This is a genomic window from Cupriavidus sp. 22TCCZM01-5 (assembly GCF_057798915.1).
In genome coordinates this window covers 111,487-167,144 of sequence record NZ_JBYOJR010000008.1, presented here as the reverse complement: position 1 = coordinate 167,144, position 55,658 = coordinate 111,487, and the positions used below count along the sequence as shown (strand labels likewise).

Genomic DNA, 55,658 nt, shown 5'->3' with positions numbered 1-55,658 from the left:
GCTGCGTTGGCACAAGAGGAGATGCCTGCAGCCAACACGTGCGCGCCGCCGCGCAAGGTCAGCTCAGGCCAACGCGTGACATGCATCAAAGAATATCGTTCGGTACAAAACTGTGGCTAGCACTCGCGCTCATGTGGACCGGCTTACTCGCCGTAAGCGTTGAAAGCGCCATTGATGCCCACCAGCGAGTACTTACCGAACGGCAGCAGGGCCTGCACAATATTCTGGACGTCGCCATACGTATTGCGGAGTCGTACCAGGAGAGCGTCGCGAGAGGCGAACTGGCCGAGGACGACGCGAAAAAGGCCGTCCTCAGACAATGGGAACTGATGCGATTTCACGGCAGTGGCTACGTGTATGCATTCACTCAGGACTACGTTCTGTTGCTGAATCCTGGCAAGCCCCGGCTGGTGGGTAAATCGGTCGAGAACCTCACCGATGCAGTGGGGCGTCGCCCTTATGTCGAACTGGCAGCGTTGGCACGGACCAACGACACGGGCCATGTCGCCGCTTTTGACAGGCTGGTGGACCGCACGCTCGTCGAAAAAATTTCTGCCGCGCGTCCGGTCCCTGGCTGGGGCTGGGTAGTGGCCGCGAGACTATATGTCGAGGACGTCAACACCGCACGCCGCAAGCTCATCATCGCGCGCCTGGCGTGGACCTTGAGCGTCGGTGTTATCTCGACCTTCTTGATGGTATTCATCATTGGCGGCATCCAACGACATGTCGGTCACGACCATTTGACTCGACTGCTGAATCGCAAGGGATTTGACCGCCGCATGGCATCCGCACTGGCAAACTCGCGTGCTGCCGAACGTGAGTTGGCGCTGTTCCTTATCGACCTCGACGGCTTCAAGGCCGTGAATGACAGCCATGGGCACGCCGCTGGCGACGCCCTACTGAAAATGTGTGCCATACGCATCCAGTCAGCGGTCCGTGCCACTGACGCTGTGGCCCGATTTGGTGGCGATGAATTTGCGGTGATTGCCCAGGGCATTTCCTCGACACCGACAGCGGAGCGTATCGCTCAAGCAATAGTTTCGGCAGCGTCCGACCCCTACCTCATCGAGGGTCACACCGTCGCGTGCAGCGCGTCGGTCGGTATTGCCGTGAACACTGCCTGCCATCCCACTGCTCAGCACGAACTCTTTCGGCAGGCGGACGCTGCGCTGTACATAGCCAAGCGTGCAGGCAAGAACCGATTCATCGTGTACAACCCGCTGGAGGAAGGCGCCGCCAGCACGCCGCAGGATGGCGCGCGGGTAGAGCTCCCGGAAGACCTCATCTCGCCAGTCACGTAGTTTCGCGGATAGTACGGCCAGGAACAACGCTACGATTCACGGAACATTTGATGCAGGCATGCTGACAAGCGCCTGGACTGACGAAAGGGGGATGAGCGTGGGGTCGCTGCTATCGGCCATCAGAGACCGGTAGCGCCAGCCACGGTGTGCTCCCGGCGTCATTGGCCGTTAGTTTTGACATTTTCGTTTTTGAACGGCCAATCCGATTAAGCCCCTGCGGCCAAGTCACACGCCCGCAGTACCCACGACATCCTGTGCCCAGCGCAGCATCGGCCAAAACCGTGGTGGCAACAGCTCTTGGGCTCTATCAAGCGATACCCATCGAAACTCGTGATGTTCTGGGCGACCAAGCTCGGCACTGACTGGAAGACTCACATCACCGCGGCGCGAGAGCGCGAGATAGAGGCGAGCAACCTTGCCTTTCGAGTACAGCTCGGTCTCGCGATAGTGCTCGCCCCAAGGCAATTCCAGCCCAGACAGCCCCGTTTCTTCTGTGGTCTCGCGGAGTGCCGTCTGCAGCAGTTCTTCGCCAGGGTCGGGCAGCCCTTTCGGGAAGTCCCAGTTACGGTAGGCGCGCAGGATGAGGCAATGCCACTGGCCATCAACGTTACGCATCACAACTAGACCCGCCGAACGCTTGATTGCTGACATATTCGGTCGCTTTATACCCGGTCACTACAAGGCGGACCACAAGCATAGGAGGAACTGGCCAAGACGAAGCGTGCCAGCCTCCGAGGCCGCATTAAGCGGCAAGATTCTACCTGCCATGACCAATTTCTGCCTTTACGGGCAAAGTATTGCCTGTAGATGCAACCGGGTCACGTAGGAGAGAGCCCGCCTTCCTTACGCTTCCTCCGCAATGAGGAAGCGCTCGGGTCGCTTGCCAAGCCAAGCGGGTGTGCGGCCACGCCTGACCAGGTCTTGCCGGTTTCGGGGTCGCGATAACTTGGGTGGCGGCGGCTCTGGACAGCGTCGGTGCCACCCAGTCCAATAGCCACGTGAACGGCAAGGAGTCCGTGACCATTGTGTCGGGCAACGACACCAACATCCTGGGTGCCACGGTCGGCGGCGGCAAGATGATGGCCGACGTCGGCGGCAACCTGAATATCGCGAGCCGCCAGGATACCGGCGAGTCCCACGCCCGCCAGCAAAGCATGGGAGGCGGGTTCAGCATCAGTCAGGGTGGCGGATCGGCCAGCGCCTCTGCGTCCAGGGGCAAGGCCGATGGCACCCATGCCAACGTCACGGAGCAGTCCGGCATCTATGCTGGCGAGGGCGGGTTCGAGATCAACGTCAAGGGCAACACCGACCTGAAGGGGGCGGTGATCGCCAGCGACGCCACCAGGGACAAGAACAGCCTGACCACGGGTACGCTTTCCTGGAGCGACATCGCCAACCATTCGGACTACAGCGCCGCCTCGATGGGCGTTTCGGCGGGCGGCGCCATGGGGAGCCCCAACGGCCAGAGCAACAGCGGCACCACTTCCGGCAAGAATACCGGCGGCATCAGCCCGATGATTCCGCAGCACAAGAGCGGCAGCCAGGATGGCGTGGCGCAGGCTGCCGTGGCCGATGGCACCATCACCATCACGGACCAGGCCAACCAAAAGCAGGACCTGGCGACGCTCAAGCGCGACACCGCTAGCACCAATAGCCAGGTTGCCTGCTCCATAATTCCAGAGCCGGCTCGTCATGTCACAGATGACACCCCCTTATATGACAAGACAACCTCAGCGAGGGTGCGCTTTTATGTTAACGGAACCACCTTCTTCAGTACTGGGAGAGCCTGTTATAAGAACTGGTATGAAAAAGACGACGACCGCATCGAGGCAAATGTAGGCTATCTTGAGAGTCTAAAATATTCCACTCACAGCGTGCGTATCGGAATGCCTCTGAGCCCACGATCTTGGATGCGTTTTGAAGGACTTCGGCATAAGTCATACCTTAAGGAGTACGTAATACAGGCTGAAGTGCCGCTTACTGTTTCGATGTCTGAGGCTTCGCAGACTTGGCACTGCTCACCTCCATCGGTCTCCTTCACTCCAGAATCTGGCAAGGACTACGATATCTTCATGTGGACCGAGCAAAACCGTTGTTGGATCAATGTGCGTCAGATTGATGGTAACGGCCAGGATATTCCTATTGCCGCAACAAAATCTCCCCACTGCGAAGCAGATACCGATGCTTCGGTGTCTAAATAACGCCGTTAAAAGTCCCATGCGGGAACCTAATTCTAACGCGCGCCGCATGGCGCGCGGCGTCTCCCCTTTTGCCCCATTATTCGTGGCCCTGCCCTCCCTGGCGGTAGCCCAAGCCCTGCCATTCTTCCCGCCAGTCACCCCGAACGACGCCATCGAGCGCCGCCAGGAGCAGCAGCAGGAAGCCGCCAAGCAGCGCGCCATGGCCCGGCCCGATGTGCTCTCGCCCACCGCCGCCGAGCGCGAACCCTCCGGCCCGCTGCTCCTGTCCGCCGAGGCTCCCTGCTTCCCGATCCAAACGGTGACCTGGGAAGGGGCCGAGGACTTCCCCTGGCTGCAATCCGAGGTAGGCATCCTTGTCGGCCAGTGCGTCGGCAAGCAGGGACTGGAAGCGATCCAGGACTACTTCACCACCCGCCTGATCAGCCAGGGCTACATGACCACGCGTGTGCTGATCCCTGACCAGCAGCTCGCCAGCGGCGAGCTGCGGCTGCGCGCAGTCGCCGGGCATATCGCGGGCATCCGGTCTGACGGCACCGCCGGCTGGTGGCGCACCGCCCTGCCGACCGGCCCCGGCGGCGTGCTCAACCAGCGCGATGTGGACCAAAGCATGGAAAACATACGCCGCCTGCAAGGCCAGTCCGATGCCAGGATCGAACTAGTGCCGGGCGAGGCCCCGGGCGCCACCGACCTGGTGGTCAAACCGGCACCGGCAAGCGCTGGCATGCCCTCGTCACCGGCGACAACGCCGGCCTGGAAAACACCGGCAAGTACCAGATGGGCGGCACGCTGACGGTGGACTCGCCCCTCTTCCTCTACGACAGCCTGACCGTCTCCGGCAACACCAATGCCAACGTCGGCAACGGCGCGGCGGGCACGCGCTCTTCGGCCATCAACTACAGCATCCCCTTCGGCTACTGGAATGCCTTCTTCAACGCGCCCGCCGTGAAGATTTCTGGCGGCTGCGTTCCCATCAGTGAGAAGCAAGAATTGGGAGGCAAGATGGTAGGCATAGAGGTTGGAAGGAGTTGCTCGTTCAAATGGGGCAACGTAGAGGTGATGAAGGAACTCCGTGTGTCCTTTGAATAGGACACCTTCCGTCTGAGGGGCAACGCGACGGCCCGGGAATCCCAGTATCCGCAATCTGGTCCCGGACGTCCTCGCCCCGCCCCTACCCCTCCGCCCGCTCCGTCCGGTGCGCCACCGCCCGCGCCTCGTGCGGCGACAACTGCATGAAGATCCACGCCGACGCACACGTGATCAGCCCCATGCAGACAAACGTGGCATGAAATGCCGGCAGTACCCCCGACGGCCCGTTGCCAAAGCCCTGCTCGAACGTCGCCAGCAGCGCCCCCGCCGATGTGACGGCCAGGCTCATCGACAGCATCTGCACCATCGACAGCATGCTGTTGCCGCCGCTGGCACTGGTGCCGCTCAGATCTTTTAGCGTGACGGTGTTCATCGCCGTGAACTGGATCGAGTTGACCATGCCGAACAGCGCCAGCAGCGGGATGACCATCCACAGCGGCCGCTGCGGCGTGATCAGCGCGAACGCGGCCATCACGACGCCAACCGCAAACGTGTTGGCCACCAGCACGCGGCGGTAGCCGTGCTGCTCGATCAGATGGGTGGCCAGGCGCTTGGACGCCATGCCAGCAGCGGTGACGGGCAGCATCATCAGGCCGGCGTTGAACGGCGAGTAGCCCAGGCTCACCTGCAAGGTCAGCGGGATAAGGAACGGCATCGAGCCATTGCCGATGCGCGCGAACAGGTTGCCGAGCAAACCCACGCTGAAGCTGTGGATGCGGAACAGCCGCAGCGTGAAGAGCGGCTGGCGCCGGCGCCCGGCGTGCAGCACGTAGGCCGTCAGCGCGGCCATGCTGGCGATCAGCAGCATCAGGACGGTCGCGTGCTGGAAGCCCAGTTCGGCCAGCCCGTCCAGCGAAAACGACAACGCCAGCATCGCGACGGCAAGCAGCACATAGCCGGCGACGTCGAAGCGGCCGATGCCGACCTGGCGCGCGTTCGGCATGTAGCGGATCGTCGCCAGCGCGCCGAGGATGCCGACGGGGACGTTGATCAGGAAGATCCAGTGCCAGGACAGCGCCTGCGTGAGCCAGCCGCCCAGCGTCGGGCCGATCAGCGGACCGATCATGCCCGGGATGGCGACAAAGCTGAGCGCCTGCAGGTACTGGTCGCGCGGAAACGTGCGCAGGACCGAGAGCCGGCCCACCGGCAGCAGCATGGCGCCGCCAACGCCCTGCACCACGCGCGCCGCTACCAGGAACGGCAGCGTGCCGGCATACGCGCACAGCAGCGAGCCGAGCACGAACAACGCGATGGCGGTCTGGAAAATGGTGCGCGTGCCAAAGCGGTCCGCCAGCCAGCCCGACGCGGGGATGATCACGGCCATCGTGAGCGAATAGGCGATCACGACCGACTGCATGCGCAGCGGGCTTTCCCCCAGGCTGCGCGCCATGGACGGCAGCGCGGTGTTGACGATGGTGGAATCCAGCGTCTGCATGAAAAAGCCGACCGCCACCACCCACAGCATGATGCGGCGGGTGCGGTCGTCAGGCATGGGCGTGGTCATGGCTGCGTACTCCGGTGCTGGCCGGGGTCCCGGCCAAAGCCGCAACCTTAGGCCGGCGAAGGGTGATGTGGCAAGTTCGCGCGTGTCTTACATCGCCGCGCGCAGGCCGACGAAGAAGCGCCGCCCCGGCGCCGGCTCGAAATAGCGGCCGTTGGCTTCGTTGACGATCACCGAGCCGATGTACTTGCGGTCCGTGATGTTGTCGACGCGGCCGAACGCGAACAGCTTCGTCTTGCCGATTCGGAATTCGTAGCCCGCGCGCAGGTTGAAGGTGGCATAGCCGGGCGCGGCCTGGGTGTTCAGGTCATCCGCATAGATCAGGCTGTCCACGTGCATTTCCGCGCCAAGCACGAGCGGCGGCAGCGGCCGCCATGCGACATCCAGGTTCAGGCTGTGGCGCGCCGTGCCGGGCAGACGGTTGCCGGCCCTGACGGTCTGTCCCTGCGCATTGAGAAACGATTCGCCGAAGTAGGCGGACAGGTAGGTGTAGGCCAGGCCGGCCTCGAACCGGCTGCCCGCGGTGCCGTCGGCCGATGAACCCACCTGCGCGCCAAAGCCGCCGCGCCAGGCCAGCTCCAGGCCGCGGCGGTGTACGCCATTGACGTTCTGGTAGACGGTGCGGCCGGCGTTGTTGGACAAGGGCACGACTTCGTCGTGGCTGTCGGCGTCGAACAACGCCGCTTCCAGCCGCTGGCGCTGCTGCTGCCACTTGACGCCGATCTCGCCCTGGTGGCTGGTGGACGCCTGCAGGCCGAGGTTGCTGCCGACGCCGCCCGGGCCGTAGGCCACCTCGGTTAGCGTCGGCGACTCGAAGCCCTTGCCGAGATTGGCGTAGACGTTCAGCGTATCGAGCGCATGCCAGACCATGCCCAGCACCGGGCTGACGTTGTTGTAGGTGGTGGAGCCGCTGTCGTCCGGGCTCGCGGCGGTAATGAAATGATCGTCGATGCTCAGCTTCACGCGGCTGGCACGCACGCCGCCCACGAGTTCCCAGGACGGATGGAAGGTCCAGTCGAACTGCGCGAACGCGCCGACGTCGCTGGCCTTGTCGGTTTCGTCGCGGCGCAGCGCGCCCTGGGTGCCGTTGTTGTTGACGAATCCAGTGCGGCCGTCGCGCATGCCGTTGGCCTCGACACCGGCGGTCCATCGCAAAGGCAGGCCGCCGGCGGTGGTACGCCGGGTCCATGACAGCGCCGCGCCGCCGTAGGTGCGGTCAAGGTCGACGATGCCGCCGGATGAACTCGCGGCAATACCGCTCATGCCGAGCCGCTGGTTGAGCTGGCGCGTGCCGGCATAGAGCCGGCCCTGCAGGCTGTCCGCCTCTGTCAGCTTGTGATCCACGACCACGCCGGCCTGGGTCTGTTCGACGGTCTTGCCGGTGTCGAACTGCGTGGCGGCCGGCACGGCCTGGCGCGGATTGGCATCGGCCTGTGCGCGCGTCAGGCCCAGCGGGTCTTGCGCCAGCGGCTGGTTGAAGTAATTGAACTGGCCGGTCACGCGCGTCGCGTCGGTCGGCTGGGCCACGACCTTGGCATTGAGCTGATAGCGGCGCGCGGCACTGTGGTCGCGGTAGCCGTCGGTCTGGTAGGTCCAGGCGTCCAGCGTGCCGCCCAGTTTCTCGTTGCCGCCACCAAGCGCCACGCCGGCCTGCCACTGGCCATCGGAGCCGAATCCGGTCGAAGCGCGGCCGGTGAAGCCGTCCCTGGGCGGATCGGGCGTGAATACCTGCACCACGCCGCCCGAGGCATTGCCATACATCTGCGCGAACGGGCCGCGCAGCACCTCCACGCGGCTGGCGTTGGCAAGGTCGGCGGTGGCGGTCTGGCCCTGCCCGTCGGGCATGGTCGCCGGAATACCATCCACATACATCCGCACGCCGCGCACGCCGAAGGTCGAGCGCGTGCCGAAGCCGCGCACGGAGAGCTGCAGGTCTTGCGAATAATTCTGGCGGTCGCGTATCGCCACGCCGGGCACGCCGGCCAGCACTTCCGACAGGTTCACGAGCGGCGAGGCCGCGCGCAGCGGATCGACCGGGACGCTGTCCACCGCGGCAGGGGCGTCGAACCGGCGCTGCTCGCTGCGCGATGCGCTGACCACGACATCCGGCAGCGCCACATCCGGCTCGCTGGCCATCGCCTTGCCGCTGGCTGCCATGCCGGCCAGTACGCAGATCGCAGACGCCGCTGTATGCCGCGCCATGCAGTGCCGCATTGCCAGGTTCTGCTTGCCGCCTGTTGTCATCGTTTGAGAGCGGTTGCGGGCTGGCGCGGTCGTGGAATCCATCCGGCGCCGGCTTGGGTGGATGCGGGATAACTTTATATGGTCCGCGCCGGATTTGCCATGCCGCGAAGGGACGTGAAGGCCCTTTTCCCGATCCGGCCACAGTTCATCAAATATTTTCAATAATTCCTTTCCATCTGATCCACCATAGGCCTTCGTCACGTGCCTAGACTTCTCTCAACGGCAGCACACATTTTGCAACATCGCCGTCAAATCAGATTCAATCCATTTGTTTATTGAGTGAGGCAAGACACCATGAGCATCGATCAAACCCGCGTCGCCATCGTCTATCACAGCGGCTATGGCCACACCGCCAAGCAGGCCCAGGCTGTTGCGCGCGGCGCCGGCAGCGTGGAAGGCGTGGAAAGCCTGCTGATCAGCGTCGATGAGATCGACCAGCACTGGGATACGCTTGAGCAGGTCGACGGCATCATCTTCGGCGCGCCGACCTACATGGGCAGCGCCTCGGCCCAGTTCAAGGGCTTCATGGACGCAACCTCGCGCAATGTCTTTGCCAAGGGCGGCAAGTGGGCGAACAAGGTGGCGGCCGGATTTACCAATGCGGCATCGCGTTCGGGCGACAAGCTCGCCACGCTGCAGCAGATCTCGATTTTTGCCGCCCAGCACGGCATGCACTGGGTGAATCTGGGCCTGCCTCCGGGCCACAACAACTCCAAGTCGACCGAGGATTCGCTGAATCGCCACGGCTTCTTCCTCGGCGCTGCGGCGCAGTCCAACGCCGATGAGAGCGCCGACGTGGTGCCGCCGCTGGCAGACCTGCGTACCGCCGAGCACCTGGGCGCACGCGTTGCCGAAGTGGCACAGCAACTTGCCGCGGGCCGGCGCGCGCTCGCCACGCTGAAGCTAGCGGCCTGATGAGATACAAAGCGCAACCTTCTGGTTGCGCTTTGTCGTTTGGTTCCCTAATATGCAACCATGCAGTTGCATGTAACCTCATTCAGGGGACCAGACATGACATCCTCCACGTCCTCCACGTCCTCCACGGACCGAATCGAACGCAGCATTCTGATCAAGGCACCTGTCGCCCGCATCTGGCATGCGCTTGCCGACGCCGAAACCTTTGGTAGCTGGTTTGGCGTGAAGTTTGACAGCGGCGTCGTCTTCGCACCCGGCACGCGCGCGCTGGGCCATGTGACCTACCCCGGATACGAGCACATCCCCTTCGACATCCAGATCGAGCAGATGGAACCGCAGCGGCTGCTGTCATGGCGCTGGCATCCCGCGGCCGTCGAACCCGGCCGTGACTACTCGAACGAGCCCACCACGCTCGTGGTATTCGAACTGAAGCCTGCGGAGAACGGCACACGGCTGACTGTCGTCGAATCCGGTTTCGACCAGATCCCGCCACAACTGCGCCTGGAAGCGTTCCGCATGAACAGCGGCGGCTGGGACGAGCAGATGCGCAACATTGCCAGCCATGTCGACAACGCCGCTTGAGGCGCTGCCCGACTTGCGGGTGCGCGCCTCGATCTTTGCCGCGCTCGGCGATGAAACCCGCCTGAGGCTGGTCGTGGCGCTGGGCGGGGGCGGGGCGATGTCCATTGCCCAGCTCACCGCGGGCAGTGCCATGACACGGCAGGCGGTCACCAAACACTTGCTCGTACTGGCCGAAGCCGGCCTGGTGCATGACGTCAAGGTGGGACGCGAACGGCTCTGGCAAGTCGAGCCTGCGCAAGTTGAGCTGGCGCGCCGCTCGCTCGAAGTCATCGCGAAGCAGTGGGACCATGCCCTGCTGGAACTGAAGGCCGCGGTCGAAGTGCCATCAGCGGCGTGACTTATCGTTCTGCGGCAGGAACCTGCCCGGAACGGCCCGGGGATGCGTGGCATGCCCGGCCACCCCCGGAGGCCTGCGCGTTGTGGCGAGCAGATATGAAGGCTTTATGACGCAATGTCCACAATGCCGAACTAACAGTGCCCTGAACTTCGCTTTTCTATCAGGCACCTCGATGCGAGCCGTAACGTTTTGGTAGGATTCAGTCTTTTCGAAGACCGGTGTTCCGAGTGCCCTGCGCTGTCCTGTGCCCCCGCCTTGCGATGATCGTGGTTGCGTCATGAGGCTGGACAAGATCAAGTCCCTGCTCGTCCCGCCGCTTGCCCAGGCTTGGGCTCGATTGCAACCGGTGCAGCGCCTCAAGTCCCTGCCATCGCTGCGGCGCCCGACCCGCCGGCAGGCGCTGCTTGGCGTGGCCGCCTTGCCGGCGGCGTTCCTGCTCTATGTACTGGTGCTGATCCCGTTCACGCCGGGCATCAGCGATATCCGCAAGGCCAGGTTCGAACGTCCCGCGCAGGTGCTGTCTTCGGACGGCAAGGAACTGGCCGTCTTCAAGTGGGCCAACCGCGAGTGGGTGAAGCTGTCGGAGATCTCGCCCTCGGTGGTCGACGCCCTGATCGCCACCGAAGACCACCGCTTCTACCAGCACCATGGGCTGGACTGGCGGCGTACCGCCTCGGCGGCGCTGCACACCTTCTCCGGCGACCGCCAGGGCGGTTCCACCATCACGCAGCAGCTCGCGCGCAACCTGTACCCGGACGAGATCGGCCGCGCGCCGACCATGACGCGCAAGCTCAAGGAAGCGATCACTGCATTCAAGATCGAGGCCCTGTACACCAAGGACCAGATCCTCGAGACCTACCTGAACACCGTGCCGTTCCTGTACAACGCGTACGGCATCGAGATGGCCGCACGCACGTACTTCGACAAGTCGGCCCGCTCGCTCGACGTGCTGCAGAGCGCCACGCTGATCGGCATGCTCAAGGGCAACAGCTACTACAACCCGGTGCTGAACCCCGAGCGCGCGCTCGAGCGGCGCAACACGGTGCTGGCGCAGATGGTCAAGCGCGGCCGGCTCGACGCCGTACGCTTCGAGCAGTTGAAGAAGCGGCCGCTGCGCATCGACTTCGAACGTCAGACCGAGCCGCCGGGCCCGGCGCCGCACTTTGCCCAGCAGCTGCGCAAGTGGCTGATCGGCTGGGCCGACCGCAACGGCTATGACATCTATGCCGATGGCCTGGTCGTGCACACCACCATCGACGCACGCCTGCAGGCGCTGGCCACGCAGGCCGTCACCGCGCAGGGCAACCGGCTGCAGTCGATCGCCAATGCCGCCTGGGCGCCGCGCGCCGGCTGGGCCGCCAGCAAGGATCTGGTCCAGGCCTTCGTGCGCGAAACGCCCGAGTACCGCACCGCCGTGGCCGCCGGCACGCCGCCCGAAGACGCGCTCAGGCACCTGCTTGCCGATGCGTCGTTCATGCATGCGCTGCGCCAGCAGAAGACGCGCATCCAGGCCGGCTTCATCGCCATCGATCCGCGCACCGGGCAGATCCGCGCCTGGGTCGGCAGCCGCGACTACACGCAGGACGCGTTCGACCACGTGCAGAGCGCGCGCCGCCAGCCGGGCTCCACATTCAAGCCCTTTGTCTATGGCGCCGCTTTCGAGCAGGGCAAGACGCCCGACGACACGCTGGTGGACCAGCCCGTCGAGATCCAGCTCGCCGGCGGCGAAGTCTGGCGCCCGACCGACGAAGGCCGCCCGAGCGGCCGCGCCATGACGCTGCGCGACGGCCTGGTCTATTCGCGCAACACCATCACGGCCCAGCTCATGCAGGAAGTCGGCCCTGCGCGCGTGGCCAGGCTAGCGCGCGCGATGGGTGTGCGCGACAGCAAGCTCGACACGGTGCCGTCACTGGCGCTGGGCACGAGCCCGGTCACCCTCAAGGAAATGGTGGCGTCCTACGCCACCATCGCCAACGCGGGCGAATACATCGCGCCCACCATGGTGACGCGCATCGAAGACCGCGACGGCAAGATCCTGCAGGAATTCCAGCCGGCGCGGGCAGAGCGCGCCCTGCCCGCGGCCACCACGCAGACCCTGCTCGACGTGATGCGCGACGTGATCGACCGCGGCACCGGGGCCAGCATCCGCTCGCGCTTCGGCATCCGCGCCGACGTAGCCGGCAAGACCGGCACCACGCAAGACAATGCCGACGGCTGGTTCATCCTGATGCACCCCGAACTGGTGGCCGGCGCATGGGTCGGCTTCAACGACAGCCGCGTCACGCTGCGCAGCGACTACTGGGGACAGGGCGCCCATAGCGCCCTGCCGATCATCGGGGACTTCTATCAGCGCTCGCTGCGCACGCGCATCATCGATGGCCGCGCGCGCTTCGCCGAGGAGCAGGAGTCCAGCATCTTCAGTGCACTGGCCACGCAGGTGCGCGGATGGTTCACGCGCCTGTTCGGCGGGACAGCGTCGCCCGACACACGCCCCGCGCCGCGCCGCCCGGCGCTGCCGCCGCCGGAAGCGGACGTCACGCCGCAGCCACCGGCGCAAGCGGCCGCGGCCACGGAAGCCTCGGACGCCGCGGCCGGCATGGCGCTCGATCGCGGCGAAGTCGTCGTCGCCGCACCGGAACAGGCGCCCCTGGAGTCGCCCGACCCAGCGACCGTCACGGCACCCGCACCTTCCGCCGCGCCGGCCCAGCCCCCTGCGGCACCGCCGGCAGCGGCGCCGGCCGCTCCTGCCCCTCCCGCCACCCCCGGCTGAAGATCCATGCGGCGCGCGTCGGGGATGTCACCCCGGATGTGACCCCGGATGTGAACCGAACGCAGCTCGCCGTTTCCGCTGCCCGCCCCGAAGGCAGACCCGCCCTGGCAACAGCGCCCTTCGCTGCCTACATTGAATCCATCGTTGTTCGCGGGAGGGCACGGCCATGTCCAGACATCTTGCCGTGATGATGGTGCTGCTGGCGGCCAGCGGCGTGGCGCAGGCTGTCACCAAATGCCAGAACGGCAGCGAAACGCTCTACACATCGGCGTCCTGCCCGGCGGGCTACCGCAATGTCACGGGCACCATGCGATCGCATGTGATGACGGTCCCCGGCATCGCGAAGAACCAGAAGGCCGACCGCGCAGCGTCGGACATGCGCATGCAAGCGGCCGCCCAGAGCCAGGCCTGGCGCGAACGGGAGGAGGAGATGGACCTGCGCAGCCAGAACGCGTTCTGGAACCAGTGCCTCGTCATCGACTACCGCGTACGGGCAACCGAGCGCGCCATGCAGACCACCGAGTACTGGAGCTACGCCGACCGCTACCGCGAGCACGCAGATGCGTTGCGTGCGCTGCAGTACGGCATGGGCTGCCTGGGCTGAGACTGGCTTACCGGGCGTGCGTACACGCCTTGCGCATGGCGTGTGCGAAAACAGACGGTCAGCGCGGACGAACTTCTGCGTCATAGCACCTGTGGCCCGATCGTGGCCACCAGGCACCCCTGCCGTTGCAGGGATGCGTGAGATCCACATGACGAGGGGGCCCGAACATGAAGATCCGCCTAGCCTGCCTGGCCGCACTATCGGTGCTGCCTGTCACCGCCCATGCGCAAGCCAGCACCACGCCGTACAGCATCCTCGATGCCGGTATGGAGCACGTAGCCAGCGTGCCCGCCACCGGCGCGGGCGGCCGCTACGTCATGCGCGAATATTCGACAGACCTCCCGGCCGCGCGCTGGGGCTTGCGCGATGGAAAAGAACCTGGCACCGGCCTGAAGACCTACGTCGCGATGGAAAGCGGCACCTATGCCGACTTAGGCAACACGACTCAGGCCAACCGCGCCAGCGTCGGCGCGGCCTATGCACTGGGCCCGGCCCGGGCCGTCGCCGGCTACCGCTGGTCGTATGACAGCTTCAGCACCGTTGCGCTGCGCAGCAACCTGTACTGGCTTGGCGTGCAATACCAGGTCACGCCGGCGATCCAGCTGGGCGGCGCGGCCTACTACAACGATGCCGCCGGCAATTCGGGCGATCCGTACAGTTTCATGCTGACCGGGTCCTATGCCTGGTCCAAGCGCACCGATGTCTATACCGTGCTTGGCTTCGCCCGCAGCCGCAACGGCCCGGCCATGGGACTGACGGGCTTCGGCCCGTCACTGAATCCGTATGCGACGGCGCTGTCGGGGCCAACCGAGCAAGTCGGCGCCAGGGAGAACCAGATCGGCGCGGTGATCGGGCTGCGGCACAGGTTCTGACGCGACGATCGCCACAGCACCACGGGGCGCTGTGGCTTTCCGGCCTTGCCGGCGCGGATGACTAGAATCGCACCACGACCAGCATGCCGTAGAACAGGACGGCCAGGAACAGCGTCTCCAGCACCATCAGCGCCACCGGCTTCCAGCCTACGGACAGGATGTCCTTGAGGTGCGTCTTCATGCCGATGGATACCATGGCCATGACCAGGCACCATTGCGAGGCGAACTGTCCCGCCTTGACCAGTGCCGCCGGCAACCAGCCGGTGCTGTTGATCGCCACCAGCACCGCAAACGCCACCGCGAACCATGGCAACAACGGCGGGCGCTTGCCCGTGCCGGCTTCCCCCTGTGCGCGCTGATGCCGCTGCGACAGCCATGCGGCCAACGCGATCACGGGCAGCAGCATGGCCACGCGCATCAGCTTGATCAGCGTAGCCGCATCACCGGCTTCGTGCGAGATGCTGTAACCGGCACCCACGACCTGCGCCACATCATGGATGGTGCCGCCGATAAAGGCACCGGCCTGCAATGCCGGCAGCGCCAGCACTTGCGCAAGCATCGGGTAAAGCACCATCGCTACCGTCGATAGCGTGCTGACCGAGATCACCGTGAACAGCGTCGCGCGCTCCTTCAACGGATGCTGCGGCATGGCCGCGGCGAGGGCCAGCGCCGCGGAGGCGCCGCAGATGGCAACGGCCCCGCCGGTGAGCAAGCCGAAGAAGGTCTGGAACCCCATCAGCCGCGCCAGCACGATGCCGCACAGGATGGTCAGGCCTACCGCCAGCACGACCATGGCAACGGAGTGCCAGCCGAGCGCGGCGACCTGCGAGGCGGTGATGCGCAATCCCAGCAAGGCCACGCCCAGCCGAAGCACCTGCTTGGCGCTGAAGTCAATGCCGGCAGCGCTGGATGGCTCCTTGGACAGGAAATTCAGCGCCATGCCCAGCAGCAACGCGAACAGCATCACCGGTGCGTGGTAATGGTCGGCAAGCGACATGGCTGCGATGGTCACTACCGCGCTGATGACCATGCCTGGCAGATAGCCGCGCAATGTGTTCAGCGAGGTCGGATTCAGAAATCTTGCGGACATGGCTGTCTCTCCGGTACATCGGTGTGGGGCGGCCTGTCCTTGCGGGAGGCTTCTGGTTGAATTTGCCGAAGCTGACCTTCCGGCATGATTGCAAGCGGGGGCAATGACATCCGGCTATCAAAGCGTCCGGCACGACCGGATGGCGGCCTCGGCAAATTCCCGGTCGCTTTGCGGTGTCCCCATCCCGGCGAGCGGTGCGTTCGCCGCCCGCCTTGTTGCCTTGCCATGCCGGTGGTGAAGCCACTGGTGCAAGCAACAGGGGATCTTGACGCGCAGTGCCGACAAGATCTCGCGGGCCACGACTAGGGATTTGCGCATGCTCGGGTCTTTCCTGAATCACCTGGCGTGCGCGATCGGGTCGATCGGCCGGGATCCAGGTCAAATTGCTTGCTGTGCCGTCAATGTAGGCAAGAATTCGCCACTGCGCTTTGCATTGCCTGCGGCAAGCTTGACATTTGGCGCCAGCGATCTCGCCGGCAATGACTCACAGCGGTCCAGGAAGTGTTTTCAGGCCGACCCACAGCACACCGATCACCACATTGACCGGCACGATGAGCACGCCGGGCACGTAGAAGATCGCTGACAGGCCAGGGGCGCTCAGCATCTGTTCGACCGCTCCGCCCATGGCAAAGAAGAAAATCCCGCACCAGAACCAGCGCCGCATATAGGTCAGCAGCCAGTGCGCGTGCCTCTGGTTGAAGCGCCAGGCGGCGGAGCGTTCCAGCAGATTGCCACTGCTGGCGTCCTTGTACAGCCAGTCAAAGAAGAAGTAACGGTACAGCAGGGTGCGAAAAAGAAGTTCTCGCATAATTACCGAGTCTAGCAACTGCGTATTACCTGGGCGCGAGGCGGGACGGCAGTGGAGGCTTTTACGCCATGCCCGATGCGTTCGGGCAAGGCATGCGCCGCTTCGTTGACCGTCCGCCGCCCTGGAACTAACCCATGATATTCACCCCGCCATCGACATACAACGTCTCGCCCGACAGCCGGCGGGCATAGGGGGTGGCAAGAAATGCGCAGGTGAATCCGACATCCATGATGTCGACCAGCTCGCCCAACGGTGCGCGCTGCGCAGCATCGGCGAGCATCAGGTCAAAATCCTTCAGGCCCGATGCGGCCCGGGTCTTGAGCGGGCCGGGCGATATCGCATGCACACGTATTCCCTGGGGCCCCAGTTCATAAGCCAGGTAGCGCGAGGCCGCCTCAAGCGCAGCTTTCACCGGCCCCATGACGTTGTAGTTGGGCACGACCTTGTTGGCACCGTAGTAGCTCATCGTGAACATCGTGCCGCCGTCCCGCATCAGCGGCGCAGCCAGCCGCGCCATCCGGACGAAGGAATGGCAGGAAACATCCATCGCCTTGGCGAACCCTTCGGCTGAACAGTTAAGCAGTCCCCCCTGGAGGTCGTCTTTCGGCGCCCAGGCTACCGAGTGCAACAGGATGTCCAGCTTGCCCCACTTGTCCTCGATCTCCTTGAACAGCGCTTCCATCTCGGCCTCGCTGGAAACGTCGAGCGGCAGGAAGATCGGCGCCTCGAGCTCCTGCGCCACGGGCTCCACATACTGCCTGGTCTTGTCATTGGCATAGGTGATCGCAACTTCGGCGCCCAGGTCGTGAAAGGCCTTGGCACAGCCGTAGGCGATGGAGTGCTCATTCGCGATGCCGCAAACCAGGGCCTTTTTGTCGGCCAGGACCGGCTGTTGTATCTGGACTGTCATCTCGCCCCCCTTTGAAGATAGATGGTCTTCATCACGCCCCCGCGTCGATCAATGCCTTCGTATGCCTGGCAATCATCAATTCTTCATCCGTCGGGATCACCCATACCGCAACCCGTCCGGATGCCTCGCTGATGCGCGTGGCGCCACTGTCATTGGCCGCAGGATCGACTGTTACCCCCAGCCAGGCCGCCTGACGGCACACGCGTTCGCGGATCAGCGCGGCATGCTCGCCAATCCCCGCGGTGAAGACCAGTGCATCGAGTCCCTGCGCGGCCGCGGCCAGCGACCCAAGCTCGCGTCCGATCCGGTACGTATACAGCTCTACGGCAAGGCGCGCGCGCGCATCGTCGCTGGCGAGCAGCACGCGCATATCGCTCGAGATGCCGGAGACGCCGAGCAGGCCGGACTTGCGGTAGACGAGGTCCTCGATGTCGCGAGCGTCCATGCCGAGCTCGCTGATCAGGTACAGGATCACGCCCGGATCGAGGCTGCCGCAACGCGTACCCATCGGCAAGCCGTCGACCGCCGTGAACCCCATCGTGCTGGCCACGCTGCGTCCGGCCACGAGTGCGCACATGCTGCTGCCATTGCCAAGGTGGGCCACTACGGTGCGGCCGGCCCCAGCCCGGGCGTCAATACCGGGGAGGACGCTGGCGATGTACTCGTAGGAAAGACCGTGAAAGCCGTAGCGACGAATGCCGCGCTCAGTCATCGAAGCCGGCAGCGCAAAGGCCTGGGCGATTTCTGGCTGCGCCCGGTGGAACGCGGTGTCGAAGCAGGCCACCTGCGGCAGTTCCGGGCGCCTTTCGGCGAGAATCCGGATCGGCTTGAGGTTGTGCGGCTGGTGCAGGGGTGCCAGGGGGCAAAGCGTATCCAGCTCTGACAGGAGTTCTGCGCTTACTTTTTCCGGCTGCGCGAAGCGTACGCCGCCGTGCACCACGCGGTGCCCGACCCCAACCAGCGTATGGCCTTCTCCGTGACCTCGCAGGAAGTCCGCGAGGAAGGCAACGGCACCGCCATGTCCCAGCTCGGTCCCGTCGCCCCACTGCCTGGCCTCGACTTCCGTGCCCGAGGCGTCCGAGGCGCGAAAGCTCGGCGATGTGTAAAGGCCGTCGAGACTGCCGCGCAGTACCAGCTTGAGTGCGGCGCCCTGCGCATCATATGCGCAGTACTTCAGGCTCGACGAACCTGCGTTCAGTACAAGGATCACATCGGCCATGTCGTCACCCCTGTACCTGACCGGATTCCCGGCGCGCTTTCGCCACCAGCGCCGCCACCGCGCATGACGCCAGGCGCGTCATGACTGCATCGGCGCGGCTGGTCAGGATGATGGGTACCCGCGCGCCCAGCACGATGCCCGCGGCATCGGCACCGGCCAGGAATGTCAGGCTCTTGGCGAGCATATTGCCGGCATCCAGGTCCGGTACCAGCAGCACGTTGGCGCGCCCGGCCACCGGTGAGTCGATCTTCTTGATGCGCGCGGCGTCCAGGTTGATGGCGTTGTCCAGCGCAAGCGGCCCGTCGACCACCGCACCGGTTATCTGGTGCCGGTCGACCATCTTGCACAGCGCGGCCGCCTCGATGGTGGACGGTACCTTGGGATTGACCGTTTCCATGGCCGACAGGATCGCAACCCGTACTTCGCCGACCTGAAGCGCATGCGCCAGGTCAATAGCGTTCTGGAGGATATCCGCCTTCTCCTCCAGCGTCGGTGCGATGTTGACCGCGGCGTCAGTGATGATCAACGCGTCCTCGTGGCCGGGCACATCCATCACGAAGCAGTGGCTGATCCGCCGGGCCGTGCGCAAGCCGCTGTCACCCCTGACCACGGCCCCCATCAGTTCGTCGGTATGCAGGCTGCCCTTCATCAGGGCCTCGGCCTTGCCTTCGCGAACCAGGCGCACCGCGGCGGCAGCGGCGGCGTGGCTGTGCTCGGCATCGACGAGGGGATACGGGCTGATATCGATCTCGCTGGCACCGGCGGCCTCCTCGATGCGCTCGCGAGGCCCGACCAGGATCGGCGCAATCAGGCCCAGGCGCGCCGCCTCGACCGCGCCCTCCAGCGAACTCCGGTCGCAAGGATGGGCGACCGCGGTGGGTGTGGGCGGAAGAGACTTGCAGTAGTCGATCAGACGCTGGTACTTCTCGTGTTTGGCATTCACGGTCTTTCTCCTGTGTCACCAGGTTGCTGCGGGTTTCCTGTCAAGGGCCGGTACACGGCATTAGGACGCGCGCGCCAGTGGCACCGCGTTGCGGCGCGGGCGCTCGGGCTTGACCGACAGGACCGAACGGATACGCTCGAGCATCGCGGCCTGTTCGGGGGTCGGCTGGCTGCCGAGCACCCGCTCGTCAGCCCTGAGCTTCTCGGCGAGTGCCTGCAGGCGCTCGCGATCGGCGCTGTCGCGCAGAAGGAGCGGCAGCGTCTGAAGCGCCTGCTCCGGTGCGTACAAGGTGATGAGCTCCTGCTGGCCACGAATCCGGCGCCATGCTTCTGGCAGTAATTCCGGCAGCAGTTCCGCGTAGTCCGTCACCAGCTCCTTGCGCAACTCGAGCCTCGACAGCGGCAACGGCTCGCCCTGCCGTTTGAGCAGGCAGGCCATCCGGGCAAGTGCCTCGGCGTAGCCGCCCTGCTCGATCGATGCGAGCGCTGCCTTGACCTCCGGCAGTTCCCTTGGCTCGGTAACCGCTGGCCGACCGGCATGCGACGTCTTCTCCTGCGGAATCAACGAGAGCATGTTCGCGTACAGATTGAAGAAGGTGGCTTCCGTCATGGCATCGCGCACGGCACGATAGGCGTCGAGGCCCGCGCTGAGCATCTCCGCGCCGGCCTGCTCACGCTTGCGCAGCGGATGGTCGGCGTCCAGCGCCTGCCGGTTCGCCTTGACCGCATTGGCGGCGGTACCCAGCCAGGCCATCCACGGGTTCATGTCCGAGAACGCCCAGTTCTGCATCCGCAGCGGATGGAACTCGCGCAGCATCCGTGCCGTCGCCTCGTTCGACATGGCCTGCACGAACGGCTGGGCGAAGAGTTCATAGGCACGCTGGTTGAATTCGGACAGCGCAGCGACGGCTTCGAACGGCTTCTCGTCAGCGCGCTCGAAGCGGTTGAGCCTTTGCGCGATCTCTTCGAGCGAATGTTCGCGGAACTCGACCTCATACTCGACGCCGCCATTGGACTTGCGCTCGTGGATCACCATGCCGTAGAGCCCCGGAGGCAACAACTCGATGCTTCGCAGCACGGAAACAATCTGCGCATGCTCCTTCTGCGCGACCTTACCGGAGACGAAGATGCCGAGGTGGCCGATGTCCTGGTGCATCATCCCGACGATGACCTGCCCCCGGGCCTTGATCTCTTCAGTGCTGCCATAGACATCCACCACCCAGTTGAATGCCTGTTGCGGCGGAGTGATGTTGTCCCCCATCGAGGCAAACAGCACGATGGGAGCCTTGATGTCGCGCAGATCGAAGCCCTTTCCGCCGGCATCCTTGACGTCCCCGCTCCACAGCTTGTTGCCCACGAAGAGGTTGCGCGTGATCCATTCGATCTCTTCGCGGTTCATCAGGTAGTAGCCGCCCCACCAGTGTTCGAACTCCAGGAAGCGCGGCGGCTCGGTATCGGCCTTGCGGTACAGGTTGTAGTACTTGTCCCACAAGCTGTTGGCCGGATTCAGGTTCTCGAAATTCTGCACCAGCCAGGCACCATCGAACTTGCCGTTGCCCAGGTCAGCCGTCAGGGACGACAGCCAGGTCCCGCCGAGCAGGCCACCCGAGTAGCGCATCGGGTTGTCACCTTCGCCTTCGCTCCAGGCGCCGCCCCAGTAAGACATCGGCGCGCCGTTGATGACAATGGGCCCGGTGTCGTCCGGATCCGATGCGGCGAGCATCATGGCGGCCCAGCCTCCCTGGCAATTGCCGATGATGGCGGGCTTTTCACTATCAGGATGCAATGCACGCACCTTCCTGATGAATTGCTGCTCGGCCTCGCATACGTCCAGCAGCGTTTGCCCCGGCTCCGGGTCACGAAAGAAGATGACAAAGTAGACCGGGTGGCCTGCGCGCAATGCCACGCCGACCTGGGAGTCATCCTTGAAGCCGCCGATTCCCGGACCGTGGCCGGCACGCGGATCGATGATGACGTAGGGACGGCGGCCGTTGTCGACGGTAACGCCCGCTGGCGGTGTAATCCTCAGCAGCGCATAGTTGACCGGGCGGGCGAAGCTGCGGCCATCCAGCACGGTTTCGTAATCGAAGTGCAGGACCGGCTTGAGGCCCTGGACCGCATTCTCGACAAAGTTGTTGCCACGCTGCCTGATCGTGTCCCAGAACAGGATGGCACGCTGCATGCTGTCGACCGCGTAGGCATAGCAGTTCATCGGATCCGCGGGAGCGATCCAGCCAGCGGGCGTCGTCGCCTCTGCGGCCATCGCTTCCTGCACGCGATGACTGAACGCCTCCTGCGCATGCTTCAGGCGCTTTTGCAGCACCACGCCCGTCTTGACGCCCACTTCACGGGCGTGAGCCAACTTCTTTCCTGCGTCCATGCTGCCCTCCGCTAGAGAAGAACTGCTGCAAAACTCGGTTCAGAAAAGTCCATTCAGGAACACTGCGGCGACGCCGTGACCTGAGGTCTCTGCGGCAGACACCAGGAACCGGCACCGACGCGCCTGTTCCTGTCGGCAAACCATGCGACATCCGCCAACAGATCGGCTGTAAAGCCCGTGGGGCAGACATACACTGCTCCCCAGCGGACGAGAACGATTGGGATGAAAAGAGGTCTCGGCGGGTAAATCGATCACGCGGCGCCGGCGACGCCAGACGCTTTCACATCGGGCGCCATGTGACGTTGCTTTATTCCGTCCGAGTACACAACTCTATCCGGAACTTCCGGGCACCCCGACATGAAATCTTTCCTTGGTCGAGATAAGAAAAACTTTCTCGGGGAATGAGCCGGGCCGAGCACATCAGGCGAAACTGCCCTTCAGGAACCGCAGAGAAGTCTCTCCCAAACGGTGCGGCCACTGCGGAGGCTAAATAGATGCAGAGGCCGAACCGGTGGATGGAATAAATCCGGCCTTTCAACTGTCTATAAGATGAGGGCGCAAGCCCCACCGGCCGGGCGCGGACGGGGTCGGAGATACGTTGTACGGGGTATTCAGGCAATCAGACGATACAGAAGTGACGGGCGGTACGGGGCCCGCGTGACCCGGCTGTCCGGCAGCGGTGCGGGGAAACATCATGGACGGACGCCGGTTTTACAAGATCGCCCTGGCATTCGTGGCAGGGGCGGCGATGGCCGCCGGCGGTCAGACGCTGGCCGCCGGCCGTGGTGGTGGTGGTGGCGGCATGCACGGGGGTATGCGCGGGGGTATGCGCGGCGGCAGCTTTCACGGTCACGATGGCTTCCACCATGATGGCTTTCACCATGGGCATGGCCACGCCTTCTTCGTGGTAGGCGCCGGCTGGCCGGGCTGGTGGGGATACCCGTACTATGGCGGCTGGCCATACCCCGACTACTACGGTTACTACGCGCCCCCCGCGCAGTACATCGAAAAGGGCGATGTGTCAGACGGTGCATCGGCGAACGCGTGGTGGTATCGCTGCGACCAGCCAAGTGGCTATTACCCGTATGTCAAGACTTGCCCGGGCGGCTGGCAGACGGTGCCTGCCCAGCCCTCGTCCTGACGCCGGGGTACCGATGACGCCGCGTTCCGTTCCTCTCGTGACGGCGGCCATGCTGCTTGTGGCCGCCTGTACGGTAATGCCGTCGGGCCCCAGCGTGGTAGCGCTCCCTGGCAGCAACAAGACGCTTGCCCAATTTGTCGAGGATGACCACAACTGCCGCCAGTTCGCGCTGGGCCAGGTCGGAGGCGTGGGTTCGCATCCAGCCTCAGGCGCGGCGGCAGCGAACAGTTCAGCGGTCAGTACCGGCTATTCGGGCGGCTCAGGCGACAGTGCGCAGCACCTGTACGACGTTGCCTATATTCAGTGCATGTACGCCAGCGGACACCGGGTCCCGGTCTACGGGCCGACGCTCGCGGCGCCGCCCGCGACGCCACCGGCCGACTACAAGCCCACTTCCCCGCCGCCAGGGCCGCAAGGGAACACCCGCTGAGCGTTCTGGCGAACCGGGATTCCGCGGGGTGATCCACCCACCTTGTCTGCCTGGAGGACTTCGCCATGAAACCTGGCATCGACATGAAGGCAAAGCTCCTCTTCGCGGCGTGCCTGCTTGTCGCGACGATCGCCGCAGCCACCTGGTACTTGCTCTCCAGCAGCCGATACGCGACTTACCATGTCTATACCCGGGAGCCCGTCTCCGGGCTCATGGCCGACGCGCCAGTTGAATTCCACGGCATCGAAGTGGGGAAAGTCGATAGCGTCAAGCTCCTCAACGCGCAGACGGTGGACATCCTCGTATCCCTCGACAAGACCGCCCCGGTGACTGCGGCGACCGTGGCTACGATTACTTCGCGCGGACTGGCAACACGAGGATTCACCGGATACGTGTTCATTGCGCTCGAAAACGTCGGCGCCGATTCCGGGCAAGCGGTCGCACGACCCGGCGACCGTTATCCCGCCATCCCGGCGGCGCCGTCGAAAGTCGTGACGCTCGATACAGCCATCAGCCAGGTCAACGACAATTTCCAGGCCGTTACCGCGCTGCTCACATCGATTCTCGACGAGCGGACCATCGCATCGCTGAAGCAATCCGCCGATAGTCTGCAAAAAATCACTCAGGCGATGGCGGAAGATACCAGGAAGCTCGATGCCATCGTGGCCAATACCGAGCGTGCCAGCCATCGGATCGGGCCGCTCATGGAATCGACCCAACAAACGGTGCTGACGCTTCAGGGGCAGGTTCTGCCCGAATCCTACAGGGTGCTCGCCGACCTCGATAACCTGTCGAATTCCCTCACGGCCGTCACGAACCGGATCAACCGCGACCCGTCAATCCTGATCCGCGGGACGGCGCCGTCGCCCGGGCCGGGAGAGAAGCGATGACGCGGGCCGCGGCAATTGCCGCACTGTGCATCGCTTCACTTTCCGGATGCACCTTGTTCACGCCGGTAGACATCGACACAAAAAAATACGCCGTGAGCACCATCCCGGATGACCTTCCCGCCGAGCGGACGCATCCCGCGACGCTATTGGTGCTCGCTCCGGAGGCCGCACCGGCCTATGCCACGTCCCGCATGGCCTATACCACCCGGAAGTATCAGATCGCCTACTTCAGCCAGAACGAATGGGTAGACACACCTGCGCAGATGATGCAGCCGTTGATCATGGAAACACTTCGGCGCACCCACTACTTCAGCGCGGTCCTGTCTCCTCCCTATTCGGGTCGGCATACCTTCGTGCTTCACACAGAGATCGTCGAACTGGATCAGGATTTCACATCGGATCCCGCGGTGCTGCGGCTCACGGCGCGCTTCGATCTCCGGCAGGAGGCGACCAACCGGCTCATCACGGCAAAAGAGCTTTCGGTGCAGGTGCCACTCGCCGAACGAACGCCCTACGCGGGAGTCGTGGCGGCGAATGAGGCGATGGGAAGACTGTTGCGGGAGCTTTCCAGACTCGTGATCGAGAATGCGCACTGACAACCGGGACCCCGGTTCTAAGGGAGCATTCTGCGCAGGGTGTCATCCTTGAACACGATATGGTGCCGCAGGGCGGCACCCATATGGACGGCTAGCAAGAGAACGAGCGCGTATCCCAGCCATTTGTGGAGTTCGATGAACAGGCCGAACAGATGGTCGTTGCGGTGAATGAAATCGGGCAGTGTAAAAAGCCCAAAGAACGAAACCGGGATGCCGGCGGCCGACGACATCAGCCAGCCTGTCATCGGCATGGCGAACATCAGGCCATAGAAGCAAAGATGGACAAAGCGGGCGGCTACCATTTGCCATTCGGGCAGATGCTCGACGAGCTTCGGGAGCACCTGGGTGACACGCCAGCCCAGGCGCAATGCGAAGATGACGAAGGCCAGCAGTCCGAACTCCTTGTGATAGAGAATCAGCGTGATCTTCTTCGTGTCGAAGCCCGCATCCGGAAGTGCGGCCATGTAAAACCCCAGGGCCGCAAGCCCGATCATCAGAAGGGCCATTGACCAGTGAAGCACGATGGCGACAAGACCATAGCGGTCTTCGGTGTTAGCGATCGGGGCCATTGCTCGCATTCCACTCACCAATAGCATCGCCAGCTCTGACGAGTCTTGCCGTGCCGGCCAGCTCAACCGGATGATCGCACGTCGCAGGACGGTCGGCCAGATCGCGTCCTGTCAGGCGAACGCCGCGCTAAACCAGCCCAAGATCCGCCGTCCCTCCCCCGGGAAACACCTGCGCCAACCGCGCATCGTCCAGGCCGTACAGCCGGCGGAATATCCCACCCAGCATGGCGCGGTACTCATTGAGCACCGGGTAGTCGCGATTCTGGTTGAGCGTGCCCGGCTCAACGGCCACCTGTTCGCCGGCGATGCGGCCGCCGCGCACGGCGCCGCCGGCGACCCAGTAGACCGTACCGTGGCCGTGGTCGGTGCCACGCGACCCGTTCTCGCGAAACGTGCGGCCGAATTCCGACACCACCACCACGGTGGTCTTGCCCCACGTCGGCCCCATCTCCTGTGCAAACCCGGCAAGCCCGCGTCCGAGATTGTCGAGCAGGTTCGCCAGCTGGCCCTGCGCGGCCCCCTGACCGGAGTGCGTATCCCAGCCACCGACGTCGACGAAGCCGAGGTTGAACTTGTCGCGCATCAGCCCCGCCATGCGGCGCGCCTCGACCTCGAAGCCACGCGCGCTCAGGGAACGGCGGTTGGCCGCCTGCATGTCCTGCATGCGCGCGGCCGCGCTGTCCATCGCGCCCGCCACGACGGCGCGGGCCTGCATCGCCTGCGCCTGCTCGGCTACGGTCTGGCGCAGTTCGAATCCTTCGTCGATCAGCGACTCGAAGCGCGTGCCGCGGTACATCTGCGCGAGCGCGTGTGTCTGCCGCGCGTCGAACGGCGTACGGCCCGTCCCCTTGAGCGAGACATTGGGCACGTCCTGGCTGCCGGACAGCACCAGGGGCAAGCCATCGGAGAAGGCCACCGGCGCCGCGCGGCCGCCCATCGACTGCGCCAGCCGGTTCAGGAAGCCACTGCCGCGCAGCGACGCCCGCTGTGACGCCGCTTCATGGCGGTCATCGCCGGTGCCCGACGCGCCGGATTCGATGCTGTCCTGGGTCTCGAAGTGGCTGCGCGACATGTCGTGGGTGCCGGCAAACGGCACAAAGGCGAGCTGCTGCTGGTTCCACAGTGGCAGCACGGTGTCGGCCAGGGCCGGGTGCAGCGCCCAGTCGCCGATGCCGCGGCGGCCACTATCTGCCGCAAAGGCCGGCGCCAGCGCGATGGCCGCCGCGGGATCGCGTTCGGCACCAGCGGGCACCGGCCGCCGGATGGCGATATTGGGCCGCGAGGCGTAGTAGAAATCGCTGCCGGCGGGCACCAGCACGCTGGCGGCGTCATAGGCGCCGCGCAGGAACACCAGCAGGAAGCGCGCGTCCGCCTGCGCCGGCAGCGCATAGACGCGCGACACCACCGCGGGCAAGGCCAGCGCCAGGCCGGCACTGCCCATTGTCTTGAGCCATTCCCGACGTTTCATCTCGAAGTCCTCGCGTCGTGTGCGTCGCCCCGATGGATCAGCGTTGCATCCATTCGGGCGAGCTGAGCAGCAGCGTGTTCCATTCGGCCTGTGTTTCCGCCTGCGCAAGCGACGCGCGCGTCTGCGGACCCAATGTCGCCTCGATGGTGTCGTAGTAGGCCTTGCCGGCAACCACGGGAAAGCGCGCGGGCCCCGGCGGGATATTGGCATCGCCCGCAAACAGCCCCGCCGGGCCCGAGCCGATGGCGCGCGCGATCTCGAAGCGCTTGACCATCTGCCCGGAACTCGCCCAGGCGCTTTCCGCCGCCGGGTAGCCGTCCGGCGTGACATGCCCGTAGAGCGGCTCGCCAAGCTGGTTCAGCCAGTTCATGACCGGCCGCAGGTTGCTGACGGTGCGGCCGTCGTAGGCCAGCCGCATCGACGCCATCACGAAGGCCATCGGGTCCCGGAACTTGCGGCCTGGCGCGTCCAGCACGCGGTCGAGCTCGGGCGACAGGAACATCGTCGTCAGCACCGCGGCAATGTCGCCATCGGTACGCCTGAAGGTGGCGGCCATGCGATCGACCAGCGAGGCCGGCGGGTTGTCCGCCACGAAATAGGCGGCAAGCTTCGCGCTGATGAAGCGGGCCGTGGCCGGCTCGCGCGTCAGGATCGCGACGGCGCGCGCGGCCTCGTCAAACCCGGCCGGCTCGATGCGCTGGCCGAGCAGCGTCTTGGCTCCAAAGTCGTGCCGGTTCGGGTTGAATTCGAACAGCCCGTCGCCGCGGTACAGCCCCGCGCGCGCCGGAGCGAGCCGAGGCGGCTCGCCGCGCGCGTTGATGCCGAAGCCCGTCAGCACGCGCGCCAGCTCCTGCACGTCCTGCTGGGTGTAGCGCGAGCCGCTGGGCCCGCCCGACACGCCCAGCGTATGCAGCTCCATCAGCTCGCGTGCGTAGTTTTCGTTGACGCGGTTGACACTGCTCTGCGTGTTGTCCAGGTACTCCAGCATGGCCGGCGCGGTCACGGTGGCCAGCACCAGGTCGCTGAACCTGCCAAGCGCGCGCGGCCGGATGGTACGTTCTTCATAGTCGGGCAAAGACCAGCGCACCTGCCCCTTGGCACCATAGACGCTGAAGTGGTTCATCCAGAACCAGGTCATCTGTTCGCGCAGCTGGGCCGGCGAATACAGCGCGCGCAGCAGGTGCCGGCGGCTGGTGTCGGCGATCGCCTCGCGCCCCTGCCGGTTGAGCGCTTCGCGGGCCTGCTGCCTGGCCATCTCGTCGGACAGGTCGGCGATGCGCTGGCGTTCCTCGCGCGCCGCGCGCGCACGCTCGGCAGCGGTGCCCTGCAGGTTTGGCAGCGCGGCAACGGCGGTGGCCACCGCGGGCGGGTCGGCGGCCGGCATGCGCAGTTGCTCTTCGAGGTAGCGCTTGCGGCCCAGCTCGCGCAGCCGGGCGATGCTGGCCTGGTCGGCACCAAAGCTCACGGTATTAAGCCAATGGAGGTCCGCCGCGCCGAGCGGGCCCGACGTGGCCGCAGGCTGCTGCGCGCAGGACACCAGCGCCAGCATGCCGGCCGCGGCCAGCAGCGTGGCCAGCACGCCGCGGATGCCGGCTCTGGCAGGAATCGTCTGCCGCCCAGGGATCATGCCTGGCTCCTTGTCTTGCGATGCAGGGACATGGCCATCTTACGTGGCGGGCGGGATGCCGGTTGACAGCAGCGCACCTGCGGCATGGTTACGAAAACTTTCACGCGGCCTGTCCGCGCGGCATATCATGCGCCGCCTGAAGCACACGGATGGCCAGGCCGATTGCCGGAATCGCCAAGACTTCCGCCACCTCGTCGCGTTACTTTCCGGGCATGCCGGCACCGCGGACCTTGTGCCGCCCGGCTCCGTCGACCCGATACCGGCCTCCGGGCCGCCTGCCCCTATGTCTCACCCCCAAGCTTCCAGCGGCTGGCTGCCCGGCCTTGCCTTTGTCCTGATCTGGTCCACCGGCTTTATCGTCGGCAAGGCCATCGTGCCGCTCGCCGACACCAGCCTGTTCCTGCTGGCGCGCTTTGCGCTGGCTGCGCTGATGTTCTGCATCGCCGCGCTGGCAGCGCGCGCCGCCTGGCCGGCGTGGCGCGAGGTGCCGCGCCACCTGCTGGCCGGGGCGCTGATGCAGGGCCTGTACCTGTGTAGCGCCTTCGGCGCGGTGGCGCACGGCCTGCCGCCCGCCGTGATGGCGCTGCTGGGCGCGTTGCAGCCACTGCTGACGGCACTGCTTGCCATTCCCCTGCTGCACGAGCTACCTTCCAGACGCACCTGGCAAGGCCTGGCGACCGGCGCTGCCGGCGTGGCGCTGGTGGTGGTGCCGGTCATGCAGGCCGGCGCCGGCCAGTCCCAGTCCGTATCACCCTGGGTCCTGCTGGCCGGGGCGCTGGCCATTGTCTCGATCACCATGGGAACCCTGCTGCAGAAAATGTCGATTGCCGCCTCGGACCTGCGCACCAGCGCTGCGTGGCAGAACGCCGGCGCCATGCTGGTGGCCGGCGTGGCCGTGTGGCTATCGGCCACGCCGCACTGGCAGCCGGAGCCGGTCCTGTGGATGGCGCTCGGCTGGGCGGCGCTGGGGATATCGGGCGCCGGCAGCTGGCTGCTGCTCGGCATCGTGCGGCGCGGGCAGGCGGCCAGCGCCGCGGCGCTGATGTTCCTGGCACCGCCGCTGGCGGCGGTGCAGGCATGGCTGCTGTTCGGCGACCGCCTGGGTCCGCTGCAGTGGCTGGGCATGGCCGTCGCCGGCGCGGGGGTCTGGCTGTGCCAGACGCGGGAAAGGCCGAGGCATGCCCCAGCCCGCTGAGCCGGCGCACGCTGGCCCCGTCCGCATCGCGAGTCCGCTGGTGGAGCCGCGCCGCTACCACCCGTGGCCCGCGGGGCACGCGCACGACCATCACCAGCTACTGTTTGGGCTGGATGGCGCCACCGAACTGGAGATCGACGGACATCTGTATCGGGTCGACCGCCACAACGGGCTGATCGTGCCGGCCGGCAGCCATCACGAATTCCTTGGGCTGGCGGGCAACCTGCAGGTGGTCGCGGATTTTCCCGGCGCATCGGTCGCACTGCCGGCGCGGCTGATGGAGCGGCCGCGCGCATTTGCGCTGGACGGCGCGCTTGGCACGCGCGTCCAGGCACTGGCGACCTGGCGCCCGGGTGGTGCCCGGGCAACGCATCGGAACTGGACGATCGCGGCCACGCTGGCCGGCGACCTTGCGGACGCCCTTGGCACGGCGAACGGACAAGGGGCCGCGAGCGCGTTCCCGGTCATGGCTATCGATGCCTACCTGCGTGCCAACCTGTCGTCGGCCTTGCATGCGGACCATCTGGCCGCGCGCTTCGGCTGGAGCGTACGCCGCTTCCACACGCTGTTCGCCGAAGCCTTCGGCGACACGCCCCACCGCTACCAGACGCGCTTGCGGCTGGACCGTGCGGTGCAACTGCTGGCTTGCAGCGGGCTGCCGCTGGCAGAGGTGGCGCTGGCTTCGGGCTATCCCGACCAGACCACCTTCACGCGCAGCTTCACGCGCCGCTTCGGCCAGCCGCCGGGGGCATGGCGCGCATCGGCGGGCGGCTTCAGTCCTCCGACGCCAGGGCGCGGTTGATGCGCAGCGCGAGCAGCGTGCAGACCGCACCGGACAACAGGTAGGCACTGACCGCGACCAGCCCGAACTTGACCGACAGCCCCAGCGCCACCAGCGGCGCGAAGGCCGCGCCGAACAGCCACGCGAAATCCGTGGTCAGCGCGGCGCCGGTATAGCGGTAGCGGCGTTCGAAGTTGGACGTGAGCGCGCCCGCCGCCTGGCCGTAGGACAGGCCGAGCAGGCCGAAACCGATCAGGATGAACAGGTCCTGCGCCACCGGCCCTCCGCCCATCAGCAGCGGCGCGAACAGCGCGAACAAGCCGATCAGCGCCGCCATGGTCCCAAGCGTCGTGCGGCGCCCGATACGGTCGGCGATGCGGCCCGAGACAATGGTGCCCACGATGCCGATGAACGCGCCGACCACCTGCACGCTCAGCACGTCGGTGATCGGCTGCGTCTGGTGCAGCTCCACCCAGGACAGCGGGAATACCGTGACCAGGTGGAACAGCGCAAAGCTGGCCAGCGCGGCGAACGCACCAAGGATGATGTTGTAGTCCTGCTTGCTGATGAGCTCCACGGTGCTGATCGGCTCAAGCTCGTCCTCGTCCATCAGCTGGGTGTACTCGTGCGTCACCACCAGCCGCAGCCGCGCGAACAGTGCCACCACGTTGATGGCGAAGGCGACGTAGAACGGATAGCGCCAGCCCCACTCCAGGAATTCGCCGCGGTCCAGGCTCAGGTTCAGGAACAGGAACAGCGAGCCGGCGACGATGAAGCCCGTGGGCGCGCCGAGCTGCCCCATCATCGCGTACCAGCCGCGCCGCTCGGGCGGCGCATTCAGCGCGAGCAGCGACGGCAGCCCGTCCCACGAACCGCCGAAGGCAATGCCCTGCAGCGAACGGAACACGGCCAGCAGCACGATCGCGGTATGGCCCAGCGTGGCATAGCCGGGCAGGAAGGCAATGCCCACCGTGGCCGTGCCCAGCAGGAACAGCGCCGCCGTCAGCTTGATGCCGCGCCCCCAGCGGCGCTGGATGCGCATGAACAGCGCCGTGCCGAACGGCCGCGCGACAAAGGCCAGCGCAAACACCGAGAACGCATAGAGCAGGCCTTCGAGCCGGTCCGCGAACGGGAAGTACACCGTGGGGAAGACCAGCACCGACGCGATGCCATAGACGAAGAAATCGAAGTACTCGGACGCCCTGCCGATCACGACGCCGGTCGCGATCTCCGCCGGCGCGACATGCGCGGCCCCTGGCGCGGGAGGTGCAGAAGGAGACGCACGATGCTGATGGGTCAGGCTGGCCATCCGTATACCTCCATGGGAGTAACGGGGCTAGTGAGGAATTTGCTCCCTGGCGATTAGCCCCTGAGCGCCTAAACTGCCATAGTTGCTCAGAACAGTCTAAGTCACGTACGCTTCAGCGTACAGGATGGCAACAGAGGACCCAAGCCTATGCGATCCGACCGTTCGACTCAGGCACTACCGCGCGCACCGCGCTGGATCCTGCTGGCTCCGGCAGCGGCCGCCCTGTGTGGATGCAGCATGGTGCTGATGTCGCCGAACGGCGACCTCGCGCTCCAGCAGCGCAACCTGATCCTCATCTCGACCGGGCTCATGCTGCTGATCATCGTGCCCGTGATCGTGCTGACGCTGCTGTTCGCCTGGCGCTACCGGGCCTCGAACACCGAAGCGCCATATAACCCCGACTGGGACCACTCCACGGTGCTGGAGCTGCTGATCTGGTCGGCGCCGCTACTGATCATCATCGCGCTGGGCGCGGTGACCTGGGTCAGTACCCACAAGCTCGATCCGTACCGGCCGCTGCAGCGGCTCGATGCGCAGCGGCCGCTGCCAGCCGATGTGCAACCGCTGACGGTCGAGGTGGTTGCACTCGACTGGAAGTGGCTCTTCCTTTACCCCGAGCAGGGCATTGCCAGCGTCAACGAAGTCGCCGCGCCGGTGGACCGGCCCATCCGCTTCCGCATCACGGCCTCCAGCGTGATGAACTCCTTCTTCATTCCGTCGCTGGCCGGCCAGGTCTATGCGATGCCAGGCATGGAAACCAAGCTGCATGCGGTGATGAACCAGCCCGGCGACTATGAAGGTTTCTCCGCCAACTACAGCGGCGCGGGTTTCTCGCACATGCGTTTCCGCTTCCACGGCCTGAGCCACGACGACTTCGACCGCTGGGTCCAGCGCGTAAAGAACAGCGGCACGCCGCTTTCGCGCGACGGCTACCTGCAACTGGAACAGCCCAGCGAGCGCGATCCCGTGCGCCACTACGCCAGTGTCGCGCCCGAGCTGTTCGATGCCATCCTGAACCGCTGCGTGCGCGCCGGACAGGTGTGCACGAAGGACCTGATGGCCATGGACGCGCGCCGCCAGCAGGGCGGCGCGCTGGGCGCCGTCTGCACGGCCAGCAATACGCCGAAGGCGCCGTTCGATCCGGCCGCCCCGTACAGCGAGCGCAGCGCGGTAGCGCTGCGGTAGCACAACCGGGACGCGAGCGTCCCGACAGAACCTTCACCCTGGCCCTGGAGGACAACATGCAGGAGCGATCCGAACTCGCCACGCTCATCTTCGGCCGCCTGAGCTGGGAGGCCATACCGCTGCACGAGCCGATCCTGCTGGGCACCTTCATCGTCGTGATCCTCGGCGGCCTGGCGCTGCTGGGCGCGGTGACCTACTTCGGCCTGTGGGGGTATCTGTGGCGCGAGTGGTTCACGAGCATCGACCACAAGCGGATCGGCATCATGTACGTGATCCTCGGGATCATCATGCTGCTGCGCGGCTTTGCCGACGCCGTGATGATGCGCCTGCAGCAGGCCGTCGCGTTCGGCGACAACCTTGGCTACCTGCCGCCGCACCACTACGACCAGATCTTCACCGCGCACGGCATGATCATGATCTTCTTCGTGGCGATGCCGCTCGTGACCGGGCTCATGAACTTCGTGATGCCGTTGCAGATCGGCGCGCGCGACGTCGCCTTCCCGTTCCTCAACAACTTCAGCTTCTGGATGACCACCGGCGGCGCGGTGCTGGTGATGATGTCGCTGTTCGTCGGCGAGTTCGCGCGCACCGGCTGGCTGGCCTATCCGCCGCTGTCCGGCATCGTCCACAGCCCTGACGTAGGGGTGGACTACTACATATGGTCCTTGCAGGTGGCGGGGGTGGGGACGGTGCTTTCGGGCATCAACCTGCTGGTGACCATCGTCAAGATGCGCGCGCCGGGCATGACGCTGATGCGCATGCCGGTCTTCACCTGGACCGCGCTGTGCGCCAACGTGCTGATCATCGCCGCGTTCCCCGTGCTGACCGCGGCGCTGGCCATGCTGGCGCTGGACCGCTACCTGGGCATGAACTTCTTCACGGCCGACCAGGGCGGCAGCGCCATGATGTACGTGAACCTGATCTGGATCTGGGGCCACCCCGAGGTCTACATCCTGGTGCTGCCCGTGTTCGGGGTATTCTCCGAGGTGGTGGCGACGTTCAGCCAGAAGCGGCTGTTCGGCTACGCATCGATGGTTTACGCCACGGTCGTGATCACGGTGCTGTCCTACCTGGTCTGGCTGCACCACTTCTTTACGATGGGATCCGGGGCGAGCGTCAACTCGTTCTTCGGCATCACCACCATGATCATCTCGATCCCGACCGGGGCCAAGCTGTTCAACTGGCTGTTCACCATGTACCACGGGCGCATCCGCTTCGAGGTGCCGATGCTGTGGACGGTCGGGTTCATGGTCACCTTCGTGATCGGGGGCATGACTGGCGTGCTGCTGGCGGTGCCGCCCGCCGATTTCTCGCTGCACAACAGCCTGTTCCTGATCGCCCACTTCCACAACGTGATCATCGGCGGCGTGCTGTTCGGGCTGATGGCCGGCATCACGTACTGGTTTCCCAAGGCCTTCGGCTACCGGCTGGAGCCGTTCTGGGGCAAGTGCTCATTCTGGTTCTGGCTGGTCGGCTTCTACTTTGCGTTCATGCCGCTGTATGTGCTCGGCATGATGGGCGTGACCCGCCGCATGAGCCATTTCGAAGACCCCTCGCTGCGGTTCTGGTTCCTGCTCGCGGCATTCGGCGCGCTGCTGATCGCGCTGGGCATCGGCTGCTTCCTGGTCCAGCTCGTGGTGAGCTTCATGCGCCGCGAATCGCTGCGCGACGTTACCGGCGATCCGTGGAATGGCCGCACGCTCGAATGGTCGACCTCGTCGCCGCCACCCGCCTACAACTTCGCCTTCACGCCCATCGTCCATGACAGCGACGCCTGGTGGCAGATGAAGACGCACGGCTTCCAGCGGCCATTGCACGGCTTCATACCGATCCACATGCCGAAGAACACTAGCGCGGGCATCATCCTGGCAGGTCTCAGCACAGTCTGCGGCTTTGCGCTGATCTGGCACATCTGGTGGCTGGTGGTGGTGTCGTTCGCGACGCTCATCGTCAGCGCGATCGTGCACACCTTCAACTACAAGCGCGATTACTACATCCCGGCCGATACGGTCGGCAACACGGAGGCGGCGCGCTCGGCGCTGATGGCCCACCATGCCTGATACCGCAGCCCCGTTCCCCGCCGGCCGCGCTCAGGCCGCACCGCCCGCCCCGCCGCACGCCGTGCAGTCCGGCCATGGCACCGAGGAGGGCGAACTGCGCTTCTACATGACCAGCGAGTACCACGTGCCCAACGGCACCTTGCTGGGGTTCTGGGTCTACCTGATGAGCGATTGCCTCATCTTCGCGTGCCTGTTCGCGGCCTACGGCGTGCTCGGCCGCAGCTACGCGGGCGGGCCGACCGGCGCCGAGCTGTTCGACCTGCCGCTGGTGGCGCTGAACACCACGTTCCTGCTGCTGTCGTCGATCACGTACGGCTTTGCCATGCTGCAGATGCAGCAGGGCCGCGTCGGCGGCACGCAGGGGTGGCTGGCAGTCACCGGCCTGCTGGGCGCGGCCTTCCTTGGTGTGGAAATCTTTGAGTTCGTCCATCTGGTCAGCGAAGGCGCCGGCCCATGGCGCAGCGGCTTCCTGACTTCGTTCTTCTCGCTGGTCAGCACGCACGGACTGCACGTGACCGTCGGCACCATCTGGCTCATCACGCTGATGGTGCAGGTCCGACTGCACGGGCTGATTCCCGAGAACCGCCGCCGGCTGATGTGCCTGTCGATGTTCTGGCACTTCCTGGATGTGGTCTGGATCGGCGTCTTCACCTTTGTCTACCTGATGGGAGTGCTGCCATGAGTGCACCGGACCAAACGCTCGGCCACGATGGCCACGACGCGCACGGCCATGACGACGGCCACATCCACATCTCGTTGACCGGCTACGCGACCGGCTTCGTGCTGTCGGTGATCCTGACCACGATTCCATTCTGGCTGGTCATGGGCAAGGTCTTCGAGAAGTCGAGCACCACCGCGATGGTGCTGCTGTTGCTGGGCGCCGTGCAGATCGTCGTGCACATGATCTACTTCCTGCACATGAACGCCAGGTCGGAGGGCGGCTGGAACATGCTGGCCCTGATCTTCACGCTGGTGCTGGTGGTGATCACGCTGAGCGGGACGCTGTGGGTGATGTTCCACCTGAACTCGAACATGATGCCCGCAATGGTGGACACCGGGAAGCTGCCCTGACCGGCACGGACCCAGGCCGATGCACCACGAACACCCGAAGGACAACGACGCCGCGCACCATCACGACGACGGCAGCCCCTTGTCCGACATCGAGCTGCGCGTGCGCGCGCTCGAATCGCTGCTGGTCGAGAAAGGCTATATCGACCCCAAGGCCCTCGATGTCCTGATCGAAACTTATGAACACCAGGTCGGGCCTCGCAATGGCGCGCGCGTGGTAGCAAAGGCGTGGTTGGATCCGGACTACAAGGCATGGCTGCTGGAAGACGCGACGGCAGCAATCGCCTCCCTTGGCTACAGCGGCAGGCAGGGCGAGCACATGGTCGCGCTGGAAAACACCGCTGCCCTGCACAACATGGTGGTCTGCACGCTGTGCTCGTGCTATCCGTGGCCGGTGCTCGGCTTGCCGCCGGTCTGGTACAAGTCGGCGCCGTATCGCGCGCGCGCCGTGATCGATCCGCGCGGGGTGCTCAGGGATTTCGGCGTAGCGCTCGCCGACGAGGTGCAGATCCGGGTGTGGGACTCCACGGCCGAGATCCGCTACCTGGTGTTGCCCATGCGTCCGCCGTCGACCGACGGCTGGAGCGAAGACGCGCTCGCCGAACTGGTGACGCGCGACTCCATGATCGGCACCGGCCTCGCCAGGACACCTGCCTCGCCGGGAGGGGCGTCGCGATGAACGGCGCGCAGGACCTGGGCGGCATGCAAGCGTTCGGGCCGGTGCGGCCCGAGCCGGACGAGCCCACCTTCCATGCCGGCTGGGAGCGCCGCGTGCTGGCGCTCAACCTGGCCATGAACGCCGTGGGCAAGTGGAACATCGACATCCAGCGCGCCGCCCGTGAAAGCCTGCCGCCGGCGCAATACCTGGCCAGCAGCTACTACGAGATCTGGTTCGAGGGGTTGAAAAAGGTGCTGCTCGGCGCGGGCCTGGTCACGGCCGAGGAAATCGTACAAGGCACGCTGGCCATCGCTGGCGAGCCGGTCGACCGTGTCCTGAAGGCGGAAGAGGTATCCGCATCGCTGCTGCGCGGCAGCCCCAGCGCCCGTCCGGCAGCGGCGCCGGCACGCTTTGCGGTCGGCGACGTGGTCCGGACCCGGCTGCTCAATCCGGCGACGCATACACGCCTGCCCCGCTATTGCCGCGGCAGGCAAGGGCAAATTGTCCGGGTGCACGGCGCCCATGTCTTCCCCGATGCCAGTGCGCTGCGGCTTGGCGACCAGCCGCAATGGCTGTACACGGTGTGTTTTGACGCCATCGAGCTTTGGGGTCCCGACACAACGGCGGCCTCCGTCTGCGTGGATTGCTGGGAGTCCTATTTCGAGGAACTGGCATGAGTGCGGCGGCCCTCCCTGTACGCGAACTGCGCCATGCCCTTCCCGATCTGCCCTGCGACGACGCCGGACCGGTCTTCAGGGCACCGTGGGAAGCGCAGGCATTCGCCATGGTGCTGGCCCTGCATGAGCGCGGCGTCTTCACGTGGACCGAATGGGCCGGACAACTGGCGCAGTCGATCCGCGATGCCCAGCGCGCGGGCGACCCTGACACCGGCGAAACCTACTACCAGCACTGGCTCGCGGCATTGGAAAAGATCAGCGCAGCGAAGTGCCTGGTCACGGAACCCCTGCTTGCCCAGCGCAAGGGCGAATGGGATGAGGCGGCGCGGCACACGCCGCATGGCCGTCCAATCGAACTGGGCCGCCGCTAGTTCAATGGCAAGCTGAGATTCACGTTATCAGTCGCCTTCCCGCCTTCGATGGCCTCATGGCCAGCTCGACGCAAAAGGGCATCATTCGTCACAAACACAATCCATCGAACAATTACGCTCAAATTGAGCAACAAATGCCAAGCCTTTGTCATTAATCTTCGGGCTCTTTTTCGTTCCCGGTCCGCCAATAGCCAGCATGGGGTAGCGCCTCTGAAGGCTTTTGCGCGATGTCATTGCGCGCCCTGCCACGACCTGAGCAGAAGCGTGCGATGCAGACCGTGAACGATCCATCTGCACCCGCCATCTCCACAAGGGCCAGCGGGGCATTCCATTGAACGGAGACAACGACAAATGAGTGCAAGTACGGAGCATTTGCAGCGCGGGCTGGGCGAGCGCCACATCCGCCTGATGGCGCTGGGGTCGGCCATCGGCGTAGGGCTGTTCCTCGGGTCGGCCAATGCCATCAGGATGGCGGGGCCGGCGATCATGCTGGCTTACCTGATCGGCGGCGCCATGATCTTCCTGATCATGCGCGCACTCGGCGAAATGGCTGTCCACAACCCGGTGGCAGGCTCCTTCTGCCGCTATGCGCAGGACCATATGGGCCCGCTGGCCGGCTACCTGACCGGCTGGAACTACTGGTTCCTGTGGCTGGTGACCTGCGTGGCCGAGATCACGGCCGTGGCCATCTACATGGGCGTCTGGTTCCCGGACGTGCCGCGCTGGATCTGGGCGCTTGCGGCACTGGGCGCGATGGGCTCGGTCAACCTGCTGGCAGTCAAGGCCTATGGCGAGTTCGAGTTCTGGTTCGCCATGATCAAGATCGTGACCATCGTGCTGATGCTGTTCGGCGGCGGCGCCATGATCGTGTTCGGCCTGGGCAACGGCGGCGCGGCCACGGGCATCGGCAACCTGTGGGCGCATGGCGGCTTCCTGCCCAATGGCGCCAGCGGCGTGCTGATGTCGCTGCAGATGGTGATGTTCGCCTACCTCGGCGTGGAGATGATCGGCCTGACCGCCGGCGAAGCGAAGAACCCGCGCAAGTCGATCCCGGACGCGATCAACTCGGTGTTCTGGCGCATCCTGATCTTCTACGTCGGCGCGCTGTTCGTGATCCTCTCGCTCTATCCGTGGAACGAGATCGGCGCGCAGGGCAGCCCGTTCGTGATGACCTTCGAGCGCCTGGGCATCAAGACCGCCGCCGGCATCATCAACTTCGTGGTGCTGACCGCGGCGCTGTCGTCGTGCAACGGCGGCATCTTCAGCACGGGCCGCATGCTCTACAACCTGGCGCAGCAAGGCCAGGCGCCCGCCGCCTTTGCCAAGGTGGACAGCAACGGCGTGCCGCGCCGCGCGCTGCTGGTGTCGATCGGCGCGCTGCTGTGCGGCGTGCTGCTGAATTACCTGGTGCCGGAGAAGGTGTTCGTGTGGGTGACGTCGATCTCCACCTTCGGCGCGATCTGGACCTGGGCCATCATCCTGGTCACGCAGATGCAGTTCCGCAAGAACCTGTCGCCGGCCGAGCGCGGCCAGCTGGCCTTCCGCATGCCGTTCTGGCCGTATGGCTCCTGGATCGCGCTGGCCTTCCTGGCGCTGGTGATCGCGCTGATGGCCTACTTCCCGGACACGCGCGTGGCGCTGTACGTGGGCCCGGCCTGGCTGGTGCTGCTGACGGTGCTTTACTACCGCCTGGGCGTCCAGGCCCGCGGCCCGGTGACCTACCAGGCCTGACCGGCGCTGGCGGCGGGGTGCGCCAGCGGGCGCCCGCCGCTACAATGGCCCCCGGGCAATCCAATGCCAGGGGGCCAGATGTCCGAACTTTACGCCGCACCACCGCGCCATGACGGGGCAGCCGACGCACACACCGATCGCGCTGATCCTGCCGGCCACGCCGGCGTTAGCGCCAATTCAGCCGAAGATGCCGTGGCGCGTGCCGCCGCCGTGGCCGATACGGTCGCGCGCACCGCGGTCGAGCAGGCGGATCACGCCATGCGCCACTGGACCGACCCGGCGCCGGGCCCGGTGCGCATCGGCTCCGCGCAGCACTTGCGCTTGTTCTGCAACATGCTGCTGCAGACCCACAATCCTTACAAGCCGGCCGTGATCGAATGGCCGCAGCTGTCGCCCGATGCGCTGCAGCGCGTCACCTCCTTGCCGATCTGGGACATTGCCGTGCAGACCGAGGGCCGTGCCTCGATCCGCGTGAAGACCTTTGCCGAGACCGTCACCGACCCGCTGCTGCGCAGCGCGCTGGACATGGACGGCGGCGAGGAAGCGCGCCACAAGGTCGTACTGTCCAAGCTGGTGGAGGCCTACGGCATCCCGCTCGCGCCGGAGCCCGACTACCCGCCCCCGGACGACCCGGAGTGGGGCTGGCTCGTGACCGGCTACAGCGAGTGCATCGACAGCTTCTTCGCCTTTGGCCTGTTCACCATGGCCAAGCGCTCCGGCTACTTCCCGGCGGAACTCGTAGATACCTTCGAGCCCGTGATCCAGGAGGAAGGCCGGCACATCCTCTTCTTCGTCAACTGGGCCGCGTGGTACCGCCGCAACCTGCCCTGGTGGCGCCGGCCGCTGTTCGCGCTGAAGGTGGCGCGGGTGTGGGCCTTCCTGATCTGGGAGCGCATCGGCATCGCGCGCGGCATCGACGCCGATGGCGCGGCGCAGGACGCCAACTTCACCATGAACGGCTCCGAAGCGCTTGGCGATTCGCTGTCGCCGGGTGCGATGATCGACCTGTGCCTGGCCGAGAACGACCGCCGCATGGCTGGCTACGACAAGCGATTGTTGCGGCCTGAGACCGTGCCGCGCCTGGCGCGGATCGCACGCCGCTTTCTGAAGTGACCATGACTGCCGCGTTCGTGCTGTCCCTGCTGTCGCTGGCCATCTGGTGCGTACTGCTGTTCGGCCGCGCGGGGTTCTGGCGCGTGCGCAAGCCGGCAGCGGCCCCGGCGCCCGAGGCATGGCCCGAGGTGGTGGCGATTGTCCCGGCCCGCAACGAAGCCGACGTCATCGGCCGATGCGTGGCGGGCGTGCTCGGCCAGGCGTACCCGGGAAAGCTGTCGCTGGTCGTGGTCGATGACCACAGCCATGACGGCACCGCGGAGGTAGCGGCCAGCGCGGCAGCCGGCATTGCGCGGCCCGGCGCCCTGACGGCAGTGCCGGCCCGCGACCTGCCGGCTGGCTGGAGCGGCAAGGTCTGGGCGCAGTCCGAAGGGTTGGCATGCGCAGACCGCGTAGCGCCGGACGCCGCCTATGTCTGGCTGACCGATGCCGACATCTGGCACGGCCCCGGCGTGCTGGCCGGGCTGGTCGCCCGCGCCGTGCACGAGCGGCGCGACCTGGTGTCGCTGATGGTGCGGTTGCGCTGCGTGTCGGCCTGGGAGCGGCTGATCGTACCGGCCTTTGTCTTCTTCTTCGCCAAGCTCTACCCGTTCGAGCGCGTACGCGACCCGCGCCATGGCGTGGCCGCCGCCGCGGGCGGCTGCATGCTGGCGAGCCGTACGGCGCTGTCGCGCATCGGCGGATTCGCCGCGATCCGGGGCGAGTTGATCGACGATTGCAGCCTGGCCGCGAAGATCAAGCCGGGCGGCCCGATCAGCCTGGACCTTGCCGCCGACAGCGTGTCGCTACGGCCGTATGACGACTGGCGCAGCCTGTGGGACATGATTGCGCGCAGTGCCTACACCCAGCTGCGCTACTCGCCGCTGCTGCTGGCCGGCACGGTGGCGGCCATGACCGTGACCTACCTGGCGCCGCCGCTGCTGGCGCTGGCCGGCGGCGCCCGGCTGTGGCCGGCATGGCTCGCCTGGACGGCCATGGCGCTGGCCTACCGGCCGATGCTGCGCGAGTACCGCCAGCCCGCGTGGCTGGCGCCGCTGCTGCCGCTGACGGCACTGTTCTACCTCGGCGCCACGCTGGACTCGGCGCGGCGCTACTGGCTGCGCCGCGGCGGACTGTGGAAAGGCCGCAGCCAGGCGCCCGTGCGCTCGTGACGCTTCAGTCCTGACGCTTCAGCGCAGGTATCCCGCCTCGCGGAACCAGTCCAGCGCATCGCGCAGGCCTTCTATATAGGGGCGCGGCTGGTAGCCCAGTTCGCGCCGGGCCTTGTCGGAACGGAAGAACATGCGGTACTTCGACATATTGAGCCCGTCCACGGTCACGAACGGCTCCTTGCGCGTCACGCGCGCCACGGCCTCGGCCGCATGGGCGAGCGGGTACAGCGGCCAGCGCGGCAGTTGCAATGTCGGCGGACGACGGCCGCACAAGCCGGCGATATCCCGCAGCATCTGCTGCAACATGACGTCATCGCCGCCCAAAATGTAGCGTTCGCCGGTCCGGCCGCGCTCGAGCGCCTGGAAATGGCCCGCGGCTACGTCATCCACGTGTACCAGGTTGAGCCCGGTCTCGACAAAGGCGGGAATCTTGCCGGTAGCGGCCTCGACAATGATGCGGCCGGTCGGCGTGGGCCGTACATCGCGCGGGCCGATTGGCGTGGACGGGTTGACGATCACCGCTGGCAGGCCGCGTTCGGCTACCATGCGCTCGACCAAGCGCTCGGCCAGCACCTTGCTGCGCTTGTACGCGCCGATGGCCTCATGCGGGGCCAGCGGCGCCGTTTCGTCGACGGGCCCGCTCGCCCCTGCCACGCGCAGCGTGGCCACGCTGCTGGTATAGACCACGCGCTCCACGCCGGCCTGTTGCGCAGCCTCCATGACCGCCATGGTGCCGTCGACATTGGTGCGGACGATCTCCTCGGGGTCAGGCGCCCACAGCCGGTAATCGGCCGCCACATGGAACAGGTAACGCACGCCCTGCATGGCCGCCGCGACCGCGGCCGGATCACGCATGTCCCCCTGCACGACCTCCACCGGCAAGTCCGCAAGGTTGGCGCGCGGGCTCGACGCGCGCGCCAGCGCACGCACGCGCCACCCGCGCGCCAGTGCCTGCCGCAACACCGCGGATCCGAGAAAACCCGATGCACCCGTCACCAGGACGTAATCGTTTACTGTCATAAACCCGTTTCTCGATGAGATGGGAAAGTCGCTATTTGGTCGCGATTAGGTCGCGATTAGGTCGCTACCAGGAAATGGCTGTCCGACATTTCCGGCGCGACCGGTATATAGTAACCACCATGTGTCGGAAATGTGATTTCTGTACACCTTCCCAATCACTGAAACCCATTAGAGGGTCCGGGGGGCCTACCGTATGCAGGTGATTCTTGCTCAACCCCGAGGCTTTTGTGCCGGTGTCGTGCGTGCGATCGAGATTGTCGACCGCGCGCTCGTCAAGCACGGAGCCCCGGTGTTCGTGCGACACGAAATCGTGCACAACAAGCATGTTGTGGAGGGATTGAAGAACAAGGGCGCGCGTTTTGTCGAAGAACTCGACGAGGTCCCCGCGGGCGCCGTCACGATTTTCAGCGCGCACGGTGTTTCGCGCGCGGTAGTGGCAGATGCCGGGCAGCGCCAGTTGCACGCGATCGACGCGACCTGCCCGCTTGTGATCAAGGTGCATAACCAGGGCCGGCAGTATGCGGCCAGCGGCCGTACCGTGATCCTGATCGGCCATGCCGGCCACCCCGAGGTCGAAGGCACCATGGGCCAGATCCCCGGCAAGGTGATCCTGGTGCAGAACGAGGCGCAGGTGGAGAAGCTCGACCTGCCCGCCGACACCCCGGTGGCCTACGTCACCCAGACCACGCTCAGCGTGGACGACACCCGCAATATCATCGCCGCGCTGGGACGCCGTTTCAGCAATCTGGTCGGGCCCGACACGCGCGACATCTGCTATGCCACGCAGAACCGGCAGAGCGCGGTGCGGGACCTGTGCAAGCTCGCCGATGTCATCCTCGTCATCGGCGCCACCAACAGCTCCAATTCCAACCGGCTGCGCGAGATCGGCACCGAAAGCGGCGTGCCGAGCTACCTGATCGCCGACGGCAGCGAACTCGACCCGGCCTGGGTCGCAGGCGCTAATATTGTCGGCATCACGGCCGGCGCCTCCGCGCCCGAAGAAATGGTCGAAGACGTGATTGCCACGTTGCGCCGCCTGGGCCCCGTGGAAGTCTCGACCATGGAAGGCCGCGAGGAGCATGCCGAGTTCCGCCTGCCCGCGGAGCTGGCCGATGTCCGCCCCACGGCGGCCACGCCCGACCCCGAGCCCGTCGAGAAGGTCGCCGGCTGAACCCCATCAAAGAAGAAGGAAGTCCCCTTGGCTATTCCGTTCCTGCAGGTCGCCCGCGTGGGCGCCTACATTGTCGGCAAGCATCTGGCGCGCCAGAAGCGCTATCCGCTCGCGCTCATGCTGGAACCGCTGTTCCGCTGCAACCTTGCCTGCAATGGCTGCGGCAAGATTGACTACCCGGACCCGATCCTCAACCAGCGCCTGTCCGTCGAGGAGTGCCTGGGCGCGGTCGATGAATGCGGCGCGCCGGTGGTGTCGATCGCCGGCGGCGAGCCGCTGCTGCACAAGGACATGCCCGAGATCGTGCGCGGCATCGTCGCGCGGCGCAAGTTCGTCTACCTGTGCACCAATGCGCTGCTGATGGAAAAGAAGCTGGACCAGTACGAGCCCAGCCCCTACTTCGTCTGGTCCGTTCACCTGGACGGCGACCGCGAGATGCACGACCACTCGGTCAGCCAGGAAGGTGTCTACGACCGCGCTGTCGAGGCCATCCGTGCCGCCAAGGCGCGCGGCTTCCGCGTCAACATCAACTGCACGCTGTTCAACGATGCCAGGCCCGAACGCGTGGCCGCGTTCTTCGATACGGTCAAGGCGATGGGCGTGGACGGCATCACGGTCTCGCCGGGCTACGCCTACGAGCGCGCGCCGGACCAGCAGCACTTCCTGAACCGCGGCAAGACCAAGCAGCTGTTCCGCGACATTCTGAGCCGCGGCCGCGGCAAGAACTGGTCGTTCAGCCAGTCGACCATGTTCCTCGACTTCCTGGCCGGCAACCAGACCTACCACTGCACGCCCTGGGGCAACCCGGCGCGCACGGTCTTTGGCTGGCAGCGGCCCTGCTACCTCGTCGGCGAAGGCTATGTGCAGACCTTCAAGGAGCTGATGGAAGAGACCGACTGGGACGCCTACGGCACCGGCAACTACGAGAAGTGCGCCGACTGCATGGTCCACAGCGGCTACGAGGCCACGGCCGTGGCCGACACGTTCGCGCATCCGCTCAAGGCGCTTGGCGTGAGCCTGCGCGGCGTAAAGACCGAGGGCGCGATGGCCCCGGACATCCCGCTCGACAAGCAACGTCCTGCCGATTACGTGTTCTCGCGCCACGTAGAGATCAAGCTGGCCGAGATCGGCCGGGCCCAGCCGCGCAAGGAACAGCCGGCCAGGGCGGAGACCACGGCGGCCCACTGAACACCGATGCCCGCGGAAGCTGCGGCCATGGCCGCGACCCTGCTTGGCAGTGCGCTGACCTGCGTGTCGGCGGGCTATGCCGTGGCCGCCGCCATGCTGACGCGGCGCGCGGCCGCGCGTCCTGATCTTCCCGCTACCGGCGGCGAAGTCCGCGCCAGCGTGCTCAAGCCGCTGTGCGGGGCCGAGCCGCGCCTGTACGACAACCTGGCCACGCTGTGCCGGCAATCAGTGACCGGCTACCAGATCGTATGCGGCGTGCGCGATCCGGACGATCCCGCCATTGCCGTCGTGCGGCGCCTGCAGCAGGACTTCCCGGGCACGGACATCACACTGGTCATCGACCCGCGCGTGCATGGCAGCAACCTCAAGGTCAGCAACCTGATCAACCTGGCCGCGCAGGCGCGCCATGACCTGCTGGTCGTGGCCGACAGCGATATCGCCGTGCCGCCCGACTACCTGGTGCGCGTCACCGCGCCGCTGGCCGACCCCGGCGTCGGCATCGTCACCTGCCTGTACCGCGGGCGCCCCGTCGGCGCCTTCTGGGCGAAGCTCGGCGCGCAGTTCATCGACGACTGGTTCGCGCCGTCCGTACGCATTGCGCACGCGGGCGGTTCGCGCCGCTTCGCCTTCGGCGCGACCATCGCGCTGCGCCGCGACACCTTGACGCAGATCGGCGGCTTCGCGTCGCTGTCCGACCGGCTCGCCGACGACTTCTGGCTCGGCGAGCTGACCCGGCAGGCCGGGCTGCGCACAGTGCTATCCGACGTGGTCGTCACCACCGACGTGACCGAGACGCGGCTGGCCGAACTCTGGACGCATGAACTGCGCTGGCTGCGCACCATCCGCTCGCTGAACCCGGCGGGCTTTGCTTTTACCTTCATCACCTTTACGTGGCCGATGCTGGTGCTCGGCGTGGCGTTGTCGCCGACCCCGGCGATGCTGGCGGTTGCCCTGGCGGGACTGGTGGCGCGCTGCACATTGGCCGGATCCCTCTCGGCCGCGGTCAGGTCGCCGCTGCGCGACGTGCTGTTGCTGGCAGGATGGGGCAGTGCGCTGGCGGGCAGGCAAGTGCGCTGGCGCGATCGGATTCTCCCGGTGCGCGATCCAGTTCAGGATGGCAAGGTATTGTGATCGCAACACCACTCGCACGCCGTCCTGTTGTCAATGAAGCTTTTTTAGCTACAATCGTAGCCATAAATGCTTCAATCACTCTCCGATACCCTCTTTGGCGAATATCGCCGCCGCGTGCTGGGTCTGCTCCTGTTGCATCCGGAGGCGTCCTATCACGTGCGCGAGATCGCGCGGCTGACGGACACCGCGCCGGGAACGCTTCACAAGGAACTGAGCAAGCTGGCACAAGCAGGCATCCTGATCCGGGAACCGCGCGGCAACCAGCTCGCATACCGCGCCAATCGAGCGTCGCCGGTGTTCGAGGAGCTGTCCAGCATCATGAGGAAGACTTCTGGGCTGGCAGACGTGCTGACCCAAGCGCTGCAACCTTGCGCGCACGAGATCGACGCCGCTTTCATCTACGGCTCGACAGCAAGCGGACGCGAGACGGCGCAGAGCGACGTGGATATCATGCTGATCGGCGACATTGGCTTCGCGCGGGCTGTACAGCTGCTGTACCCGGCGCAGGCCTCCCTGGCGCGGGAGATCAATCCGAAGGTGCTCTCCCGCCAAGAATGGCGCGCGGGGCTGGCGAACAACGACGCGTTTCTGCGCGACGTGCTGGCCAAGCCGAAGTTATTCGTGATCGGAAGCGACCATGACCTTGGAGAACTTGCTGGGAATCAGCCTGGACGCAATCCAGCCGGATCGTGAACAGATCGCGCGCCTGCTCGCAGCGGCCGAACGCAATCTGAGCGACGCCGGCATCGAAGCGCTTAGCCATGAGAACCGGTTTGATGCAGCCTATAAGGCGATCATGCAAGCCGCGCTCGCGGCACTGCATGCCAATGGCTACCGGACGCTGACCAGCCGGCCCGGCCATCACCAGATAACCTTGCAGTCCCTGACGAAGACGATCGGCTGGCCAGCCGACCGCATGATCCTGCTCGACGCCCTGCGCAAGCAGCGCAATCTTTCCGACTATTCCGGCGACCTCGTGCCGGCTTCGGCCGTACGCGAGTGCATTGCCAATGCCACCGCACTGATCGCTGACGTCAAGGCGTGGCTCCATGCCAACAAGCCGCAGCTGATCTGACCTGACAAAATCAAGGCCGCTATGAAAAAAACCCTCTTCCTCCAGGCCCCCTCCTTCGACGGCTTTGACGGCGGCGCCGGTTCGCGCTACCAGGCAAAGCGCGAGATCAAGTCATTCTGGTACCCGACCTGGCTGGCGCAGCCGGCCGCGCTGGTGCCCGGCAGCCGCGTGCTCGACGCGCCCGCCGATGAACTGACGCCGCAGCAGACGCTCGATATCGCCGTCGACTACGACCTGGTCATCATCCACACCAGCACGCCGTCGTTCCCGACCGATGCCAGGTTCGCCGAGGAGCTCAAGAAGCGCAAGCCCGGCGTGATGATCGGCATGGTCGGCGCCAAGCCGGCAGTCGACCCCGGCGGCACGCTCGGCGCCAGCGACGCGATCGACTTCGTCTGCCGCGAGGAATTCGACTACACCTGCCAGGACGTAGCCGCGGGCAAGCCCCTCAAGGACATTCTCGGGCTGTCGTACCGCCTGCCCGATGGCTCGCTCGAGCACAACGGCCAGCGCCCGATGATCGAGAACATGGACGAGCTGCCCTTCGTGGCCCCCGTCTACCAGCGCGACCTGAAGATCGAGAACTACTTCATCGGCTACCTGAAGCACCCGTACGTGTCGATCTACACGGGGCGCGGCTGCCGTTCGCGCTGCACTTTCTGCCTGTGGCCGCAGACGGTCGGCGGACACCGCTACCGCACGCGCTCGGCCGAGAGCGTGATCGCCGAGGTGAAATGGATCAAGGAGAACATGCCCGAGGTGAAGGAGATCATGTTCGACGACGACACCTTCACCGATTTCAAGCCGCGCGTGGAGGAAATCGCGCGCGGGCTCGGCAAGCTCGGCGTGACGTGGTCGTGCAATGCCAAGGCCAACGTGCCGTACAGCACGCTCAAGATCATGAAGGAGAACGGCCTGCGCCTGCTGCTGGTCGGCTATGAATCGGGCGACGACCAGATCCTGCTGAACATCAAGAAGGGCCTGCGCACGGATATCGCGCGCCGCTTCACCGAAGATTGCCGCAAGCTCGGCATCCAGATCCACGGCACCTTCATCCTGGGCCTGCCCGGCGAAACGCAGGAGACCATCGAGAAGACCATCGCCTACGCCAAGGAGATCAATCCGCACACCATCCAGGTGTCGCTGGCGGCGCCCTACCCCGGCACCACGCTGTACCAGCAGGCGGTCGACAATGGCTGGCTCGAAGAGAACAAGGTCATCAACCTCGTCAATGACAAGGGCGTGCAGCTCGCGGCAATCAGCTATCCGCACCTGTCGAAGGAAGAGATCTACCGCGGCGTGGAGCGCTTCTATAAGCAGTTCTACTTCCGTCCCGGCAAGATCTGGGAGATCGTGCGCGAGATGCTGGGCAGCTGGGACATGATGAAGCGGCGCCTGCGCGAAGGCGTGGAGTTCTTCCGCTTCCTGAGTTCACGCGAGGCCTGATCCTGCCGTCCCATAGCACCACCGCCGCCTCCGCCACGCGTCGCGCGCGCGGCCTGATCATCACCGCCGACGACTTCGGCCTGCATACCGCCGTCAACGAGGCGGTGGAACTTGCGCATCGCGACGGCGTGCTCAACGCGGCCAGCCTGATGGTGTCCGCGCCCGAAGCCGCCGACGCGGTCGCGCGCGCGAGACGGCTGCCATCGCTGCGCGTAGGACTGCATGTCGTGCTGGCCGATGGTCCGGCAATGCTGCCGCGCGCGGCCATTCCCGATCTCGTCGATGCGCAGGGCCGCTTCGGCTCGGCCATGGCGCGCGACGGCTGCCGCTTCTTCTTCCTGCCGCATGTGCGGCGCCAGCTCGCCGCGGAGATCCGCGCGCAGTTCGAGGCATTCGCCGCGACCGGCCTGCCGCTGGATCACGTCAATACGCACAAGCACTTCCACCTGCATCCGACCGTGCTGTCGCTGATCCTGTCGATCGGTCGTGAGTTCGGCCTGCGCGCCGTGCGGCTGCCGCTGGAATCCGACGCGCCGCTGCTGCTGCGCCCGTGGCTGGCGCTGCTGCGCCGGCGGCTGCGGCGTGCCGGCATCGCGCACAACGACTACGTGGTCGGCATCGCAAACAGCGGCGCCATGGATGAAGCCGTGCTGCTGGCCGCGCTCGCGAAGCTGCCCGACGGCATCGGTGAAATCTACCTGCATCCGGCGGTCACGTCGGGCGCGGCCATCGCGCCGACCATGGCAGGCTACCGCCACGCCGACGAACTGGCCGCGCTGCTGTCGCCGCGTGTGCGCGCGGCCCTCGATGCGGCCGGGGTGCGGCGCGGCGGCTTTGCCGACGTGCTGGCGACGGCCTGAGCCCACTCACATGAAACGCATTGCCTACCTGACCGGCCTGCTGGGCCTGCTCGCGCTCACCGCCCTTGTCGTCCATGAGGGCATTGGCGACATCGCCACCGTGATGGCGCAGGGCGGCTGGCTCCTGCTCCTGCTGGTGCCGCTGCACGCGCTGCCCCTGCTGCTCGATGCGCAGGGCTGGCGGGTGCTGCTGACCTCCGCCGACCCCGAAGAAAATGCCGGCCTCGGCTTCCTGACGTGGGTAGCCGCCGTGCGCGAAGCCGTGAACCGCCTGCTGCCGACCATGAGCATTGGCGGCGAACTGGTCGGCATGCGGCTGAGCCGGCTGCGCATCCGCGACACCACGGCGGTCACCGCCACCATCGTCGTCGAGGTCATGATCACGCTGTTCGCCCAGTACCTGTTCTCGGCGCTCGGCGTGCTGATGCTCGTCGCCGCGCTGCAGGACAGCGGCCAGGCCTGGGTCATCCTGACCGGGCTGGTGCTGTCGCTGCCGGTGCCCATAGCATTCGCGCTGTCGCTGCGCCACGCGGCGCTGTTCGAGAAGCTGGAAGGTGCCGCGCGCAAGCTGTTCGGCGAGGACCACCGCATCGTCGCCATGATCGACGGCGCACGGCTCGATGCCGAGATCCGCGCGCTCAACCGGCGCCCGCGCGAACTGCTGGCGGCGATGGGCTGGCAACTGGCAGGGATGGTCAGCGGCACGCTAGAAGTTTGGTTCGCGCTGATGCTGCTGGGCCACCCGGTGCCGTTCTGGCAAGCCATGGCCATCGAAGCACTCACGCAGGCTGTGCGCCACATGGCCTTCTTCGTGCCAGCCGGCCTCGGCGTGCAGGAGGCCGTGGTGATGCTGCTTGGCCAGGCACTGGGCATGGACGCCCATGTGTCGCTGGCCCTGGCACTGGTCAAGCGCGCGCGGGAAGTCCTGTTCGGCGTGCCCGCGCTGCTGTCGTGGCAATGGTTGGAACTGCGCCGCTGGCGGCGCGGGACAACGGGCGAGGTTGCGCCGTGAGATAAGGCAAGATAAGGCCCGCCGCCCTGGGCCTAGCCTGCCTGCCGCGCGTTATGGTCGACGAGGTACTTCACCAGCCCATCGACGCCGCCACGCGAGACGATATCGGCAAACTGCTTGCGGTACACCTCGATCAGCCACGCGCCCATCATATTGATGTCATAGATCTTCCAGCCGCCGGGCGTGCGCTGCAGGCGGTAGTCGATCTGCATCTCCTCGCCGTTGTTGAGCACGCGCGATTCCACCACCACGTCGCCGGAACCGCCCCCGGCCTGCGCCGGCTTGAAGCGGAACTTCACATTCTGCTCGCGCAGCTGCGACAGGGACACGGCATAGCTGCGCACGAGCAGCGTCGTGAACTGTTCGTTGAGCTGCTTCTGCTGTTCCGGCGTGGCATTGCGCCATGCGCTGCCGACCGCCAGCCGCGTGGTGCGGCTGAAATCCGTATAGGGCAGGAACTGCTTCTGGACCACCGCGGTGATCTTCGCGAGGTCGCCGCCGCGGGTTTCGGGGGTGGTCTGGATGGTCGTGATCACGCCTTCCACGGCCGCCTGCACCAGGCGTTCCGGCGCTGCCTTGAGGTCGCCGGGCTGCACCGTCTGTGCCTGCGCCGTCGCTACCATGGCCACCGCCGCAACGGGCGCAAGGGAAATCAAACCGAATCTGTTCATGCCGATGTCTGCTGCAAGATGCGTTTGAAAATGGCCCCGGGGCCCGCTGCGCGTGGCGCCCGGGATGCCGGGCCAGTATAGCGGAACGCGACTTGCCGACCGGGTGCGGCGGCGGGTGCGGCTAGTGCGCCACGCAAGCAGGCCGATCCCGCGCCAGCCGGTATACTCGCGGATCGAGCCCTGTCCCGAGCACCCCATGCTGACTTCGCTGTTGACCCGCCTCGTCAGGCTCGCCACGACCCGCGCCTGGCTGGTGATCGTGGCGGCCCTGCTGCTCACCGCCGCCAGCGGCTTCTATGTGGCGCGGCACTTCGCCATCAACACGGATATCAATCGCCTGCTCGAATCCGATGCCCCGTGGGCCCGGCGCGACGCAGCCATCGGCAAGGCCTTTCCCCAGCGCGGGCAGATGGTCCTGGCCGTGGTGCAGGCCCCCGCGTCGGAACTGGCCGATGCCGCGGCCAACGAACTCGCCGAAGCGCTGCGGCGCCATCCGGAGCACTTCCGCTCGGTCAGCCAGCCGGGCGCGGGCGAATTCTTTGCCCGCAACGGCCTGCTGTTCGCGCGCACGACCGAAGTCGATGAGATCACGCGGCAGCTCGTCCAGGCACGCCCGCTGCTCAACCAGCTGGCGCACGACCCGACCCTGCGCGGGCTTTCCGACACGCTTTCCGTCACGCTCGGCCTGCCGCTGACGATGGGCCAGGTCAAGCTGGCCGATATGGACAGCCTGCTGGGCGCCAGCGCGGGCGCGCTGGAGCGTGTCCTGGCCGGCAAGCCGGCCGCGATGTCATGGGTGGGCCTGCTCGACGACAGCGTCAAGCCGGACAAGGAGGGGCGCGTCTTCAGCTTCATCTCGGTCAGCCCGGTGCTCGACTACAGCGACCTGCAGGCCGGCGCCGCCGCCGCCGACGCCATCCGCGCCGCGGCCGCCGAACTGAAACTGGCCCAGCGCTACCAGGCCAGCGTGCGCCTGACGGGGCCGCAGCCGCTGGCCGACGACGAATTTGCCTCGGTCAGCGAGGGCGCCGCGCTCAATGGCCTGCTGACAGTGCTGGTGGTGGTGCTGATCCTCTGGATGGCATTGCGCTCCATTCGCCTGATCCTGTCGGTGCTGGCCAGCCTGTTCACGGGCCTGCTGGTCACCGCGGCGCTGGGCCTGGCCATGGTGGGCGCGCTGAACATGATCTCGGTCGCGTTCGCGGTGCTGTTCGTCGGCCTGGGCGTGGACTTCGGCATCCAGTTCGGCGTGCGCTATCGCGCCGAACGCCATGACCGCGGCCATATTACCGAGGCGCTGGAACACGCCGCGCAGGCTACCGCGATGCCGCTGTCGCTGGCGGCCGCGGCCACGGCGGCCGCGTTCTTCTGCTTCCTGCCGACCGATTTCCGCGGCGTCGCGGAACTGGGCCAGATTGCCGGCGTCGGCATGATGGTGGCGTTCCTGACGACGTTCACGATGCTGCCCGCGCTGATCCAGGTCCTGCAACCGCGCGGCGAAGCGGAGGCGCCGGGCTTTGGCTGGCTGGCCCCGGCCGATGCGTTCTTCGAGCGCTACCGCAGGCCGGTGCTGCTGGCCACCTGCGCGGCGATCCTGCTTGGATCGCCGCTGTTGCTGCGCCTGCGTTTCGACTTCGATCCGCTGCACCTGAAGGACCCGCATTCGGAATCGATGGCGACGCTGCTGGCGCTCAAGGATGCGCCGGAAGCCGGCACCGACGATGTCACGGTGCTGGCGCCGTCGCTCGATGCCGCGCGCGGGATCGCAGCCAAGGTATCGCCACTGCCCGAAGTGGCGCGCGTCGTCACGCTGCAGACTTTCATTCCCGACGACCAGCCGGCCAAGCTTGCGGCCATCGGCACGGCCCGCACCGCGCTGATGCCCGTGCTCACGCAGCAGACCGCCACGCCGGCCAGCGATATGGCGCGCGTCAACGCGCTGCGCAATGCCGCGCGCCAGCTCGCCATCGCGGCCGATGAGCACCCTGAGGTCGGCGCGGCGCAGGCCACACGCCTGTCAAAGGTACTGAAGCAGCTTGCGGACGCGGATGCCGCCACGCGCGACCGCGCCGAGCAGGCCATTGCGCTGCCGCTGCGCCTAGCGCTGGGCCGCCTGCGCCAGATGCTCGACGCGCGCCCGGTCACGCAGCAATCCCTGCCGCCCGAGATCACGCGCGACTGGCTGGCGCAGGACGGACGCGCACTGGTCAGCATCACCCCACGGCTGCCGCAAGAGGACGGCATCGAGCGCGAAGCCGCGCTCAACCTGTTCATGGACGCGGTGCTGCGCGTGGAGCCCGATGCCACGGGCGGCCCGATCGCCATTCGCGGCTCGGCCGACACGATCATGGGCGCCTTTGCGCAGGCGGGCGCCTGGGCCGTGCTGTCCATCACCGTCCTGTTGTGGATTGCCCTGCGCCGCTTTGGCGATGTGCTGCGCACGCTGATCCCGCTGCTGGTGTCGGCCATTGTCACGCTCGAACTGTGCGCGGCGTTCGGCATCGCTCTGAACTTCGCCAACGTGATCGCGCTGCCGCTGCTGCTGGGCATCGGCGTCGCTTTCAAGATCTATTACGTGATTGCGTGGCGCCACGGCAAGACCAAGCTGCTGCAGTCCAGCCTGACGCACGCCGTGCTCTACAGCGCCGCCACCACCGCCACGGCATTCGGCAGCCTGTGGCTGTCGCAGCATCCGGGCACCGCGAGCATGGGCAAGCTGCTGGCGCTGGCGCTCCTGTGCACGCTGGTAGGCGCCGTGTTCTTCCAGCCGATCCTGATGGGCCGCCCGCGCGAAGGCGCGCACCGGCCCCACGCCACACCCGCTGAATAACGATAACCACCCCGACTCAACCGTTGCACCATGTCGCTCCCCCCTCTGACACGCCGACCCGCGCGGCTGGCTTTCCTTGCTCCCGCAGTGCTGCTTGCGGCCGGCTGCGCCACCGGGCCGCAGGCCAATCCCGACGACCCGCTCGAACCGATGAACCGCGTCGTCTTCAAGGTCAACGACAAGCTCGACCAGTACGTCGCCACCCCGGTCGCAAAGGGCTACAAGGCGGTCACGCCGCAGCCCGTGCGCACCGCGGTGACCAACTTCTATTCGAATATCGCGGACGTCGGCAACTTCGCCAATAACCTGCTGCAGGGCAAGGGCGTGGACGCGGCCGAGAGCCTGATGCGGGTGGCGATCAATTCCGTGCTGGGGATTGGCGGGCTGATCGACATAGCCACGCCGGCCGGCCTGCAGAAGCATTCGCAGGACTTCGGGCTGACGCTGGGAACGTGGGGCGTGCCATCGGGGCCCTACCTGGTGCTGCCGTTTTTCGGCCCGAGCTCGTTCCGGGATGGCGTAGGCCTGTATGTAAATTTCCAGTTCGACCCGACCACCTACATGGATCCGGCCTGGCGTAATTCGCTGTTTGCCATGAACGTGGTGGACGTGCGCACCAACCTGCTGGGCGCGACCGACCTGCTCTCGCTGGCGGCGCTGGACAAGTACGCGTTCGTGCGTGACGCCTATGTGCAGCGCCGGCGCTACTTGCTGGATGGCGGCAGCAGCAAGCTGCCCAACTATGGCGACGACGAGGAAACGGAAGGCGCCGCCATGCCATCGCCATCGCCATCGCCATCGCCATCGCCGGCACCGGCATCCGCGCCGGCGGCGGAACCGGCAGTGCCTGTGGCGCCCGCCTCCGGGGCGCCGCAGCAGTAAGGCTCAGGAACGCAGGAACTCAGCCGCCGATGCCAAGCAGCACCACCTCGAACGTGAGCGTGGCGTTCGGCGGAATGGTGCCCGGCACGCCGCGCGCACCGTAGGCGGTGGCCGCCGGGCACGTCAGCTTGGCCTTGCCGCCCACCTGCATGGTCTGCACGCCTTCGGTCCAGCACGGGATGACGCGGTTCAGCGGAAACGAGATCGGCTGGCCGCGCTTGTACGAGCTGTCGAACTCCGTGCCGTCGGCAAGCGTGCCGCGGTAATGCACCTGGACCGTGTCGGTGGCCTTGGGCGACGGACCGGTGCCCTTGACCAGGTGCTGGATGGTCATGCCCGAAGGCAGCGTCTGCGGCGCTGCGGCCGCCGGTGCCGGTGCCGGTGCCGAGGCGCCCGGCGCGGCCGCCACGGCGGCACAGGCGAAGGTCATGGCGCTGAGGAGCAGAGCGATTCGTTTCATGGAGAATCCGGTTGCAGCGGCGTAGTGGAAAGAGCGGGCAGTGTAACCGACGCCCGCATCTGCGGCGCCTGCCCGGTCCACAGGCTTACGCCAGGAACAGCCGGTAGGCCGGATTTGCGCTCTCGTCCCA

52 protein-coding genes and 2 pseudogenes (1 of these 54 running past the window's edge) are annotated in these 55,658 nt (G+C 66.0%); 36 read left to right on the top strand and 18 right to left on the bottom strand.

Going from position 1 to position 55,658, the window contains the following annotated elements; all coding sequences use genetic code 11:
• Positions 1–38: 38 nt before the first annotated feature.
• A complete protein-coding gene (locus AC3FNH_RS10655) occupies positions 39–1,301 on the top strand; it encodes a diguanylate cyclase domain-containing protein (RefSeq protein WP_488720016.1) in 1,263 nt (420 codons plus the stop codon).
• Positions 1,302–1,526: 225 nt separating this feature from the next.
• Here the strand turns inward: AC3FNH_RS10655 and AC3FNH_RS10650 are convergent, their stop codons facing one another.
• Positions 1,527–1,952: an NUDIX domain-containing protein gene (locus AC3FNH_RS10650; protein ID WP_488720015.1), complete on the bottom strand. Its 426-nt coding sequence runs from the start codon at positions 1,950–1,952 to the stop codon at positions 1,527–1,529.
• Positions 1,953–2,144: 192 nt separating this feature from the next.
• A pseudogene (locus AC3FNH_RS10645) lies at positions 2,145–2,251 on the bottom strand (H-NS family nucleoid-associated regulatory protein); the annotation flags it as partial.
• Between AC3FNH_RS10645 and AC3FNH_RS10640 the strand changes: the two are divergent.
• The 3 genes and pseudogenes from AC3FNH_RS10640 to AC3FNH_RS10630 all read left to right on the top strand — a co-directional run.
• A pseudogene (locus AC3FNH_RS10640) lies at positions 2,219–2,962 on the top strand (hemagglutinin repeat-containing protein); the annotation flags it as partial. The pseudogenes AC3FNH_RS10645 and AC3FNH_RS10640 sit on opposite strands and share 33 nt — an antisense overlap.
• Before the next feature lie 622 nt (positions 2,963–3,584).
• The gene (locus tag AC3FNH_RS10635) at positions 3,585–4,292 is read left to right on the top strand and encodes a POTRA domain-containing protein (protein ID WP_488720014.1); all 708 of its coding nucleotides are present in this window, start codon (positions 3,585–3,587) and stop codon (positions 4,290–4,292) included.
• The gene (locus AC3FNH_RS10630) at positions 4,253–4,588 is read left to right on the top strand and encodes a ShlB/FhaC/HecB family hemolysin secretion/activation protein (protein ID WP_488720069.1); all 336 of its coding nucleotides are present in this window, start codon (positions 4,253–4,255) and stop codon (positions 4,586–4,588) included. The genes AC3FNH_RS10635 and AC3FNH_RS10630 overlap by 40 nt, the downstream gene beginning before the upstream one ends.
• Positions 4,589–4,670: 82 nt before the next feature.
• On the opposite strand, the gene mdtD is transcribed toward AC3FNH_RS10630, so the two are convergent.
• A complete protein-coding gene (gene mdtD, locus AC3FNH_RS10625) occupies positions 4,671–6,092 on the bottom strand; it encodes a multidrug transporter subunit MdtD (RefSeq protein WP_488720013.1) in 1,422 nt (473 codons plus the stop codon).
• 87 nt (positions 6,093–6,179) lie between these two features.
• Entirely contained in the window at positions 6,180–8,375 is a 2,196-nt protein-coding gene (locus tag AC3FNH_RS10620) for a TonB-dependent receptor family protein (RefSeq protein ID WP_488720012.1), read from the bottom strand.
• Between the two features lie 252 nt (positions 8,376–8,627).
• Here AC3FNH_RS10620 and AC3FNH_RS10615 point away from each other — a divergent pair, with 252 nt between their 5' ends.
• The 6 genes from AC3FNH_RS10615 (at position 8,628) to AC3FNH_RS10590 (ending at position 14,413) form a co-directional block, all read left to right on the top strand.
• Complete coding sequence (locus tag AC3FNH_RS10615) at positions 8,628–9,248, top strand: flavodoxin family protein (protein ID WP_488720011.1); 621 nt, start codon at positions 8,628–8,630, stop codon at positions 9,246–9,248.
• Between the two features lie 96 nt (positions 9,249–9,344).
• Positions 9,345–9,830, top strand: a complete 486-nt coding sequence (locus AC3FNH_RS10610; protein WP_488720010.1) for an SRPBCC family protein — start codon at positions 9,345–9,347, stop codon at positions 9,828–9,830.
• Positions 9,811–10,167 (top strand): ArsR/SmtB family transcription factor, encoded by a 357-nt coding sequence (locus tag AC3FNH_RS10605; protein WP_488720009.1) that lies wholly within the window; start codon positions 9,811–9,813, stop codon positions 10,165–10,167. The genes AC3FNH_RS10610 and AC3FNH_RS10605 overlap by 20 nt, the downstream gene beginning before the upstream one ends.
• A 277-nt stretch (positions 10,168–10,444) precedes the next feature.
• Positions 10,445–12,937 carry a penicillin-binding protein 1A gene (locus AC3FNH_RS10600; RefSeq protein WP_488720008.1) on the top strand — a complete coding sequence of 831 codons (2,493 nt, stop codon included), beginning with the start codon at positions 10,445–10,447 and terminating at the stop codon, positions 12,935–12,937.
• Between the two features lie 166 nt (positions 12,938–13,103).
• Positions 13,104–13,541 carry a hypothetical protein gene (locus AC3FNH_RS10595; protein ID WP_276102219.1) on the top strand — a complete coding sequence of 146 codons (438 nt, stop codon included), beginning with the start codon at positions 13,104–13,106 and terminating at the stop codon, positions 13,539–13,541.
• Positions 13,542–13,708: 167 nt separating this feature from the next.
• Positions 13,709–14,413, top strand: a complete 705-nt coding sequence (locus AC3FNH_RS10590; protein ID WP_276102220.1) for a porin — start codon at positions 13,709–13,711, stop codon at positions 14,411–14,413.
• A 61-nt stretch (positions 14,414–14,474) separates the two neighbouring features.
• Here the strand turns inward: AC3FNH_RS10590 and AC3FNH_RS10585 are convergent, their stop codons facing one another.
• The 6 genes from AC3FNH_RS10585 to AC3FNH_RS10560 all read right to left on the bottom strand — a co-directional run bounded on the left by AC3FNH_RS10585 (position 14,475) and on the right by AC3FNH_RS10560 (position 21,762).
• On the bottom strand, positions 14,475–15,503 hold the full coding sequence (locus AC3FNH_RS10585) for a YeiH family protein (RefSeq protein WP_276102221.1): 1,029 nt from the start codon (positions 15,501–15,503) through the stop codon (positions 14,475–14,477).
• Positions 15,504–15,987: 484 nt separating this feature from the next.
• Positions 15,988–16,311 (bottom strand): hypothetical protein, encoded by a 324-nt coding sequence (locus tag AC3FNH_RS10580; protein ID WP_276103309.1) that lies wholly within the window; start codon positions 16,309–16,311, stop codon positions 15,988–15,990.
• Positions 16,312–16,438: 127 nt separating this feature from the next.
• Entirely contained in the window at positions 16,439–17,221 is a 783-nt protein-coding gene (fabI, locus tag AC3FNH_RS10575) for an enoyl-ACP reductase FabI (protein ID WP_276102223.1), read from the bottom strand.
• A gap of 31 nt (positions 17,222–17,252) precedes the next feature.
• Positions 17,253–18,440, bottom strand: a complete 1,188-nt coding sequence (locus tag AC3FNH_RS10570) for an acetate/propionate family kinase (RefSeq protein ID WP_276102224.1) — start codon at positions 18,438–18,440, stop codon at positions 17,253–17,255.
• A 4-nt stretch (positions 18,441–18,444) separates the two neighbouring features.
• A complete protein-coding gene (locus AC3FNH_RS10565) occupies positions 18,445–19,383 on the bottom strand; it encodes a phosphate acetyltransferase (RefSeq protein ID WP_488720007.1) in 939 nt (312 codons plus the stop codon).
• A gap of 60 nt (positions 19,384–19,443) precedes the next feature.
• Complete coding sequence (locus AC3FNH_RS10560) at positions 19,444–21,762, bottom strand: DUF3141 domain-containing protein (RefSeq protein WP_488720006.1); 2,319 nt, start codon at positions 21,760–21,762, stop codon at positions 19,444–19,446.
• Between the two features lie 694 nt (positions 21,763–22,456).
• Between AC3FNH_RS10560 and AC3FNH_RS10555 the strand changes: the two genes are divergently transcribed.
• From AC3FNH_RS10555 to AC3FNH_RS10540, 4 genes are all read left to right on the top strand, one after another.
• Positions 22,457–22,903, top strand: coding sequence for a hypothetical protein (locus tag AC3FNH_RS10555; RefSeq protein ID WP_276102227.1), 447 nt, complete (start codon positions 22,457–22,459; stop codon positions 22,901–22,903).
• 13 nt (positions 22,904–22,916) lie between these two features.
• Positions 22,917–23,333, top strand: a complete 417-nt coding sequence (locus AC3FNH_RS10550) for a glycine zipper family protein (protein ID WP_276102228.1) — start codon at positions 22,917–22,919, stop codon at positions 23,331–23,333.
• A 65-nt stretch (positions 23,334–23,398) separates the two neighbouring features.
• Positions 23,399–24,223: an MlaD family protein gene (locus tag AC3FNH_RS10545; protein WP_488720005.1), complete on the top strand. Its 825-nt coding sequence runs from the start codon at positions 23,399–23,401 to the stop codon at positions 24,221–24,223.
• On the top strand, positions 24,220–24,819 hold the full coding sequence (locus AC3FNH_RS10540; RefSeq protein ID WP_488720004.1) for an ABC-type transport auxiliary lipoprotein family protein: 600 nt from the start codon (positions 24,220–24,222) through the stop codon (positions 24,817–24,819). Before AC3FNH_RS10545 ends, AC3FNH_RS10540 begins: the two co-directional genes overlap by 4 nt.
• Before the next feature lie 17 nt (positions 24,820–24,836).
• Here AC3FNH_RS10540 and AC3FNH_RS10535 read toward each other — a convergent pair whose 3' ends face one another.
• From AC3FNH_RS10535 to AC3FNH_RS10525, 3 genes are all read right to left on the bottom strand, one after another.
• Positions 24,837–25,388: a cytochrome b gene (locus tag AC3FNH_RS10535; protein ID WP_276102231.1), complete on the bottom strand. Its 552-nt coding sequence runs from the start codon at positions 25,386–25,388 to the stop codon at positions 24,837–24,839.
• A 127-nt stretch (positions 25,389–25,515) separates the two neighbouring features.
• A complete protein-coding gene (locus tag AC3FNH_RS10530; protein WP_488720003.1) occupies positions 25,516–26,856 on the bottom strand; it encodes a DUF1501 domain-containing protein in 1,341 nt (446 codons plus the stop codon).
• A gap of 37 nt (positions 26,857–26,893) precedes the next feature.
• On the bottom strand, positions 26,894–28,483 hold the full coding sequence (locus AC3FNH_RS10525; protein WP_488720002.1) for a DUF1800 domain-containing protein: 1,590 nt from the start codon (positions 28,481–28,483) through the stop codon (positions 26,894–26,896).
• 283 nt (positions 28,484–28,766) lie between these two features.
• On the opposite strand from AC3FNH_RS10525, the gene AC3FNH_RS10520 reads away from it, so the two are divergent.
• Both AC3FNH_RS10520 and AC3FNH_RS10515 read left to right on the top strand, forming a co-directional pair.
• Positions 28,767–29,678: a DMT family transporter gene (locus AC3FNH_RS10520; RefSeq protein WP_488720001.1), complete on the top strand. Its 912-nt coding sequence runs from the start codon at positions 28,767–28,769 to the stop codon at positions 29,676–29,678.
• A complete protein-coding gene (locus AC3FNH_RS10515) occupies positions 29,662–30,480 on the top strand; it encodes a helix-turn-helix transcriptional regulator (protein WP_488720000.1) in 819 nt (272 codons plus the stop codon). Before AC3FNH_RS10520 ends, AC3FNH_RS10515 begins: the two co-directional genes overlap by 17 nt.
• On the opposite strand, the gene AC3FNH_RS10510 is transcribed toward AC3FNH_RS10515, so the two are convergent.
• Positions 30,452–31,768 carry an MFS transporter gene (locus tag AC3FNH_RS10510; protein ID WP_488719999.1) on the bottom strand — a complete coding sequence of 439 codons (1,317 nt, stop codon included), beginning with the start codon at positions 31,766–31,768 and terminating at the stop codon, positions 30,452–30,454. The genes AC3FNH_RS10515 and AC3FNH_RS10510 overlap by 29 nt on opposite strands.
• 147 nt (positions 31,769–31,915) lie before the next feature.
• Between AC3FNH_RS10510 and cyoA the strand changes: the two genes are divergently transcribed.
• The 10 genes from cyoA to AC3FNH_RS10460 all read left to right on the top strand — a co-directional run bounded on the left by cyoA (position 31,916) and on the right by AC3FNH_RS10460 (position 41,782).
• Positions 31,916–32,953 (top strand): ubiquinol oxidase subunit II, encoded by a 1,038-nt coding sequence (gene cyoA / locus AC3FNH_RS10505; RefSeq protein WP_488719998.1) that lies wholly within the window; start codon positions 31,916–31,918, stop codon positions 32,951–32,953.
• A 56-nt stretch (positions 32,954–33,009) separates the two neighbouring features.
• Positions 33,010–35,013 carry a cytochrome o ubiquinol oxidase subunit I gene (gene cyoB, locus AC3FNH_RS10500; RefSeq protein WP_488719997.1) on the top strand — a complete coding sequence of 668 codons (2,004 nt, stop codon included), beginning with the start codon at positions 33,010–33,012 and terminating at the stop codon, positions 35,011–35,013.
• Entirely contained in the window at positions 35,006–35,695 is a 690-nt protein-coding gene (cyoC, locus tag AC3FNH_RS10495) for a cytochrome o ubiquinol oxidase subunit III (protein WP_488719996.1), read from the top strand. The genes cyoB and cyoC overlap by 8 nt, the downstream gene beginning before the upstream one ends.
• On the top strand, positions 35,692–36,084 hold the full coding sequence (cyoD, locus tag AC3FNH_RS10490) for a cytochrome o ubiquinol oxidase subunit IV (protein ID WP_488719995.1): 393 nt from the start codon (positions 35,692–35,694) through the stop codon (positions 36,082–36,084). Before cyoC ends, cyoD begins: the two co-directional genes overlap by 4 nt.
• A gap of 19 nt (positions 36,085–36,103) precedes the next feature.
• Complete coding sequence (gene nthA / locus AC3FNH_RS10485; protein WP_488719994.1) at positions 36,104–36,760, top strand: nitrile hydratase subunit alpha; 657 nt, start codon at positions 36,104–36,106, stop codon at positions 36,758–36,760.
• A complete protein-coding gene (gene nthB / locus AC3FNH_RS10480; protein ID WP_488719993.1) occupies positions 36,757–37,416 on the top strand; it encodes a nitrile hydratase subunit beta in 660 nt (219 codons plus the stop codon). The genes nthA and nthB overlap by 4 nt, the downstream gene beginning before the upstream one ends.
• A complete protein-coding gene (locus AC3FNH_RS10475) occupies positions 37,413–37,787 on the top strand; it encodes a nitrile hydratase accessory protein (RefSeq protein WP_488719992.1) in 375 nt (124 codons plus the stop codon). Before nthB ends, AC3FNH_RS10475 begins: the two co-directional genes overlap by 4 nt.
• A 351-nt stretch (positions 37,788–38,138) precedes the next feature.
• Positions 38,139–39,518: an amino acid permease gene (locus tag AC3FNH_RS10470; protein WP_276102241.1), complete on the top strand. Its 1,380-nt coding sequence runs from the start codon at positions 38,139–38,141 to the stop codon at positions 39,516–39,518.
• A gap of 258 nt (positions 39,519–39,776) precedes the next feature.
• Positions 39,777–40,631 (top strand): ferritin-like domain-containing protein, encoded by an 855-nt coding sequence (locus tag AC3FNH_RS10465; protein WP_276103313.1) that lies wholly within the window; start codon positions 39,777–39,779, stop codon positions 40,629–40,631.
• 2 nt (positions 40,632–40,633) lie between these two features.
• Positions 40,634–41,782, top strand: coding sequence for a glycosyltransferase (locus AC3FNH_RS10460; RefSeq protein WP_488719991.1), 1,149 nt, complete (start codon positions 40,634–40,636; stop codon positions 41,780–41,782).
• 18 nt (positions 41,783–41,800) lie between these two features.
• On the opposite strand, the gene hpnA is transcribed toward AC3FNH_RS10460, so the two are convergent.
• Positions 41,801–42,802, bottom strand: a complete 1,002-nt coding sequence (hpnA, locus tag AC3FNH_RS10455) for a hopanoid-associated sugar epimerase (RefSeq protein ID WP_276102243.1) — start codon at positions 42,800–42,802, stop codon at positions 41,801–41,803.
• Positions 42,803–42,995: 193 nt separating this feature from the next.
• On the opposite strand from hpnA, the gene ispH reads away from it, so the two are divergent.
• The 8 genes from ispH to AC3FNH_RS10415 all read left to right on the top strand — a co-directional run bounded on the left by ispH (position 42,996) and on the right by AC3FNH_RS10415 (position 50,685).
• Entirely contained in the window at positions 42,996–43,973 is a 978-nt protein-coding gene (gene ispH, locus AC3FNH_RS10450) for a 4-hydroxy-3-methylbut-2-enyl diphosphate reductase (RefSeq protein ID WP_488719990.1), read from the top strand.
• A 27-nt stretch (positions 43,974–44,000) separates the two neighbouring features.
• Complete coding sequence (hpnH, locus tag AC3FNH_RS10445; RefSeq protein ID WP_276102245.1) at positions 44,001–45,161, top strand: adenosyl-hopene transferase HpnH; 1,161 nt, start codon at positions 44,001–44,003, stop codon at positions 45,159–45,161.
• 27 nt (positions 45,162–45,188) lie between these two features.
• On the top strand, positions 45,189–46,292 hold the full coding sequence (gene hpnI / locus AC3FNH_RS10440; protein WP_488719989.1) for a bacteriohopanetetrol glucosamine biosynthesis glycosyltransferase HpnI: 1,104 nt from the start codon (positions 45,189–45,191) through the stop codon (positions 46,290–46,292).
• Between the two features lie 66 nt (positions 46,293–46,358).
• Positions 46,359–46,985: a nucleotidyltransferase domain-containing protein gene (locus tag AC3FNH_RS10435; RefSeq protein ID WP_488719988.1), complete on the top strand. Its 627-nt coding sequence runs from the start codon at positions 46,359–46,361 to the stop codon at positions 46,983–46,985.
• Positions 46,930–47,367: a DNA-binding protein gene (locus AC3FNH_RS10430; protein WP_488719987.1), complete on the top strand. Its 438-nt coding sequence runs from the start codon at positions 46,930–46,932 to the stop codon at positions 47,365–47,367. Before AC3FNH_RS10435 ends, AC3FNH_RS10430 begins: the two co-directional genes overlap by 56 nt.
• 21 nt (positions 47,368–47,388) lie before the next feature.
• On the top strand, positions 47,389–48,813 hold the full coding sequence (gene hpnJ / locus AC3FNH_RS10425) for a hopanoid biosynthesis associated radical SAM protein HpnJ (RefSeq protein ID WP_488719986.1): 1,425 nt from the start codon (positions 47,389–47,391) through the stop codon (positions 48,811–48,813).
• 53 nt (positions 48,814–48,866) lie between these two features.
• Positions 48,867–49,673 carry a hopanoid biosynthesis-associated protein HpnK gene (hpnK, locus tag AC3FNH_RS10420; protein ID WP_488720068.1) on the top strand — a complete coding sequence of 269 codons (807 nt, stop codon included), beginning with the start codon at positions 48,867–48,869 and terminating at the stop codon, positions 49,671–49,673.
• Between the two features lie 10 nt (positions 49,674–49,683).
• A complete protein-coding gene (locus tag AC3FNH_RS10415) occupies positions 49,684–50,685 on the top strand; it encodes a lysylphosphatidylglycerol synthase domain-containing protein (RefSeq protein WP_488719985.1) in 1,002 nt (333 codons plus the stop codon).
• Between the two features lie 32 nt (positions 50,686–50,717).
• Here AC3FNH_RS10415 and AC3FNH_RS10410 read toward each other — a convergent pair whose 3' ends face one another.
• Positions 50,718–51,356, bottom strand: a complete 639-nt coding sequence (locus AC3FNH_RS10410; protein ID WP_488719984.1) for an MlaC/ttg2D family ABC transporter substrate-binding protein — start codon at positions 51,354–51,356, stop codon at positions 50,718–50,720.
• 196 nt (positions 51,357–51,552) lie between these two features.
• On the opposite strand from AC3FNH_RS10410, the gene hpnN reads away from it, so the two are divergent.
• Together hpnN and AC3FNH_RS10400 are read left to right on the top strand one after the other, a co-directional pair.
• Positions 51,553–54,186 (top strand): hopanoid transporter HpnN, encoded by a 2,634-nt coding sequence (gene hpnN, locus AC3FNH_RS10405; RefSeq protein ID WP_488719983.1) that lies wholly within the window; start codon positions 51,553–51,555, stop codon positions 54,184–54,186.
• A gap of 30 nt (positions 54,187–54,216) precedes the next feature.
• A complete protein-coding gene (locus AC3FNH_RS10400) occupies positions 54,217–55,068 on the top strand; it encodes an MlaA family lipoprotein (RefSeq protein ID WP_488719982.1) in 852 nt (283 codons plus the stop codon).
• Positions 55,069–55,087: 19 nt separating this feature from the next.
• Here AC3FNH_RS10400 and AC3FNH_RS10395 read toward each other — a convergent pair whose 3' ends face one another.
• A complete protein-coding gene (locus AC3FNH_RS10395) occupies positions 55,088–55,528 on the bottom strand; it encodes an FKBP-type peptidyl-prolyl cis-trans isomerase (RefSeq protein ID WP_488719981.1) in 441 nt (146 codons plus the stop codon).
• Between the two features lie 85 nt (positions 55,529–55,613).
• Positions 55,614–55,658: the end of a threonine ammonia-lyase, biosynthetic gene (gene ilvA / locus AC3FNH_RS10390; protein WP_488719980.1), read on the bottom strand. Its footprint extends 1,539 nt past the window's final position; 45 of the gene's 1,584 nt are visible here — the last part of the coding sequence; its start codon lies off the right edge, out of view; the stop codon is at positions 55,614–55,616.

What these genes read in the sequence shown, in the direction of transcription:
- AC3FNH_RS10650 (WP_488720015.1), bottom strand. Translation starts at nt 1,952, where the DNA reads ATGTCAGCAATCAAGCGTTCGGCGGGTCTAGTTGTGATGCGTAACGTT.
- mdtD (WP_488720013.1), bottom strand. Translation starts at nt 6,092, where the DNA reads ATGACCACGCCCATGCCTGACGACCGCACCCGCCGCATCATGCTGTGG.
- AC3FNH_RS10620 (WP_488720012.1), bottom strand. Translation starts at nt 8,375, where the DNA reads ATGGATTCCACGACCGCGCCAGCCCGCAACCGCTCTCAAACGATGACA.
- AC3FNH_RS10615 (WP_488720011.1), top strand. Translation starts at nt 8,628, where the DNA reads ATGAGCATCGATCAAACCCGCGTCGCCATCGTCTATCACAGCGGCTAT.
- AC3FNH_RS10610 (WP_488720010.1), top strand. Translation starts at nt 9,345, where the DNA reads ATGACATCCTCCACGTCCTCCACGTCCTCCACGGACCGAATCGAACGC.
- AC3FNH_RS10605 (WP_488720009.1), top strand. Translation starts at nt 9,811, where the DNA reads ATGTCGACAACGCCGCTTGAGGCGCTGCCCGACTTGCGGGTGCGCGCC.
- AC3FNH_RS10600 (WP_488720008.1), top strand. Translation starts at nt 10,445, where the DNA reads ATGAGGCTGGACAAGATCAAGTCCCTGCTCGTCCCGCCGCTTGCCCAG.
- AC3FNH_RS10595 (WP_276102219.1), top strand. Translation starts at nt 13,104, where the DNA reads ATGTCCAGACATCTTGCCGTGATGATGGTGCTGCTGGCGGCCAGCGGC.
- AC3FNH_RS10590 (WP_276102220.1), top strand. Translation starts at nt 13,709, where the DNA reads ATGAAGATCCGCCTAGCCTGCCTGGCCGCACTATCGGTGCTGCCTGTC.
- AC3FNH_RS10585 (WP_276102221.1), bottom strand. Translation starts at nt 15,503, where the DNA reads ATGTCCGCAAGATTTCTGAATCCGACCTCGCTGAACACATTGCGCGGC.
- AC3FNH_RS10580 (WP_276103309.1), bottom strand. Translation starts at nt 16,311, where the DNA reads ATGCGAGAACTTCTTTTTCGCACCCTGCTGTACCGTTACTTCTTCTTT.
- fabI (WP_276102223.1), bottom strand. Translation starts at nt 17,221, where the DNA reads ATGACAGTCCAGATACAACAGCCGGTCCTGGCCGACAAAAAGGCCCTG.
- AC3FNH_RS10570 (WP_276102224.1), bottom strand. Translation starts at nt 18,440, where the DNA reads ATGGCCGATGTGATCCTTGTACTGAACGCAGGTTCGTCGAGCCTGAAG.
- AC3FNH_RS10560 (WP_488720006.1), bottom strand. Translation starts at nt 21,762, where the DNA reads ATGGACGCAGGAAAGAAGTTGGCTCACGCCCGTGAAGTGGGCGTCAAG.
- AC3FNH_RS10555 (WP_276102227.1), top strand. Translation starts at nt 22,457, where the DNA reads ATGGACGGACGCCGGTTTTACAAGATCGCCCTGGCATTCGTGGCAGGG.
- AC3FNH_RS10550 (WP_276102228.1), top strand. Translation starts at nt 22,917, where the DNA reads ATGACGCCGCGTTCCGTTCCTCTCGTGACGGCGGCCATGCTGCTTGTG.
- AC3FNH_RS10545 (WP_488720005.1), top strand. Translation starts at nt 23,399, where the DNA reads ATGAAACCTGGCATCGACATGAAGGCAAAGCTCCTCTTCGCGGCGTGC.
- AC3FNH_RS10540 (WP_488720004.1), top strand. Translation starts at nt 24,220, where the DNA reads ATGACGCGGGCCGCGGCAATTGCCGCACTGTGCATCGCTTCACTTTCC.
- AC3FNH_RS10535 (WP_276102231.1), bottom strand. Translation starts at nt 25,388, where the DNA reads ATGGCCCCGATCGCTAACACCGAAGACCGCTATGGTCTTGTCGCCATC.
- AC3FNH_RS10530 (WP_488720003.1), bottom strand. Translation starts at nt 26,856, where the DNA reads ATGAAACGTCGGGAATGGCTCAAGACAATGGGCAGTGCCGGCCTGGCG.
- AC3FNH_RS10525 (WP_488720002.1), bottom strand. Translation starts at nt 28,483, where the DNA reads ATGATCCCTGGGCGGCAGACGATTCCTGCCAGAGCCGGCATCCGCGGC.
- AC3FNH_RS10520 (WP_488720001.1), top strand. Translation starts at nt 28,767, where the DNA reads ATGTCTCACCCCCAAGCTTCCAGCGGCTGGCTGCCCGGCCTTGCCTTT.
- AC3FNH_RS10515 (WP_488720000.1), top strand. Translation starts at nt 29,662, where the DNA reads ATGCCCCAGCCCGCTGAGCCGGCGCACGCTGGCCCCGTCCGCATCGCG.
- AC3FNH_RS10510 (WP_488719999.1), bottom strand. Translation starts at nt 31,768, where the DNA reads ATGGCCAGCCTGACCCATCAGCATCGTGCGTCTCCTTCTGCACCTCCC.
- cyoA (WP_488719998.1), top strand. Translation starts at nt 31,916, where the DNA reads ATGCGATCCGACCGTTCGACTCAGGCACTACCGCGCGCACCGCGCTGG.
- cyoB (WP_488719997.1), top strand. Translation starts at nt 33,010, where the DNA reads ATGCAGGAGCGATCCGAACTCGCCACGCTCATCTTCGGCCGCCTGAGC.
- cyoC (WP_488719996.1), top strand. Translation starts at nt 35,006, where the DNA reads ATGCCTGATACCGCAGCCCCGTTCCCCGCCGGCCGCGCTCAGGCCGCA.
- cyoD (WP_488719995.1), top strand. Translation starts at nt 35,692, where the DNA reads ATGAGTGCACCGGACCAAACGCTCGGCCACGATGGCCACGACGCGCAC.
- nthA (WP_488719994.1), top strand. Translation starts at nt 36,104, where the DNA reads ATGCACCACGAACACCCGAAGGACAACGACGCCGCGCACCATCACGAC.
- nthB (WP_488719993.1), top strand. Translation starts at nt 36,757, where the DNA reads ATGAACGGCGCGCAGGACCTGGGCGGCATGCAAGCGTTCGGGCCGGTG.
- AC3FNH_RS10475 (WP_488719992.1), top strand. Translation starts at nt 37,413, where the DNA reads ATGAGTGCGGCGGCCCTCCCTGTACGCGAACTGCGCCATGCCCTTCCC.
- AC3FNH_RS10470 (WP_276102241.1), top strand. Translation starts at nt 38,139, where the DNA reads ATGAGTGCAAGTACGGAGCATTTGCAGCGCGGGCTGGGCGAGCGCCAC.
- AC3FNH_RS10465 (WP_276103313.1), top strand. Translation starts at nt 39,777, where the DNA reads ATGCGCCACTGGACCGACCCGGCGCCGGGCCCGGTGCGCATCGGCTCC.
- AC3FNH_RS10460 (WP_488719991.1), top strand. Translation starts at nt 40,634, where the DNA reads ATGACTGCCGCGTTCGTGCTGTCCCTGCTGTCGCTGGCCATCTGGTGC.
- hpnA (WP_276102243.1), bottom strand. Translation starts at nt 42,802, where the DNA reads ATGACAGTAAACGATTACGTCCTGGTGACGGGTGCATCGGGTTTTCTC.
- ispH (WP_488719990.1), top strand. Translation starts at nt 42,996, where the DNA reads ATGCAGGTGATTCTTGCTCAACCCCGAGGCTTTTGTGCCGGTGTCGTG.
- hpnI (WP_488719989.1), top strand. Translation starts at nt 45,189, where the DNA reads ATGGCCGCGACCCTGCTTGGCAGTGCGCTGACCTGCGTGTCGGCGGGC.
- AC3FNH_RS10435 (WP_488719988.1), top strand. Translation starts at nt 46,359, where the DNA reads ATGCTTCAATCACTCTCCGATACCCTCTTTGGCGAATATCGCCGCCGC.
- AC3FNH_RS10430 (WP_488719987.1), top strand. Translation starts at nt 46,930, where the DNA reads ATGACCTTGGAGAACTTGCTGGGAATCAGCCTGGACGCAATCCAGCCG.
- hpnJ (WP_488719986.1), top strand. Translation starts at nt 47,389, where the DNA reads ATGAAAAAAACCCTCTTCCTCCAGGCCCCCTCCTTCGACGGCTTTGAC.
- AC3FNH_RS10415 (WP_488719985.1), top strand. Translation starts at nt 49,684, where the DNA reads ATGAAACGCATTGCCTACCTGACCGGCCTGCTGGGCCTGCTCGCGCTC.
- AC3FNH_RS10410 (WP_488719984.1), bottom strand. Translation starts at nt 51,356, where the DNA reads ATGAACAGATTCGGTTTGATTTCCCTTGCGCCCGTTGCGGCGGTGGCC.
- hpnN (WP_488719983.1), top strand. Translation starts at nt 51,553, where the DNA reads ATGCTGACTTCGCTGTTGACCCGCCTCGTCAGGCTCGCCACGACCCGC.
- AC3FNH_RS10400 (WP_488719982.1), top strand. Translation starts at nt 54,217, where the DNA reads ATGTCGCTCCCCCCTCTGACACGCCGACCCGCGCGGCTGGCTTTCCTT.
- AC3FNH_RS10395 (WP_488719981.1), bottom strand. Translation starts at nt 55,528, where the DNA reads ATGAAACGAATCGCTCTGCTCCTCAGCGCCATGACCTTCGCCTGTGCC.